This is a genomic window from Pseudomonas sp. MF6394 (assembly GCF_002018845.1).
GTDB lineage: Bacteria > Pseudomonadota > Gammaproteobacteria > Pseudomonadales > Pseudomonadaceae > Aquipseudomonas > Aquipseudomonas lactis.
The window spans coordinates 109,670-167,340 of sequence record NZ_MVOJ01000012.1 but is presented as its reverse complement, the minus strand read 5'-3'; the positions used below and the strand labels follow the sequence as shown (position 1 = coordinate 167,340).

The 57,671-nt window shown below is 61.1% G+C and carries 48 protein-coding genes (2 of these 48 running past the window's edge); 15 read left to right on the top strand and 33 right to left on the bottom strand.

What is annotated here, in order from left to right; all coding sequences use genetic code 11:
- A protein-coding gene (locus tag MF6394_RS14980) for an MFS transporter (protein ID WP_078466961.1) crosses the window boundary here: on the bottom strand, window positions 1-278 show its start. Its footprint begins 1,063 nt before the window's first position; only the first 278 of its 1,341 coding nucleotides appear in the window; its start codon is at window positions 276-278; its stop codon lies off the left edge, out of view.
- Window positions 279-423: 145 nt separating this feature from the next.
- Window positions 424-1,266: a pca regulon transcriptional regulator PcaR gene (gene pcaR / locus MF6394_RS14975; RefSeq protein ID WP_003189296.1), complete on the bottom strand. Its 843-nt coding sequence runs from the start codon at window positions 1,264-1,266 to the stop codon at window positions 424-426.
- Between the two features lie 550 nt (window positions 1,267-1,816).
- Between pcaR and MF6394_RS14970 the strand changes: the two genes are divergently transcribed.
- The gene (locus MF6394_RS14970) at window positions 1,817-2,017 is read left to right on the top strand and encodes a hypothetical protein (RefSeq protein ID WP_003189295.1); all 201 of its coding nucleotides are present in this window, start codon (window positions 1,817-1,819) and stop codon (window positions 2,015-2,017) included.
- Window positions 2,018-2,349: 332 nt separating this feature from the next.
- Window positions 2,350-3,825, top strand: a complete 1,476-nt coding sequence (locus MF6394_RS14965; protein WP_003189291.1) for an inorganic phosphate transporter — start codon at window positions 2,350-2,352, stop codon at window positions 3,823-3,825.
- A 685-nt stretch (window positions 3,826-4,510) separates the two neighbouring features.
- Here the strand turns inward: MF6394_RS14965 and MF6394_RS14955 are convergent.
- The 14 genes from MF6394_RS14955 to MF6394_RS14890 form a co-directional block, all read right to left on the bottom strand.
- A complete protein-coding gene (locus MF6394_RS14955) occupies window positions 4,511-5,479 on the bottom strand; it encodes a GTP 3',8-cyclase MoaA (protein ID WP_044272683.1) in 969 nt (322 codons plus the stop codon).
- Between the two features lie 139 nt (window positions 5,480-5,618).
- On the bottom strand, window positions 5,619-6,284 hold the full coding sequence (locus MF6394_RS14950) for a TetR/AcrR family transcriptional regulator (protein WP_003189287.1): 666 nt from the start codon (window positions 6,282-6,284) through the stop codon (window positions 5,619-5,621).
- Window positions 6,285-6,729: 445 nt separating this feature from the next.
- Window positions 6,730-7,515: a TatD family hydrolase gene (locus MF6394_RS14945; RefSeq protein ID WP_044272681.1), complete on the bottom strand. Its 786-nt coding sequence runs from the start codon at window positions 7,513-7,515 to the stop codon at window positions 6,730-6,732.
- A gap of 62 nt (window positions 7,516-7,577) precedes the next feature.
- On the bottom strand, window positions 7,578-8,567 hold the full coding sequence (locus tag MF6394_RS14940) for a DNA polymerase III subunit delta' (protein ID WP_032893125.1): 990 nt from the start codon (window positions 8,565-8,567) through the stop codon (window positions 7,578-7,580).
- Entirely contained in the window at window positions 8,560-9,192 is a 633-nt protein-coding gene (gene tmk, locus MF6394_RS14935; protein WP_047710253.1) for a dTMP kinase, read from the bottom strand. The genes MF6394_RS14940 and tmk overlap by 8 nt, the downstream gene beginning before the upstream one ends.
- Window positions 9,193-9,211: 19 nt before the next feature.
- Window positions 9,212-10,348, bottom strand: coding sequence for an endolytic transglycosylase MltG (gene mltG / locus MF6394_RS14930; protein ID WP_078466960.1), 1,137 nt, complete (start codon window positions 10,346-10,348; stop codon window positions 9,212-9,214).
- Window position 10,349: 1 nt separating this feature from the next.
- Window positions 10,350-11,165, bottom strand: coding sequence for an aminodeoxychorismate lyase (pabC, locus tag MF6394_RS14925; protein WP_044272672.1), 816 nt, complete (start codon window positions 11,163-11,165; stop codon window positions 10,350-10,352).
- A complete protein-coding gene (gene fabF / locus MF6394_RS14920) occupies window positions 11,165-12,409 on the bottom strand; it encodes a beta-ketoacyl-ACP synthase II (protein WP_069558637.1) in 1,245 nt (414 codons plus the stop codon). Before fabF ends, pabC begins: the two co-directional genes overlap by 1 nt.
- Before the next feature lie 111 nt (window positions 12,410-12,520).
- Window positions 12,521-12,757, bottom strand: a complete 237-nt coding sequence (acpP, locus tag MF6394_RS14915) for an acyl carrier protein (RefSeq protein WP_003175607.1) — start codon at window positions 12,755-12,757, stop codon at window positions 12,521-12,523.
- Between the two features lie 191 nt (window positions 12,758-12,948).
- On the bottom strand, window positions 12,949-13,692 hold the full coding sequence (gene fabG / locus MF6394_RS14910) for a 3-oxoacyl-ACP reductase FabG (protein ID WP_003189275.1): 744 nt from the start codon (window positions 13,690-13,692) through the stop codon (window positions 12,949-12,951).
- Between the two features lie 24 nt (window positions 13,693-13,716).
- A complete protein-coding gene (gene fabD, locus MF6394_RS14905; protein ID WP_014719563.1) occupies window positions 13,717-14,655 on the bottom strand; it encodes an ACP S-malonyltransferase in 939 nt (312 codons plus the stop codon).
- A gap of 126 nt (window positions 14,656-14,781) precedes the next feature.
- Window positions 14,782-15,792: a phosphate acyltransferase PlsX gene (gene plsX / locus MF6394_RS14900; protein WP_078466959.1), complete on the bottom strand. Its 1,011-nt coding sequence runs from the start codon at window positions 15,790-15,792 to the stop codon at window positions 14,782-14,784.
- A 4-nt stretch (window positions 15,793-15,796) separates the two neighbouring features.
- On the bottom strand, window positions 15,797-15,979 hold the full coding sequence (gene rpmF, locus MF6394_RS14895; RefSeq protein ID WP_003179396.1) for a 50S ribosomal protein L32: 183 nt from the start codon (window positions 15,977-15,979) through the stop codon (window positions 15,797-15,799).
- 13 nt (window positions 15,980-15,992) lie between these two features.
- Window positions 15,993-16,523, bottom strand: coding sequence for a YceD family protein (locus tag MF6394_RS14890; protein ID WP_032893131.1), 531 nt, complete (start codon window positions 16,521-16,523; stop codon window positions 15,993-15,995).
- 105 nt (window positions 16,524-16,628) lie between these two features.
- Between MF6394_RS14890 and MF6394_RS14885 the strand changes: the two genes are divergently transcribed.
- Complete coding sequence (locus MF6394_RS14885; protein WP_078466958.1) at window positions 16,629-17,207, top strand: Maf family protein; 579 nt, start codon at window positions 16,629-16,631, stop codon at window positions 17,205-17,207.
- Window positions 17,208-17,338: 131 nt separating this feature from the next.
- On the opposite strand, the gene MF6394_RS14880 is transcribed toward MF6394_RS14885, so the two are convergent.
- Genes MF6394_RS14880 through rluC form a run of 3 tightly spaced genes read right to left on the bottom strand, consistent with a single transcriptional unit; the run spans window position 17,339 to window position 19,952 of the window.
- A complete protein-coding gene (locus tag MF6394_RS14880) occupies window positions 17,339-18,322 on the bottom strand; it encodes a S49 family peptidase (protein ID WP_069558638.1) in 984 nt (327 codons plus the stop codon).
- A 21-nt stretch (window positions 18,323-18,343) separates the two neighbouring features.
- On the bottom strand, window positions 18,344-19,006 hold the full coding sequence (locus MF6394_RS14875) for an HAD-IA family hydrolase (RefSeq protein WP_044272659.1): 663 nt from the start codon (window positions 19,004-19,006) through the stop codon (window positions 18,344-18,346).
- The gene (rluC, locus tag MF6394_RS14870) at window positions 18,993-19,952 is read right to left on the bottom strand and encodes a 23S rRNA pseudouridine(955/2504/2580) synthase RluC (RefSeq protein WP_003189264.1); all 960 of its coding nucleotides are present in this window, start codon (window positions 19,950-19,952) and stop codon (window positions 18,993-18,995) included. Before rluC ends, MF6394_RS14875 begins: the two co-directional genes overlap by 14 nt.
- A gap of 757 nt (window positions 19,953-20,709) precedes the next feature.
- On the opposite strand from rluC, the gene rne reads away from it, so the two are divergent.
- Window positions 20,710-23,868 (top strand): ribonuclease E, encoded by a 3,159-nt coding sequence (gene rne, locus MF6394_RS14860; protein ID WP_443217254.1) that lies wholly within the window; start codon window positions 20,710-20,712, stop codon window positions 23,866-23,868.
- A 176-nt stretch (window positions 23,869-24,044) separates the two neighbouring features.
- Here rne and MF6394_RS14855 read toward each other — a convergent pair whose 3' ends face one another.
- From MF6394_RS14855 to MF6394_RS14845, 3 genes are all read right to left on the bottom strand, one after another.
- Window positions 24,045-24,635: a nucleotidyltransferase family protein gene (locus MF6394_RS14855; protein ID WP_047710246.1), complete on the bottom strand. Its 591-nt coding sequence runs from the start codon at window positions 24,633-24,635 to the stop codon at window positions 24,045-24,047.
- Window positions 24,632-25,618: an XdhC family protein gene (locus MF6394_RS14850; RefSeq protein ID WP_078466956.1), complete on the bottom strand. Its 987-nt coding sequence runs from the start codon at window positions 25,616-25,618 to the stop codon at window positions 24,632-24,634. Before MF6394_RS14850 ends, MF6394_RS14855 begins: the two co-directional genes overlap by 4 nt.
- A 133-nt stretch (window positions 25,619-25,751) precedes the next feature.
- A complete protein-coding gene (locus MF6394_RS14845) occupies window positions 25,752-27,083 on the bottom strand; it encodes a dicarboxylate/amino acid:cation symporter (RefSeq protein ID WP_003189258.1) in 1,332 nt (443 codons plus the stop codon).
- Between the two features lie 338 nt (window positions 27,084-27,421).
- Between MF6394_RS14845 and MF6394_RS14840 the strand changes: the two genes are divergently transcribed.
- Window positions 27,422-28,420, top strand: coding sequence for an AraC family transcriptional regulator (locus MF6394_RS14840; protein ID WP_014719572.1), 999 nt, complete (start codon window positions 27,422-27,424; stop codon window positions 28,418-28,420).
- Between the two features lie 105 nt (window positions 28,421-28,525).
- Here the strand turns inward: MF6394_RS14840 and MF6394_RS14835 are convergent, their stop codons facing one another.
- A complete protein-coding gene (locus tag MF6394_RS14835) occupies window positions 28,526-29,620 on the bottom strand; it encodes a PLP-dependent cysteine synthase family protein (protein WP_044272646.1) in 1,095 nt (364 codons plus the stop codon).
- A gap of 216 nt (window positions 29,621-29,836) precedes the next feature.
- Between MF6394_RS14835 and nhaA the strand changes: the two genes are divergently transcribed.
- Window positions 29,837-31,021: a Na+/H+ antiporter NhaA gene (gene nhaA / locus MF6394_RS14830; protein WP_078466955.1), complete on the top strand. Its 1,185-nt coding sequence runs from the start codon at window positions 29,837-29,839 to the stop codon at window positions 31,019-31,021.
- Between the two features lie 170 nt (window positions 31,022-31,191).
- On the opposite strand, the gene MF6394_RS14825 is transcribed toward nhaA, so the two are convergent.
- From MF6394_RS14825 to dinG, 6 genes are all read right to left on the bottom strand, one after another.
- A complete protein-coding gene (locus tag MF6394_RS14825; protein WP_003189251.1) occupies window positions 31,192-31,656 on the bottom strand; it encodes a glycine zipper 2TM domain-containing protein in 465 nt (154 codons plus the stop codon).
- Window positions 31,657-31,920: 264 nt separating this feature from the next.
- Window positions 31,921-32,568, bottom strand: a complete 648-nt coding sequence (pdxH, locus tag MF6394_RS14820) for a pyridoxamine 5'-phosphate oxidase (RefSeq protein WP_078466954.1) — start codon at window positions 32,566-32,568, stop codon at window positions 31,921-31,923.
- Between the two features lie 27 nt (window positions 32,569-32,595).
- A complete protein-coding gene (locus MF6394_RS14815; RefSeq protein ID WP_003189249.1) occupies window positions 32,596-33,741 on the bottom strand; it encodes an OmpA family protein in 1,146 nt (381 codons plus the stop codon).
- Between the two features lie 142 nt (window positions 33,742-33,883).
- Window positions 33,884-35,029 (bottom strand): EstA family serine hydrolase, encoded by a 1,146-nt coding sequence (locus MF6394_RS14810; RefSeq protein WP_003189247.1) that lies wholly within the window; start codon window positions 35,027-35,029, stop codon window positions 33,884-33,886.
- Between the two features lie 82 nt (window positions 35,030-35,111).
- Window positions 35,112-37,409: a beta-galactosidase gene (locus tag MF6394_RS14805; protein WP_078466953.1), complete on the bottom strand. Its 2,298-nt coding sequence runs from the start codon at window positions 37,407-37,409 to the stop codon at window positions 35,112-35,114.
- 88 nt (window positions 37,410-37,497) lie between these two features.
- Window positions 37,498-39,642: an ATP-dependent DNA helicase DinG gene (gene dinG, locus MF6394_RS14800; RefSeq protein WP_078466952.1), complete on the bottom strand. Its 2,145-nt coding sequence runs from the start codon at window positions 39,640-39,642 to the stop codon at window positions 37,498-37,500.
- 99 nt (window positions 39,643-39,741) lie between these two features.
- Here dinG and MF6394_RS14795 point away from each other — a divergent pair, with 99 nt between their 5' ends.
- Window positions 39,742-40,206, top strand: coding sequence for a CopD family protein (locus MF6394_RS14795; protein WP_069558732.1), 465 nt, complete (start codon window positions 39,742-39,744; stop codon window positions 40,204-40,206).
- Between the two features lie 584 nt (window positions 40,207-40,790).
- Here the strand turns inward: MF6394_RS14795 and MF6394_RS14790 are convergent.
- Entirely contained in the window at window positions 40,791-47,060 is a 6,270-nt protein-coding gene (locus MF6394_RS14790; protein WP_078466951.1) for a non-ribosomal peptide synthetase, read from the bottom strand.
- A 490-nt stretch (window positions 47,061-47,550) separates the two neighbouring features.
- Between MF6394_RS14790 and MF6394_RS14785 the strand changes: the two genes are divergently transcribed.
- Together MF6394_RS14785 and MF6394_RS14780 are read left to right on the top strand one after the other, a co-directional pair.
- Entirely contained in the window at window positions 47,551-48,345 is a 795-nt protein-coding gene (locus tag MF6394_RS14785) for a helix-turn-helix transcriptional regulator (RefSeq protein WP_047711242.1), read from the top strand.
- Window positions 48,345-49,769, top strand: coding sequence for an efflux transporter outer membrane subunit (locus tag MF6394_RS14780; RefSeq protein ID WP_153046012.1), 1,425 nt, complete (start codon window positions 48,345-48,347; stop codon window positions 49,767-49,769). Before MF6394_RS14785 ends, MF6394_RS14780 begins: the two co-directional genes overlap by 1 nt.
- On the opposite strand, the gene MF6394_RS14775 is transcribed toward MF6394_RS14780, so the two are convergent.
- The 3 genes from MF6394_RS14775 to hpaA form a co-directional block, all read right to left on the bottom strand.
- Window positions 49,766-50,620: a hypothetical protein gene (locus MF6394_RS14775; protein ID WP_238597293.1), complete on the bottom strand. Its 855-nt coding sequence runs from the start codon at window positions 50,618-50,620 to the stop codon at window positions 49,766-49,768. The genes MF6394_RS14780 and MF6394_RS14775 overlap by 4 nt on opposite strands.
- A gap of 36 nt (window positions 50,621-50,656) precedes the next feature.
- On the bottom strand, window positions 50,657-51,475 hold the full coding sequence (locus MF6394_RS14770; protein ID WP_238597292.1) for a type III secretion protein: 819 nt from the start codon (window positions 51,473-51,475) through the stop codon (window positions 50,657-50,659).
- 522 nt (window positions 51,476-51,997) lie between these two features.
- The gene (hpaA, locus tag MF6394_RS14765; protein ID WP_069558474.1) at window positions 51,998-52,858 is read right to left on the bottom strand and encodes a 4-hydroxyphenylacetate catabolism regulatory protein HpaA; all 861 of its coding nucleotides are present in this window, start codon (window positions 52,856-52,858) and stop codon (window positions 51,998-52,000) included.
- Window positions 52,859-52,986: 128 nt separating this feature from the next.
- On the opposite strand from hpaA, the gene MF6394_RS14760 reads away from it, so the two are divergent.
- From MF6394_RS14760 to MF6394_RS14735, 6 genes are all read left to right on the top strand, one after another.
- The gene (locus MF6394_RS14760; RefSeq protein WP_078466948.1) at window positions 52,987-53,652 is read left to right on the top strand and encodes a fumarylacetoacetate hydrolase family protein; all 666 of its coding nucleotides are present in this window, start codon (window positions 52,987-52,989) and stop codon (window positions 53,650-53,652) included.
- On the top strand, window positions 53,649-54,419 hold the full coding sequence (locus MF6394_RS14755; RefSeq protein WP_044269219.1) for a fumarylacetoacetate hydrolase family protein: 771 nt from the start codon (window positions 53,649-53,651) through the stop codon (window positions 54,417-54,419). The genes MF6394_RS14760 and MF6394_RS14755 overlap by 4 nt, the downstream gene beginning before the upstream one ends.
- Before the next feature lie 5 nt (window positions 54,420-54,424).
- Window positions 54,425-55,885: a 5-carboxymethyl-2-hydroxymuconate semialdehyde dehydrogenase gene (gene hpaE / locus MF6394_RS14750; protein ID WP_078466947.1), complete on the top strand. Its 1,461-nt coding sequence runs from the start codon at window positions 54,425-54,427 to the stop codon at window positions 55,883-55,885.
- Window positions 55,886-56,039: 154 nt separating this feature from the next.
- On the top strand, window positions 56,040-56,897 hold the full coding sequence (gene hpaD, locus MF6394_RS14745) for a 3,4-dihydroxyphenylacetate 2,3-dioxygenase (protein ID WP_003192392.1): 858 nt from the start codon (window positions 56,040-56,042) through the stop codon (window positions 56,895-56,897).
- Window positions 56,898-56,912: 15 nt separating this feature from the next.
- Window positions 56,913-57,305 (top strand): 5-carboxymethyl-2-hydroxymuconate Delta-isomerase, encoded by a 393-nt coding sequence (locus tag MF6394_RS14740; protein WP_069558478.1) that lies wholly within the window; start codon window positions 56,913-56,915, stop codon window positions 57,303-57,305.
- Between the two features lie 131 nt (window positions 57,306-57,436).
- Window positions 57,437-57,671: the start of an MFS transporter gene (locus MF6394_RS14735; RefSeq protein WP_078466971.1), read on the top strand. 1,070 nt of this gene lie beyond the right edge of the window; only the first 235 of its 1,305 coding nucleotides appear in the window; the start codon lies at window positions 57,437-57,439; its stop codon lies beyond the right edge, outside the window.

Here is a 57,671-nt window from a genome sequence, read left to right as displayed (position 1 = left end):
ACTTTGCGGCCAAAGCGGTCGGCCAGCGGGCCGGAACCGAGTGCGCCGAACACCATGCCGATCAACGCGGCGCTCATCACCGGGCCGAGGCTGGCGCGGTCGATGCCCCAGTCCTGGGACAGTGCCGGCGCGATAAAGCCCATGGCGGCTGTATCGAGGCCGTCGAGAAAGACAATCAGGAAACACAGGATCACCACGCGCCACTGATAGCGCGAAAGTGGCTGGGTGTTGATAAAGGACTGTACGTCCAGGGTGGTACCGACATAAGGCTGATTCATTATTTTTATTCCACACCGATGGCGGGCTGACGACCTGGGGCCGTCATTCTTATTGGGCAGCTCCTCAGAGCGCTGCCGCACATTAATAAGCCAAGGGAAACACCGTCAATCGAGCCCGCCGGGATCTGTGCGGTCACCGAACAGCTTAGGCAAACAGCTGCGCACTCAGCTCACGGCTGGCGCTGAGCATGCTCGGCAAAAAGCGCTGCTCCAACTCGCTGCGGCTGACCCGACCGGCGTGGGTGCTGACATTCAGCGCGGCCAATACCTGGCCGGACGCGTCATACACCGGCACCGCGATGGAGCGCAGGCCCTGCTCCAGTTCCTGGTCGACAATGCACCAGCCCTGCTGACGCACCTGTTGCAGGCATTCGAATAACGCTTGCGGTGTTGTCAGGGTGCGGCTGGTCTTGGTTTGCAGGTCGGCATGGTCGAGATAATCCTGCAGCGAGGCATCGTCGAGGGCGGCCAGCAGAATGCGACCCATGGACGTGCAATACGCAGGCAGGCGCCCGCCTACCGAAAGGTCAACCGAGATCAGGCGCTGGGTAGTGGCAGAACGGGCGATATAAAGGATGTCATCGCCCTCCAGAGTCGCCATGTTGCAGGCTTCATGCAGTTGCTCGCTCATGCGGTCCAGATAAGGCTGGGCCGAGACAGCCAGCGGTGTGGACGACAGATAGGCGTGACCGAGGGTCAGCACCTTGGGCAACAACGAATAGGTGCGCCCGTCCGTGGTGGCGTAGCCGAGCTTGATCAAGGTATGCAGGCAACGGCGCACCGCAGCGCGGGGAATTTCCGTGCGGTGGCTGATCTGGGCGATGGTCAGGTGACGCTTGCGCTCCTGGAACGCCTGCACCACGGCCAGGCCACGGGCCAGGGACGTCATGAAATCCGGATCACCGGTGAATGCCTGGATACGCTTGGCCGGTGAAGCCACGATCGGCGGCGCCACTGATGCAAAGGAGTTGCGCAATTGATCGTTCATTTCAAAGGGCCTTCTCTTGTTATCACCACGGGAGGGTTGGCGGCTATTACAAGCCGTGCCGGTCGCACCGCACAAGCCAGCGGCGGCAACATTGGGCGATTATCGGACGATCATGCGATTATCGCAATTTGGCGCAGCCCCACCCGCTCACGTTTCAGATTTGCCTGATGCCCCTGCAAAGTGCCCACACTTACCCTGCCAACAGAATGAATACAGACATGAAGATGACGGTGTTCACAAATAATGCGGCGGTATGTAACAAACTCCAAACACGTCGTTGACGCTTTTTAACTTCATGATGATAGTGTTATTCAAATGCGCCGCTATAATGCAACCTGTGCAGAGGTCAGCCCGGTATCACCATCGGGAGTGGAGCTCACCAGGCATTGCAGGCTGCTGGCGACGCCGGTCACAAGTACTCGCTTAAAAGAACGGCCCTCAGGCCCATGTACCAACTTGAACGGTTCGACTGTTTTATTTGGTATCGCCCGAGGACGACTTTCAGGCATGACGCTGCGCAATCAATAAACTCAACTCATTAGGTAATACTGTGACGAAAGATGAACTGCGCGCGGAACTTGAGCGCCAGGAGCAACGTTACAAGGATGTCTACGGCGGGGAAGTCACCACCTACGCCGCGCAACCCGAGCCGGAACGCAAACCATGGCGTAAACGTGCCAGCCTGCTGGACCAGGCATTTGCCCAGGAAATCCAAAAGATCGAGCAGGAACTCAAGACCGAGGAGCCATAAGCGCTTCGGTTCGAGCTTCAAGGGTCGTGCTGTCTCTGCCGGTGCAGTACTGGCAGAGGACACCTGCTTTAGCGTCCGCTGGTCAGCAACCTACATCCACCTACGAAATTTCATACAAATGTTTCAGGCATGGCGTTTTCATGAAGAAAGCCCGTCTTCTGGGGCCTGCGCTTTATAAATCAAAGACTTGCCAAAGCCCCGAAAACCCTGGGATGCGTGCGTCTTGCCGCATTTTTTTCCAGGAAGATTGTTACCGATGAGCAGCTAATGCATCGATTACTGATGTTTTCTGGCATAATCGCGCCCCCTTACGACCGGGTCAGAAAACCTTCATGATCGATTTATTCAGCGGACTGGATGCTTGGGTTCTCGTGAGCCTGTTGCTCGCCCTGGCCTTTGTCCTCGCCTTCGAGTTCATCAATGGCTTTCATGACACCGCTAACGCGGTGGCCACAGTCATCTATACCAAAGCCATGCCGCCACACTTGGCCGTGTTCTTCTCCGGGGTGTTCAATTTCCTCGGCGTATTGCTCGGTGGTGTCGGTGTCGCCTACGCCATCGTGCACTTGCTGCCGGTGGAGTTGCTGATCAATGTGAACACCGGCCATGGCCTGGCAATGGTCTTCTCGTTGTTGGCGGCGGCAATCACCTGGAACCTGGGCACCTGGTACTTCGGTATCCCCGCCTCCAGTTCCCACACCCTGATCGGCTCGATCCTCGGTGTCGGCCTGGCCAACGCGTTGATCAACGACATCCCCCTGGCTGACGGTGTGAACTGGCAGAAGGCCGTGGATATCGGCGCGTCGCTGGTGTTCTCGCCGATGGCGGGCTTCCTGGTCGCCGCCCTGGTGCTGATCGGCCTGAAGTGGTGGCGCCCGCTGTCGAAGATGCACAAGACCCCGGACCAGCGCCGCAAGCTTGACGACAAAAAGCACCCGCCGTTCTGGAACCGCCTGGTGCTGGTGATTTCGGCCATGGCTGTGAGCTTCGTGCACGGCTCCAACGATGGCCAGAAAGGCATCGGCCTGATCATGCTGGTACTCATCGGTATCGTGCCGGCGCAGTTCGTATTGGACCTGGGCAGCACCACCTACCAGATCGAACGTACCCGCGACGCCACCCTGCACCTGAACCAGTTCTACCAGCGCAACCACGAGACCCTCGGTGAGTTCCTGGCCCTGGGCAAAAGCGTGAAGGATGATCTGCCGGGCAAGTTCCGCTGCAACCCGCAGCAGACCGAACCGACGATCAACGCGCTGCTGGGCACCCTCAAGGGCGTCTCGGACTACCACTCGCTGACGGCCGACCACCGCATCGAAGTGCGTCGTTACCTGCTTTGCCTGGATGACACCGCGAAGAAAGTCGGCAAGCTGCCAGGCCTGGACTCCCGTGAGAAGTCCGACCTCGACAAGCTGCGCAAAGACCTGACCGCCACCACCGAGTACGCCCCGTTCTGGGTGATCCTCGCGGTCGCACTGGCCCTGGGCCTGGGCACCATGGTGGGCTGGAAGCGCGTGGTGCTGACCATCGGTGAGAAGATCGGCAAGCAAGGCATGACCTATGCCCAGGGCATGTCGGCGCAAATCACCACGGCCACCATGATCGGCTTTGCCAATATCTTCGCCCTGCCAGTGTCCACCACTCACGTCCTGTCTTCTGGCGTGGCGGGCACGATGGTTGCCAACAAGAGCGGCCTGCAAGGTGGCACGGTCAAGACCATCCTGATGGCTTGGGTATTGACCTTGCCAGCGACCGTAGGCCTCTCGGCCGGGTTGTTCTGGTTGGCGTCCAAGGCATTGGGCAACTGATAGCCAGCCGGCAATAAAAAAGGTGCGATCCGCGAGGGTCGCACCTTTTTTTATGTTCCAAGCGCACCGTAGTCCACCTGTGGCAAGGCATCTTGCCCCCGTGGCGACCGGACAGCCGACGCCTATCTACCTGACACCCCGCAATCAAACTGTGGGAGCTGGCTTGCCTGCGAAGACGCCCTGACAGCCTACACCTATCTAACTGACACCCCCGCGATCCAACTGTGGGAGCTGGCTTGCCTGCGATGACGGCCTCACAGTCGACACTGTTATACCGAGTACATATCCATTGCTGCGGTAACGGCCACTTAGGGTTCCGCCCTGACGGCGGCTCACTTTTGAAAAGAGCCCAAAAGTAAGCAAAAGGCTCTTACCCCACCACTCGGCACCTCGCTTAGGCTCGGTGTGCCCGTAATCCGCCAGTGATTTGGGGGGCCGCCGCCACGCGCCATCCATGGCGCGGGGCGGCTAAACCGGCATCCCTGCCGGTTTACCCCCCAAATCCCTGTCGAATTCCGGCCAGCGTGGTTTAACGGGGCGCCTGAGATCAAAAGCAAGATCAAAAGCGGCTCGCTTCGCATCGTGGTTACCGTCGGTGGCTACAACCTAGAAAGCTGTGAAGGATCTATAAGCATCGCAGGCAAGCCAGCTCCCACCACTGATGTGCAACCGAATTAAAACGCGATCAGCCGCCGATGATCTTCATGATCGTGGCACCGCCGGAAAACGCCACTTCCTGCTTGTCAGCCAAGGCTTTCATCAACAAGCCCTGCAACGCCGGCAACGCCTGGTGACGCGGTTGATCAAGCAAGTCACCAACATAATGGCGATTGCTGGACGACAGGCACCCATGCAGCCAACCGGTGGAGGACAATCGCAACCGCGAACAGGTGCGGCAGAACGGTACGCTCTCGTTGGCGATCACGCCGAAGAAGCCCTTGCCCGGCACTTCGTAGCGTACCGCAGTCGCATCGACGGGCGCGTTGGCTTGCAGGTATTCATGTTGTTCGCCGATCAAGCTGAGGAGCTGTTGCAAGCTGACGAACTGTTGCAGGAATGCGTTGGAGTCTTTGGCCAGGTGGCCCATGCGCATCAGTTCGATAAAGCGCAGCTCGTAACCACGCTCCAGGCAGTAATCGAGCAGCGGCATCACCTGGTCCAGGTTCTGGCCGCGCAACGGTACCATGTTGACCTTGATCTTGATCCCAGCAGCACTGGCCTGGTCCATGCCATCGAGCACGGTGGCCAGGTCGCCGCCACGGGCGATGCTGCGAAAAGCATCGGCATCCAGCGTGTCGAGGGAGACATTGATGCGCCGAATGCCGGCAGCCACCAGCAACGGCAGTTTGCGCGCCAGCAGTTGGCCGTTGGTGGTCAGGCTGATGTCGCTCAGGCCCATCTGCCCTACCGCGCCCATGAAGGCTTCCAGCTTGGGACTGACCAGCGGCTCACCGCCAGTAATGCGCAAGCGCTCGATACCCGCCGCTTCGATCAGGTAAGCCACGCCCCGGGCCATGGCTTCGGCCGACAGCTCATCCTGGGCAGCCACCAACCGCTTGCCGTCTGGCACGCAATAGGTACACGCATAGTTGCAGGCTGAAGTCAGGCTGATCCGCAAATTGCGAAAACGCCTGCCTTGACGATCAACGATCATGGATCACTCCGGCAGAGGATAATTCGGGCGCGCTAAAAGCTGACTCATAACTCAGCTTTTAGCAAGGTCCTTGCCTGAGTATATTCCTGGGTTACTGCGCCTGGCAGTAAATCATTGCGCCATCACTGTGGCGAATAACTTACGTGGCAGGGGTTTCGCCGCTCTTCTCGGCGCCCGGCAGTTCCGGGCTGTGCTTGCGCTTGTTACCCATGCGCACGCCGATGTCCATCAGGAATTGGAAGAAACCTTCCTGGTCTTCCAGCACATTGCTCCAGAACGGCGAGTGGTACAGCGCCACAGCGCCATGCACCAGGGCCCAGGCGGCGCAGTAGTGGAAATACGGAGGCACGTCTTCAAGCTTGCCTTCGCTGATACGGCCCTTGATCAGCAGGGTCAGGCGTTCGAAGTTCGAGGCACGGATCTTGTGCAGTTCCTCGACCATCTCCGGCACTTGGTGACCTTTGACCACCTTTTCTTCGAGGCGGTCGAACAGGCGATAGCGCTGCGGGTCACGCATGCGGAACTCGAAGTAAGCGCGGGACAGGGCTTCCTTGTCTTTGTCGACATCGGCCGAGTGCAGCAACTCGTTCAAATCGCGCTCGTAGTCGAGCATCAGGCGCAGGTAGATTTCGGCCTTGGACTTGAAGTGTTTGTAGATCGTGCCTTTGCCGATACCCACGGCATCCGCAATCATCTCGACGGTGACGCTGTCTTCACCTTGTTCGAGGAACAGCTTGAGCGCGGTGTCGAGAATTTCCTGCTCACGGCGGCGAAACTCACGGACCTTACGGGGTTCTTTGTGCATGAGGAAGAGTCTGCAAAGGTCGGAAATAGGGAGGGTTGCGCAGGGCCATGGATACGTGGCGATACGATTTACCCGATGCGAGGGATTATCCCGACTGAACGGTCGTTGGGCAATGTCTATGTGAACCCGTCAGGCACATAACTTTCAATGCGCCAACGATTTCGTGGTTATCAGTCAGAAATAATACGCAACACCTGAACCTGCCCATCAGCGCAATGAGAACTCAAGCGAAGGCGGCGTATTCCAAATCTGTTTAAAAAACGATCAATCACGACTGGACTGAATGGGATAGTGGTCAATACTTCAACTGTCGGCGCGACATCTCCCCCAAGTGACGCGTCGACCTGGGTACCGACGGACTGCGTGCCCTTGTTTTACTCCTAATGGTCTTAGCCCGGATTCACCCCCCAGAACCCGGGTTTTTTTTGCCTGCAATTCAGCCGCTCTAACCGGCTACGTGGGCCAGCGGGAACAGGCGCTTGAAGTTTTCAGTGGTCTGCTCGGCAAAACGCTCGTAAGACTCACCGCGCAGCATCGCCAGGTAATCAGCCACGTCACGCACATATTCGGGCAGGTTCGGCTTGCCGCGATGGGGGATGGGCGCCAGGTACGGCGAGTCGGTTTCCACCAACAGGCGGTCGGCAGGCACCTGGCGGGCCACATCGCGCAGCGCGTCGGCATTGCGGAAGGTGACGATGCCCGACAGGGAAATATAGAACCCCAGGTCCAGGGCAGCCTTGGCCATGTCCCAGTCTTCGGTAAAGCAATGCAGCACGCCGGCCTGTGGCAACGCGGCTTCCCGCAGCAAGGCCAGGGTATCGGCGCGGGCGCCTCGGGTGTGGACGATCACCGGCTTGCGCGTCTGCTGGGCGGCTTGCAGGTGCAGGCGGAACGAGGCCTGCTGCAACTCGGCAGCTTCAGGCTCGTAGTGGTAGTCCAGGCCGGTTTCGCCAATGGCCACGACCCGCGGGTGGTTGAGTTCACCCAGTAACCAATCGAGCGCCGGGGCTTCGCCAGGCTTGAGGTCCAGCGGGTGGATGCCCACCGAGCAATCGACGTCGGCGTAGCGATCAGCCAGGGCTTTGACGTCGGCGGCATTGTCGGCGCTGACGCCAATGCACAGGAAGTGCCCTACACCACGCTGGCGGGCCGCTTCAAGGGCGGCGTCGAGGGAGCCGCCGTGCTGGGCAAGGTCGAGGCGATCAAGGTGGCAATGGGAATCTACGAGCATAGGAATCAGGGCTTAAGTCACAAAAGAGGTAGGGCCAACGATACACCCGTCGGCCACGGAATTTAACGGCGCCCGAGCAGGCCTACCCACTGCACCAGCAATGCCTCGAGCAACAGCACGCGGTTGAGGTTGGCCTTGCCGAGGACTTTCTGGCGCTGGGCGAGGATCCAGTCCTGGATGTTCAGCACTTTGTCCTGGGCACTTTTTTGCGCCAGGTATTGCACGACCTTGCGCATATCCGCCAGGCCCAGGCCGCTCTCATCCTGGGTAAGCTGATAGCGCAGGATCAGGCTGGACCAGTCGCAGAACCAGTCGAACAGCAGCAACAGCGGAATGTCCTTCCAGGCGCTTTCGGCCAGTTGCGTGGCGGACAGTTCCTGCTTGAGCAGTTTCTTCACGCCATCCACGACCAGTGCACGCTGTTCGCGCACGCCCTGGGCCTGCAGCTTCACTGCCGCCAAAGGCGAACCGGCCGCCAGGGTCAGCAACTCGCCGCGTTCTTCTGCGCTGCATTCGGGCAACGCCTGCGCCAGCCATTGCAGGCTCATGGCCTCGCTGGGCAACGGGCAAGCCTGCTGCACGCAACGGCTGCGAATGGTCGGCAACAAGCGGCTGGACTGGTGGCTCACCAGCAACAGCACGGTATCGCCGGACGGCTCTTCAAGGCTTTTGAGCAAGGCGTTGGCCGCGTTGATATTCATCGCCTCGACCGGCTCGATCAGCACCACTTTGCGCCCGCCCATCTGCGCGGTCTGCACCACGAAGCTGACCAGGTCGCGCACCTGGTCGACCTTGATGGCCTTGTCCGCTTCCTCGGGTTCCAGCACATAGTTGTCCGGGTGACTACCGGCCTTGAGCAACAGGCAGGACTTGCACTCGCCACACGCCTCCAGATTGACCGGGCGTTGGCACAACAGGCTCCCCATCAGGCGTTCGGCGAGGTGGCGCTTACCGATGCCCACCGGCCCATGCAGCAGATAGGCGTGGGCGTGCTGTGCGCGCCCCGCCAGTTGCTGCCAGAGGCCGTCCTGCCACGGGTAGGACTCAGCCACGGCTACGCTCCAACAGGGCGGGCAACAGCGCGTCGATAGCCTGTTGCACCTGGCTCAGCGGCTGGGCGGCGTCCAACAGGTAATAACGTGCGGGCTCAGCCTTGGCGCGCTGCAGGAAAGCGCTGCGCACTGCATCAAAAAAGGCCTGGCCTTCCAGCTCGAAACGGTCCAGGCGGCCCCGCGCACTGGCGCGGGCCATGCCCACTTCCACCGGCAGGTCGAACAACAGGGTCAGGTCGGGGCGCAGATCGCCTTGCACGAAAGTTTCCAGGGTGGCGATACGCTCCAGGGACAAACCCCGGCCCCCGCCCTGATAGGCGTAGGTGGAATCGGTAAACCGGTCGCAGATCACCACGGCACCCCGCGCCAGGGCCGGGCGAATCACTTCGGCCAGGTGCTGTGCCCGGGCGGCAAACACCAGGAGCAACTCGGTGTCCGGGTTCATCGGCTCGTCACCCGGGGCTAACAGCACTTCACGGATGCGCTCGGCCAACGGCGTACCGCCCGGCTCACGGGTCAGCACCACCTCGATGCCCTGCGCACGCAGGCGCTCGGCCAGGTAGTCACGGTTAGTGCTTTTGCCGGCGCCTTCCGGGCCTTCCAGGGTAATAAACAAGCCAGTCACAGGCAGTCCTTAGTCAGAGTCATTGCAGGCTTTGCGGCGCGGTAGTGTCCGGCGCGGGCTCGATCGGTACGTCAGGGGTGGGTGCATCGCTGGAAGGTGCCGGATCTTCCAGCGGTTTCACCACCGGGGCCGGGCTGGAACGGTAATCGGCACGGCGCTTGAGCTGGAACTCACGCACGGCGGCATTATGCGCATCCAGGTTATCCGAGAATATATGGCTGCCATCGCCACGGGCGACGAAATACAGGCTGCTGCCCGGCACCGGGTTCAACGCGGCATGGATCGCCTCGCGGCCGACCATCGCGATGGGCGTAGGCGGCAGGCCGGCGACCATGTAGGTGTTGTAGGGGTTGGCTTCCTTGAGGTGGGCACGGGTCAATTTACCGTTGTAGCGCTCACCCAGGCCGTAGATCACGGTGGGGTCGGTCTGCAGCAGCATACCGATCTTCAGGCGACGCACAAACACACCGGCAATCTGCCCGCGCTCCTGGGGCACACCGGTCTCCTTTTCCACCAGCGACGCCATGATCAGCGCTTGGTAAGGGTCGGTGTAGGGCGCGTCGGCAGCCCGCTTGCTCCACTCCTGGGCGAGTACATCGTCCAGGCGGTTGTAGGCTTTTTTCAGGAATTCGACATCGGTCATGCCGCGGACAAAACGGTAGGTGTCGGGGAAGAACCGCCCTTCAGGAAACACACCTGGGTGGCCGAGCTTATCCATCACTTCGCTGTCCGTCAGGCCCGCCAGGGTCTGCACGATCTTTTCATGCTTGGCCAGGGCGGTGCGCACCTGACGGAAATTCCAGCCCTCCACCAAGGTCAGGCTGTACTGCACCACTTCGCCGCGCTGCCACAGGCCTATCAAACCCTCGGCGGTAAGGCCCGGGCTCATGCGGTACTCACCGCTGTGCAGCGGCTGGCCTTCGAGGTTGAAGCGCCAGTACAGACGCAGCCAAAAGGCATCGTCGAGCACGCCGTCGGCTTCCAGACGATTGAAGGTGCCCGTCGGCGTAGCGCCAGCGGGTACGTCGAGCAACTGCTCCTGAGGCAGCTTCAGGGGCTGCTTGAGAGCAGAGTCGAGTTTCCAGGCCGAAAAGCCCACGAGCAACGCCGCCGAGACCAGGCTGATCTGCAGCAGTAACACCAGTTTTCGTATCAACTCAAATATCCAATAGCGCGCGAACAATGCCCTGCAGTTTACGGGTGAGTGGCCCAACCGGCCAGCTCATCGCAGCGCAGCCACGCACCGGCCAAATGCCATATACGCTGTTGCAGACGAAGACTTCATCGGCCTGTTGCAACTGCTCCACACTGATGTCGGCCACGGCCACCGGGACGCCCAGCGCTTGTGCCTGGGCCAGCACTTCGGCGCGCATTACGCCGGCAACGCCACAACGGCTCAGATCAGCGGTTAGTAACAAGCCGTTGCGCACCAGGAAAAGGTTGCTGAATATGCCTTCGATCACCCGACCAGACATGTCCAGCATCAGGCCTTCGGCATGTTCGGTATCTTGCCATTCGGCACGCGCGATCACCTGCTCCAAACGATTGAGGTGCTTGATACCGGCCAGCAGCGGCTGCTGCGCCAAACGCGTGGCACACGCAAACAGGCGCACGCCTTCGACTTCATGAGTGGGTGGGTAAACAGCGGGCGCACTACCCTGCAAGATGCGGCGCACCGGCGCGCCAGGGTTGATGCCATAACCGCGCAAGCTGTCGCCACGGGTGAGGATCAATTTGAGAATACCGTCGCCAAGGCCGGCAGCGAAGCTCAGCACTTCGTGGCGAATCAACCCGTGATCCACCACCAATGCCAAACGCCTGCAACCCTCTTCCAGGCGTTGCAGGTGGCGGTCGAGCAGCAACGGCTGCCCGGCCTTGACGGCGATGGTCTCGAACACCCCATCGCCATACGCCAGGCCTCGATCTTTCAGGGGCACGTTGTCCGCTGGCTGACCGTCGACCCAGCTGTGCATCACTCGGCGAACCGGCGGAACACCAGGGAACCGTTGGTGCCACCGAAACCGAACGAGTTGGAAATCGTCACGTCGATCGGCATGGGTTGCGCTTCGTGGGGCACGAAGTTCAGGTCGCAGCCTTCGTCCGGCTCATCAAGGTTGATGGTCGGCGGAGCGACCTGATCCCTTATTGCCATCACACTGAAGATCGCCTCGACCGCGCCCGCCGCACCCAACAGGTGGCCGGTCATGGACTTGGTGGAGCTGACCGCCAGCTTGTAGGCATGCTCACCGAACACCGACTTGATGGCCTCGGCTTCCGCCAAGTCGCCAGTCGGGGTCGAAGTGCCATGGGCGTTGATGTACTGCACCTGGTCGGGGTTGACCTTCGCATCGCGCAGGGCATTGGTGATGCAACGCGCAGCACCCGCTCCGTCGGACGGCGGTGAAGTCATGTGGTACGCGTCACCGCTCATGCCGAACCCGATCAGTTCGGCGTAGATGGTGGCACCACGCGCCTTGGCGTGCTCCAACTCTTCGAGCACCAGCGCACCGGCACCGTCGGACAGCACGAAGCCGTCACGGCCTTTGTCCCACGGACGGCTGGCACGGGTCGGCTCGTCATTGCGGGTCGACAGCGCACGGGACGCGCCGAAGCCGCCCATGCCCAGGCCGCACGCGGCCATTTCGGCGCCGCCGGCGATCATCACATCGGCTTCGTCGTAGGCAATGTTGCGCGCCGCCATACCGATGCAGTGGGTGCCTGTGGTGCACGCCGTTGAAATCGCGTAGTTAGGCCCCTGTGCCCCCAGATGGATGGACAGGAAGCCGGAAATCATATTGATGATCGAGCCCGGTACGAAGAACGGTGAAATTCGACGTGGGCCAGTCTCATGCAGCGTGCGGCTGGTTTCTTCGATATTGGTCAGACCGCCAATACCCGAACCCATGGCCACACCGATGCGGTCACGGTTGGCGTCGGTGACTTCCAGGCCGGCGTTACGCACTGCCTGAAAACCGGCAGCCAGGCCGTACTGAATGAACAGGTCGAGCTTGCGGGACTCTTTGATCGAGAGATATTCCTCGACATTGAAGCCCTTTACCGAGCCGCCAAAACGGGTGGAATAGGCAGAAAGGTCCGTATGTTCGATCAGACCAATACCACTGCGGCCAGCCAGAATGCCCTGCCAACTGCTCGGCACATCCGTACCCAGTGGCGACAACATACCCATACCGGTGACTACGACGCGTCTACGCGACACAGCACTCTCCTTTTTCTAATGACGACACTTTTTCATCGCCGCTAAAGAAAAAACCGCACGCCGTTACAGCAGTGCGGTTTTTCCCTGACAGCAAGCGACGACTACAAACTATTACGCCTGGTGGCTAGTAACGTAGTCGATGGCAGCTTGAACAGTAGTGATTTTTTCAGCTTCTTCGTCCGGGATTTCGGTCTCGAATTCCTCTTCCAGAGCCATCACCAGCTCAACGGTGTCAAGGGAATCGGCACCCAGGTCTTCTACGAAGGAAGCAGTGTTGACCACTTCTTCTTCCTTAACGCCCAGTTGCTCGGCGACGATTTTCTTGACGCGCTCTTCGATGGTGCTCATACCTTGTTTAACTCCTAATGGACAAATTCAGGCAGCTGGCCAGTGGGTAAGTGTATAGAAAGCCATTTCAGCTTTTCAACTGAAAGCTTCACCCTGTACCCGGTCGACCACCTGCCTATAAATTAAGTTGCAGCTTTATAACGGATTTTAGACAGCTCGTATGACATTTTTTTGAAGCGATCCGTCACAATTTAACTCATGTACATCCCGCCGTTCACCGGGATTGTAGCCCCAGTCACGTATGCCGCACCGTCAGATGCCAGGAAAGTGACCACATTCGCGATCTCTTGAGCCTGGCCCAGACGGCCCAGCGGAATCTGCGTCAGCAAGGCTTCGCGCTGTGCTTCCGGCAGTTCGCGGGTCATATCGGTGTCGATGAACCCAGGGGCCACCGAGTTGACCGTAATCGACCGCGAGCCGACTTCACGCGCCAGTGCGCGGCTGAAACCTTCCAGGCCGGCCTTGGCAGAGGCATAGTTTACTTGGCCTGCGTTGCCCATGGCACCCACTACGGAGCCAATATTGATAATTCGGCCCCAACGCGCCTTGGTCATGCCGCGCAAAACGCCCTTGGACAGGCGAAACAGACTGTTCAGGTTGGTATCGACCACGTCGTACCACTCGTCGTCTTTCATGCGCATCATCAGGTTGTCACGGGTGATCCCGGCGTTGTTCACCAGAATAGCCGGCGCACCGAACTGAGCAGTGATCTGTGCCAGTACGGCAGCCACGGACTCATCGCTGGTCACATTCAGCTCAAGACCGGTGCCTTGTACGCCGTTTTCCTTCAAGGTCGCGGCGATACGTTCGGCGCCCGAGGCGGAGGTGGCGGTGCCGATCACAACGGCGCCCTGACGGCCCAGTTCCAGGGCGATGGCCTGGCCAATGCCACGGCTTGCGCCGGTAACCAGTGCAACTTTACCTTGCAGACTCATGCAGGCTTCTCCTAAGTACGGGATTCAGGCCAGTGCCGCGCGAGCGGCAGCGAAGGCTTCAGGGGTATTGAGGTTGGCGGTCGACACACCGTCGGCGCAGCGCTTGTTCAAGCCGGCCAGGACTTTGCCCGGACCGCACTCGACCAGTTCGGTGGCACCGTTGGCGGCCAGGGTCTGGACCGATTCAACCCAGCGCACTGGCTTGTACAGTTGCTCCAGCAGGTCGCGCTTGAGGGTGTCAAGGTCGGCGGCCACGGCCGCGCTGACGTTCTGCACCAGCGGAATCTGCGGCGCCTGCCAGTTGATAGCCGCGATAGACTCGGCAAAACGCTCCGCAGCCGGGCGCATCAGTTCGCAGTGGGACGGCACGCTCACCGGCAATGGCAGGGCACGCTTGGCGCCACGGGCCTTGCAACCTTCAATGGCACGCTCGACAGCCGCCTTGGCGCCGGCGATCACCACCTGGCCTGGGGAGTTGAAGTTCACCGCGCTGACCACTTCGCCTTGCGCCGCTTCGGCGCAGGCCTCGATCACCACCGCGTCGTCCAGGCCCAGGATAGCGGCCATGCCGCCCTGCCCGGCCGGAACGGCTTCTTGCATCAGTTGACCACGACGCTCGACCAGCTTGACCGCTTCAGCCAAGGTCAGGCTGCCCGCAGCCACCAGGGCACTGTACTCGCCCAGGCTGTGACCCGCGACAAAGGCAGGGCGTGCGCCGCCTTCTGCCAGCCACAAGCGCCATAGGGCGATCGAAGCGGTGAGGATGGCCGGCTGGGTTTTATCGGTTTGGTTGAGCAGCGCTTCCGGCCCTTGCTGGGTCAGTGCCCACAGGTCATAACCCAGGGCGTCGGAAGCTTCCTTGAAGGTGTCCAGGATCAGCGGGTATTGCGCGCCCAGCTCGGCCAACATGCCGAGGGACTGCGAACCCTGCCCTGGAAAGACGAATGCGAGGGATGTAGACATGTAACAAGCCCCTAATGATCTGGTCGTCAAAAATGCTCGGGCCTACGGTGGGCGCGAACGAAACTGACAGATTGGATGGTCAATTGAACTGGCCGGTCACATTTAAGCACTCCCGGGCCAATTCGCCTAAGGCAACAGATCCTCAAGACGGCCGTGCAAGCGTTGCGGCAGGTTCTCTTGAATCTCGATCAGGGCCCGCGCAATTGCACTTTGAAAGCCCAGCACACCGGCCGAACCGTGGCTTTTCACCACAATACCCTGCAAGCCAAGAAAGCTTGCACCGTTGTGCCGTGCTGGCGCCAGGTCGGCCTGCAAGCGTCGCATCAAGGGCAGCGCCAAGGCACCCACCATGCGTGACGCCAGGTTGCGCTTGAACAAAGCTTCGATACGCGTGGCAATCATAGTTGCCAGGCCTTCGCTGGACTTGAGCAGGATATTACCGACAAAGCCATCGCACACCACCACGTCAGCTTCGCCACGGTACAAACCATCGCCCTCGACAAAGCCGATGTAGTTCAAACCCCGCGCGCCTTGCAACAAAGTGGCGGCAAGCTTGACCTGCTGGTTGCCCTTGATGTCCTCGGTGCCGATATTGAGCAGAGCCACCCCGGGTCGGGCTACGCCGAGCGCCTCGGCGGCCACCGAACCCATTACGGCGAACTGCAACAGATGCTCGGCGCTGCAATCGACATTGGCGCCCAGGTCCAGCAGTTGGCAATAGCCCTTCTGCGTCGGGATCGCCGCCACCATGGCCGGCCGATCAATACCCGGCAAGGTCTTGAGCACATGCCGCGACAACGCCATCAACGCGCCCGTGTTGCCGGCACTGACACAGGCTTGCACCTTGCCATCACGCAACAACTCAAGGGCCACCCGCATTGAAGAATCGGGTTTGCCACGCAGGGCAACCGCCGGCTTTTCATCCATGCCAATGGTTTCGCTGGCTGGCGTAATCGTCAGGCGCGCGCGATCCACCGCCGGATGGCTGGCAATCAGTTCTTCAAGTAGGGAGGGTTGACCGACGAGGGTCAGGTGCAGCGAGGGCGTGGCAGACAGGCTGGCAATGCAGGCCTGAACAATGCTGCGGGGACCGAAGTCCCCGCCCATTGCGTCAATCGCGATGACTTGAGCAGACAAGTGATTACTCGTCAGCGCCCTTGTCGATCACTTTACGGCCACGGTATACGCCTTCTGGCGATACGTGGTGACGCAGGTGAACTTCACCAGTGGTCTTTTCCACAGACAGGGTGCTAGCCTCGAGAGCGTCGTGCGAACGGCGCATGTCACGGGCGGAGCGGGATTTTTTGTTCTGCTGAACAGCCATAATTGATTAACTCCTAAACGTTTGGGTCACGCTTTAACTGCGCCAATACACTGAACGGGTTGGACCGCGTTACCTCGTCCTCGCTCGGCTCGGCCTCGTCATCGAGACCCTCCGGCTGCTGGCATTCTTCCGGATGATGAGCAGGCACAATGGGCAAGGCGAGCAAAAGCTCCTCCTCGATCAGTGCATGCAGATCCAATGGATCTTCGCCCAGTTCCAGCACGTCATAACCTTTCGGCAACGACTGGGTATTCGCACCCTCTTTCACCACAGCATAACTGCATTCGCTGTGGATCGGCAGGGTGACCAGCTCAAGACAACGCTGGCAAACCATTTTGACTTCGGTGTCGATAACGCTGTGGATTACCACAGATTTACGTTCATCTCGTTCAAAAACGAATTGTGCCTGCACCGTACCGACAGTGTCGGAAAGCGGGTCGCAGAGTCTCTCCAAATCGGCCAGCAGCACTTCACCTTGAAGGGTGGTGCCACGATCAGCCAATTTGCGCGGGTCAACGTGAGGTGGAATCGGGTCATTCAACATAGGCGCAGCATTATAGGGATGCACCCGGCCATGTCAAAGGAAATTCAGCCCTGTGCGTCAGCCGGTCACGTCGCTAGAATCGGCGACTGCCTTGAGGAGACGTATATGCTGCCTTTATTACTCGCGTCCAGCTCGGTTTATCGCCGGGAATTACTGAGCCGCCTGCACCTGCCGTTCACCTGCAGCTCGCCGGATATCGACGAAAGCCACCGCCCGGATGAGTCCGCCATCGAACTGGTCAAGCGCCTGGCCGAGCAAAAGGCCCGTGCCCTCGCCGCCAGCCATCCTGGCCATTTAATCATTGGCTCGGATCAGGTCGCTGCACTGGAAGGCCGGATCATCGGCAAGCCCCACACCTACGAAAACGCTCGCGAGCAACTGCTGGCGGCCAGCGGCAAGCGCGTGAGCTTCCTCACGGGCCTGGCGCTGCTCAACAGCGAGACTGGGCACTGCCAGGTCGACTGCGTGCCGTTTACCGTACACATGCGCGAACTGGATGCAGAACGTATTGAGCGCTACCTGCGGATCGAGCAGCCTTATGACTGTGCGGGCAGCTTCAAGGCAGAGGGACTGGGTGTGAGCTTATTCCAGAGCACGGACGGGCCGGATGCGACCAGCCTTGTAGGGCTGCCACTGATTCGGCTGGTGGACATGCTGCTGACCGAAGGCGTACAGATCCCTTGAAACCATCGTAAAACAATGTGGGAGCTGGCTTGCCTGCGATAGCGGTGTACCAGGCGACACTTATATCGACTAATCCATCGCTATCGCGGGCAAGCCCGCTCCCACAGTTGACCTACACCAAGCTTGGAATTTCAGCGCAGGGACGGCCCCTGGAAGCCCATATACAGAGCTAGCTTCTCCGCCACACTGGCACCGAGCTTCTTGGAGAAGCGATCAAACGGCGATTCCTCAACCGTAAAATCCACCAACTCCTTCTCGCCAATCACATCCCGCGCCACCGAACTGGCACTGCCCAGGCCATCGATCAGGCCCAGCGGCAACGCCTGTTCACCCGACCAGACCAGGCCGGAAAACAGCTCTGGATGGTCTTTATCCTTCAGACGATCCCCACGGCCCTGCTTGACGCTGGCAATGAACTGACGATGAGTAGTGTCAAGAACGCCCTGCCAGAACGCGGTTTCATCCGCCTTCTGCGGCTGGAAAGGATCGAGGAACGACTTGTGCTCACCCGAGGTGTAGGTGCGACGCTCTACCCCCAGCTTCTCCATGGCGCCGACAAAACCGTAACCGGCCGCGGTTACACCAATAGAACCCACCAGGCTGGCCTTGTCGGCATAGATCTGGTCTGCGGCACTGGCAATGTAATAGGCGCCCGAGGCACCCAGGTCGGAGATCACGGCATAGAGCTTGGTATCCGGATGCAAGGCGCGCAGACGACGAATCTCGTCATACACATAGCCCGACTGCACCGGGCTGCCGCCTGGGCTATTGATGCGCAGGACCACGCCTTTGACCTTGGGGTCCTCAAAAGCTGCGCGCAGGCTGGTGACAATATTGTCGGCACTGGCAGGCTCCTTGTCGGCAATCACGCCGCGCACCTCAATCAAGGCGGTGTAATGGCTGCCACGGGTGGCACTCTTTTCCATGTCCATCAGCGGGCTGAACAGCGCCAGCATCCCAAGCAGGTACACAAAGGTCAGCAGCTTGAAGAAAATCCCCCAGCGCCGCGAGCGCCGCTGTTCCTGGACGCTCGCCAGTAGGGTCTTCTCCAGCAGCTTCCAGCTTTTATCATCACCGCTCTCGGCCTTTTCAGGCGCTTTCCACTCGTCACTCATGCCATCAACCCCAGCAAAGACTTATCGGGCCCGGCTGAGCCAGGCCTGCAGTTCGGAAAAATGATCAATCGTCAGTCTCGGTTCGTATTGCTGCAATGCCTCGGCCGACTGGGCGCCGTAGCTGACCGCGACGCTGTCCATGCCCGCATTGCGCGCCATCATCAGGTCGAAAGACGCATCGCCCACCATCAATGCCTCGCGTGGCGTTACGCCACAGTGCGCAAGGATCTGCTCCAGCATCAACGGGTGGGGCTTGCTGGCGGTTTCATCCGCAGCGCGGGTGATATCAAAGTAATCTTCCCAGCCGTGAGCCTTGAGCACACGGTCCAGGCCGCGACGAGCCTTGCCGGTGGCGACCGCCAGGTGATACCCCTCGGCACGAAACGTTTCCAGCGATTGCACCACACCTTCAAACAGCGGCGAAGGCGTAGCTTCCAGCGCGATGTAGTGGTCGGCGTAGTGCTCGCGAAACGCTACCAGCTCGGCGTCGCTGATGTCGGGGTACAGGGTGCGAATGGCTTCAGGCAAACCCAGGCCGATAATGCCCTTGACTGCCAGGTCCGTGCACAAGTCAAAGCCCGAGCGGGTCGAGGCCATGTGCATGGACTCGACGATGCGGCCAATGGAATTGGCCAGCGTCCCGTCCCAATCGAAGATCAGCAGCTTGTAGTCAAGGTGCGACACTCAAACGCTCCACGGTCTTGGCCCACATTTCATCGACCGGCGCCTGCAGTTTCAGCTCGCCGCCATCGGGCAGCGGCACGGTGAGCATGTAGGCGTGCAGGAACAGCCGCTTGCCGCCCAGGTCGCGAATTTCCTTGGAGAAATCCTCGTCGCCGTACTTGGTGTCACCGGCGATGCAGTGACCTGCATGCAGGGTGTGCACCCGAATCTGGTGGGTGCGCCCGGTCACCGGCTTGGCCTCGACCATGGTGGCAAAGTCCCCGAAGCGACGCAGCACCTTGAACAGGGTCAGGGCCTCTTTGCCCTCCTCATCCACTTCGACCATGCGCTCGCCGGAGCGCAGGTTGCTCTTTTGCAACGGCGCACGCACGCTCTTGATCGAGCTGGCCCAGTTGCCGCGCACCAGCGCCATGTAGCGCTTGTCCACGCCATCGCCACGCAGGGCGGTGTGCAGATGGCGCAACATGCTGCGCTTCTTGGCGATCATCAGCAGGCCAGACGTGTCGCGGTCCAGGCGATGGACCAACTCCAGCTCCTTGCAATCGGGGCGCAACTGACGAAAGGCCTCGATCACGCCGAAGTTCAAGCCACTGCCGCCGTGAACCGCAATGCCACAGGGCTTGTTGATCACGATCAGCTTGTTGTCTTCGAACACAATCGACGCTTCCAGGCGCTGCAACAGGCCTTGGGCCAGCGGCACCGGCTCGTCGCGCTCAGGCACGCGCACGGGCGGCACACGGACGATATCGCCCGCCTGCAGCTTGTACTCAGGCTTGATGCGCCCCTTGTTCACGCGCACTTCGCCTTTGCGCAAGATGCGGTAAATCAAGGTCTTGGGCACGCCTTTGAGCCTGGCCAGGAGAAAATTGTCGATGCGTTGGCCGGCATATTCCGGCGAGACCTCAAGCAGCTGGACGCTGGGGGTCGGGGGGGCGGTAGTCGTCATGGCGGCGATGATAACAATTTTTTATGGAATTGAAGCACTTAATCATTACTGCTATAGTCGCGAACGCCGCCAAAAGCGGCCTGGACAGAGGACTTGCGGCAAACTGCCGGCCCTGACCATCGCAATTCATCAGGACGCGAGGCCGTCCTACGGGGCTTTCGCCACCCAGGAAGGCTCAAGATTGTAACAAGCGCAGGTGACATGAGGCCTGAAGCGAGTGCAGAAAGCAGAGTGAATACTCGCCTTTTGCGCCGATATTTACGGCCAGTTCACAAAGTGCAGTCAGTTTTGAGCCAGACCGTGGCGAATGCTTCGGAAACAACGCCTGTTAAGAGCTGAGTGAGAGCGCAACCGCCCACACCTAGTCTTGTTTAGCCATGAGCGTGGACTCCCCATTGGAGTACACGGTAAATGCCAACCCGCTGCGGATTCTGCGCGCGGCAGCACCCGAATTATCAGGGATACGTGTAGGGTGGAGATGCACAACCGTCGGACTGTGTAGCACTAGGCTTGTTTTAGACGCTTCATCTCGTCCACAGTCGCCGGTTGATTCCTCCTCCTGACCTTAGCTTTTGTTGAAGTGGTGCCTTTGTCACCACCGCTAACGAGCAGGACGCGTCCGTCGCGATACCGGCCCAATTGGCCGATTTTGCTGGACACTGGAGTGGCCAACCACTCTTGACGCACCTGACACCGACCGTGAGAAGTCGTGTGTGCCGAACGCCGTTTCCGGCAGCCCGGAAACCGACGGTACAACATGAAAAGAATGCTGATTAACGCAACTCAACCCGAAGAGTTGCGTGTTGCACTGGTAGATGGCCAACGCCTCTACGACCTGGACATCGAATCCGGTGCACGCGAGCAGAAAAAGGCCAACATCTATAAAGGCCGTATCACTCGCATCGAACCAAGCCTTGAGGCTGCCTTTGTCGATTTCGGCTCCGAGCGCCACGGCTTCCTGCCCCTTAAAGAAATCTCCCGCGAATACTTCAAGAAAGCCCCCGAAGGCCGCGTGAACATCAAGGACGTCCTGAGCGAAGGCCAGGAAGTCATCGTCCAGGTCGAAAAAGAAGAACGTGGCAACAAGGGCGCAGCCCTGACCACCTTCATCAGCCTCGCCGGTCGTTACCTCGTACTGATGCCGAACAACCCACGTGCCGGCGGTATTTCCCGTCGCATCGAAGGCGAAGAGCGCAACGAACTGCGTGAAGCGCTGAACGGCCTGATCGCACCGGCCGACATGGGCCTGATCGTGCGCACTGCCGGCCTTGGCCGCAGCAGCGAAGAAATGCAGTGGGACCTCGATTACCTGCTGCAACTGTGGACCGCTATCAAAGAAGCGTCCCTGGATCGCTCCGCGCCATTCCTGATCTACCAGGAAAGCAACGTGATCATCCGCGCCATCCGCGACTACCTGCGCCAGGACATCGGCGAAGTGCTGATCGACAGCGTTGAAGCCCAGGACGAAGCCCTGACCTTCATCCGCCAGGTGATGCCGCAGTACGCCAGCAAGATCAAGCTGTACGAAGACAGCGTGCCGCTGTTCAACCGTTTCCAGATCGAAAGCCAGATCGAGACCGCCTTCCAGCGCGTGGTCGAATTGCCTTCCGGCGGCTCCATCGTGATCGACCCGACCGAAGCCCTGGTGTCCATCGACATCAACTCGGCGCGTGCGACCAAAGGCAGCGACATCGAAGAAACCGCCCTGCAGACCAACCTGGAAGCGGCTGAAGAAATCGCCCGCCAGCTGCGCCTGCGTGACATCGGCGGCCTGATCGTCATCGACTTCATTGACATGACTCCTGCCAAGAACCAGCGCGCCGTGGAAGAGAAAGTCCGCGAATGCCTGGAAGCTGACCGCGCTCGCGTGCAAGTCGGCCGCATCTCGCGCTTCGGCCTGCTGGAAATGTCCCGTCAGCGCCTGCGTCCATCCCTGGGCGAGAGCAGCGGCATCGTTTGCCCGCGTTGCAACGGCACCGGCATCATCCGTGACGTTGAATCGCTGTCCCTGGCGATCCTGCGCCTGATCGAAGAAGAAGCCCTGAAAGACCGCACCGCCGAAGTTCGCGCACAAGTGCCGATTCCGGTTGCGGCCTTCCTGCTCAACGAAAAACGTAACTCGATCACCAAGATCGAACTGCGCACCCGTGCCCGTATCGTCATCCTGCCGAACGATCACCTCGAAACGCCGCACTTTGAAGTCCAGCGCCTGCGTGATGACAGCCCGGAAGCCCACAGCGGCCAGTCCAGCTATGAAATCGCCGCGGCTGCCGCCGAAGTCGAAGAAGTCCAGCCAGCCGCTGCGACCCGCACCCTGGTTCGCCAGGAAGCGGCCGTGAAGACTGCACCGGCCCGCGCCAACGCACCGGTACCGACCGAAGCCGCCGCCCCGGTTGCCGCGCCAGCCGCCCTGCCTGAGCCAAGCCTGTTCAAGGGCCTGGTGAAGTCGCTGGTCAGCCTGTTCGCCACCAAGGAAGAGCCTGCCGCCCCGGTTGTGGTTGAAAAACCTGCCACCGAGCGCCCGGCGCGCAACGAAGAACGTCGCAACGGTCGCCAGCAGAGCCGTAACCGCAATGGCCGCCGTGACGAAGAGCGCAAGCCTCGCGAAGAACGTGCCCCGCGTGAAGAACGCGCACCACGTGAAGAGCGTGCGCCTCGCGAAGCCCGCGAAGAAACCCCGACCGTCGCCCGTGAAGAACGTGCACCGCGTGAAGAGCGCGCCCCACGCACCCCACGCGCTCCACGTGAAGACCGCAAGCCACGTGGCGAGCGTGAAGAACGTGTGCGTGAACTGCGCGAGCCTCTGGACGCGGCACCTGCCGTTGCCGCTGCCGCAGCCGTTACCACCGAAGAACGCCCGGCCCGCCAGCCGCGTGAAGAGCGCGCACCCCGTGAAGAGCGTCAACCGCGCCCGCCACGTGAAGAGCGTCAACCACGCGCCGAGCAAGCCGCTGCCGCCAGCGAAGAAGAAGTACTGACCGGCGAAGAGCAACTGCAGGAAGACGGCCAGGACAACGCCGAAGGCGATCGTCCACGCCGCCGCTCCCGTGGCCAGCGTCGTCGCAGCAACCGTCGTGAGCGTCAGCGTGATGCCAACGGCAACGTGATCGAAGGTTCGGAAGAAGCCGGCGAAAACCCAGAAGCTGCCAACAACGAACCAACAGGCGCCGAACTGGCTGCCGGCTTGGCCGTTACCGCTGCCGTTGCCAGCTCGGTCATCAGCGCCCCCGCTGAAGCCCAGGCTCACGAGCAAGCCGAACGCGCTACCGCTGCCGTCGAAGACACTGTTGCCGTAGAAGCGCCAGCCGCCGAAACCCCAGCGGTCGAAGCGCCGGTTGTTGAAGCGCCAGTCGTTGAAGCCACAACCCCTGTCGAAGCCCCAGTGGTTCCGGAAGTGGAAGTTGCCCCGGTTCGCGATGCACAGCCAGAAACCGAAGCGGTTGCCGTTGAACCGGCTCCAGTGGTTGAGCCTCAGCCAGTAATCGAAGCGGCTGTGGAAGCTCCGGTAGTCGAAGAAGCAGCCCCGGCCGTGCGTGAAGTTCGCGAAGAACAGACCGCCTTCCAGTGGACCGCCGAACCGGCTGCCCCGGTTGAAGCGCCAGCACCTGCCCCAGTGGTAGAAGAAGCGCCGGCACCGGTTGCCGAAGTCGTCGCCGAGCCAGCCCCAGTGGTTGAGCCGACGCCGGTTGCGGAGCCTGCGCCCGTGGTTGAAGTTGAAGCCCCGGTGGTTGCCGAAGTGGCCGCCCCTGTGGTTGAAGCCGCACCTGCAAGCGCCCTCACCGAAAACGGCCGTGCGCCGAACGACCCACGTGAAGTGCGTCGTCGCCGCAAGGAAGCCGAAGCTGCTGCAGCCGCAGCCCAGGCGGTAGAGCACAAGGCCCCGGAAGCAGAGCACGAGCCTAAACCTCTCGTCTGATTCCAACCGCCACTAAAAAGCCCCGCCTGAGTGATCAGGCGGGGCTTTTTTATGACGATCAACTTGAGCCTTGTGGCGCCCCAAATGTGGGAGCGGGCTTGCTCGCGAATACGGAGTGTCAGTCAGTGAATAGGGCAACTGATGTATTGCATTCGCGAGCAAGCCCGCTCCCACATTCAGCCTGCGTTGAAACTTAATAGCCGGGGTGTATCTACATCCCACAAGACTCCAGGATCAAGTACAGGCACCTCCCTCAAGGCGGCATCCGCAAACAACGATCTGGCCCCACGGTCGCCGACCAAAGCCAGCAAACCTGGGCCAAACGCACGGTCAAACGCCACAGGATGCCCATACTCCCCCGCCTGTACGGGGACGCTGATGGCACCCTCCTCCAGCGCATCAATTACCCGCTCGATACTCGAGGACTGAATAAACGGCATATCCCCCAACACCACCAGCCACCCATCCGCTGCGCCGCTGGCCTTGACCGCCGCCGCAATGCTGTCGCCCATCCCGCTCGAGTCCAGCAGTACAACCTGACAGCCATAAGCCTCTGCCAAACGGATAACCTCCCCGCGCTCCGGCGAAGTCACCAACCAGCGCTCAACAAGTGTCGCCGGCAGATTCACCAGCACCTGCTCGATGACCGGCCGGGTAACGCCGTCCAGCCCCACACAAGCGGCAAGCAACTTATCTTGATCAGCTCCGGCTTCGGCACGAAAACGACTGCCCTGCCCCGCCGCCAACACAATCGCCGTCACCGTCACTCGGCCACCACTGACATCGGTTTTTTCTGCATCGGTGCCACCCCGTTCTTGATCGCAACAATTTCCGCCATCAGCGACAGCGCAATTTCCGCCGGCGTATGGCTGCCGATGTGCAGGCCGATCGGCCCGTGCAAACGCGCAATGGCCTCCGCCGACAGGCCCAGCGCGGCCAGGTTCTCCCGACGCTTCTGGGTATTGACCCGCGAACCCAGGGCGCCGATATAGAACGCCCTGGAGTTCAGTGCCGTCAGCAACGCCATGTCATCCAGACGTGGATCGTGGGTGAGGCAGACAATGGCCGTGCGTTCATCGGTATGAATATTCAACACCGCCTCGTCGGGCATGCCCGGCACAAAGCGGCCATGCTGGTCTTCCCAGCCGTAGACGAACTCTTCGCGGGGGTCGCAGATCAGCACTTCGAAATCCAGCAGACGTGCCATTTCCGCTACGTAACGCGACAGCTGCCCGGCGCCGATCAACAGCAGGCGCCAGCGCGGGCCATAGATGGCGCGCAAGCGTTCACCGTCGAAGCTCACCACGTCGGTCTTGCTGGCGGCGCTCAAGGTCACCTCGCCGGTGGCCAGGTTCAGCTCGCGAGCGACAATCTGATGATCTTCACAACGCGCCAGCAGCGCTTCGACCCAACCCCACTCCTCCACGCGCTCCTCGGTGAGCCGCAGGGTGCCGCCGCAGGGCAGGCCAAAACGTGCCGCTTCATCGCGAGTGACGCCGTAGGTCACCAACTGCACAGGCGGGCCGTCAGCAGGCAAGCGGCCATCTTGCAGGCGCGCAATCAAGTCATCCTCGATGCAACCGCCCGACACCGAGCCAATCACCACGCCATCACCGCGCAGGGCCAGCATCGCCCCCGGCGGGCGCGGCGCGCTGCCCCAGGTTTGCACCACGCTGTACAACATCACGCGCTGCCCGGCACGGCGCCATTGCAGCACGCTGCGCAGGACGTTCAGATCCACACTGTCCATCAGGCCTCCGGTAAGTAGTGTCGCGTTCACTGTAAACCAAAAATATCCGTTGTATCCCGCCAGAAACGCAAACGCCCCGAACCAGTCGGGGCGTTTGCGGATAGCGTTGGCGTCAGTTCACGCCAGCGGCCACTTACTTGACGACAGGCGCCGGGCCTTCAGCCACGCCCAGGTCATCGAGCTCGCGGGTTTCGGAGATACCGGTACCGCCAGACGCCAGTTCGCTTTGCAGCTTGTCGGTGTCCAGTTCCTTGACCCACTTGGCCACAACGATGGTGGCAACTGCGTTACCCACCAGGTTGGTCAGGGCACGGGCTTCGGACATGAAGCGGTCGATACCCAGGATCAGCGCCAGGCCGGCAACCGGCAGGTGGCCAACGGCCGACAGGGTAGCGGCCAGTACAATGAAGCCCGAACCGGTTACGCCAGCAGCGCCTTTGGACGACAGCAGCAGCACCAGCAGCAGGGTGATCTGGTGAGTGATGTCCATGTGGGTGTCGGTCGCCTGAGCGATGAACACAGCCGCCATGGTCAGGTAGATCGACGTACCGTCGAGGTTGAAGGAGTAACCGGTTGGAATCACCAGGCCGACCACGGACTTCTTCGCGCCCAGGCGCTCCATCTTGATCAGCATGCGTGGCAGTGCGGATTCGGAAGAAGAGGTGCCCAGTACGATCAGCAGTTCCTCACGGATGTAGCGGATCAGCTTCAACACGCTGAAACCGTGAGCGCGGCAGATAGCGCCCAGCACCAGTACCACGAACAGGATGCAGGTGATGTAGAAGCAGATCATCAACTGGCCCAGTTGCACCAGCGAACCGACACCGTAGGCGCCGATGGTGAACGCCATGGCGCCCAGGGCACCGATTGGCGCGAGCTTCATGATCATGTTGATGATGTTGAACATCACGTGGGCGAAGCGATCGATGAAGTCCAGCACCGGCTTGCCGTAGGCACCCAGGCGGTGCAGGGCGAAACCGAAGATCACCGAGAACATCAGCACTTGCAGGATGTCGCCATTGGCGAACGCGCCGACGATGGTGTTCGGGATGACGTTGAGGATAAAGCCGACGATGCTCTGGTCTTTACCGGCGGTGACGTAGGCCGCCACTTTGGAAGCATCCAGGGTCGCGACGTCGATGTGCATGCCGGCGCCCGGCTGCACCACGTTGACCACGACCAGGCCAATCAGCAGGGCGATGGTGGAAACGATTTCGAAGTACAGCAGCGCGTAGCCGCCGGTCTTGCCGACCGACTTCATGCTTTGCATGCCAGCGATGCCGCTGACCACGGTACAGAAGATGATCGGGGCGATGACCATTTTGATCAGCTTGATAAAGCCGTCACCCAGTGGCTTGAGGGCCACGCCGGTCTGCGGGTAGAAGTGGCCGAGCAAGATACCGATAACGATTGCGACGATCACCTGGAAATACAGGGATTTGTAGATTGGCTGACGAGTCGTCATTGCAAAGTTCCTCAATCGTCCCGTGTGGCAAATATCCGCCATTGCCCACGGCACTTGAATTGCGAACCCTCCTGCACTGGAGGGATTTGTTGTTTGCCAAGCCTGTAGGAACAAGCCTGCGCTGTAATCCCTATCGCAAACAGCGTGCCACTTTGCTTAAACGCGCTGAAGGCCTTTAGACATCAGGGCTTGGGGTTCACGGGCGGCTCTGGTGTGTGCAACAAGGTGGCGGATTTCCGCCCAGCCATCCTGTCTCGTCCTAAAATTTGGCGGATATCCGCCTTGTCGCCCCGCCGGGTGATGGCTACCATCCGCCACTCCATGGATGAGGCCCTTGCATGCGTGAACGTACCATCGCCAGCCATTACGCCCGAGCAGCCCTCGGCGGTGCGCGCCGGGCCGGTTTTGACTACTCGGGGGTGTTGCAGCAGGTGGGCATTACCCCGGAACTGCTGACCGAGCCCCGCGCCCGCATCGCTCCAGAGCAATTTACCCGGTTGTTGCAAATGCTCTGGCTGGGGCTGGATGACGAATACCTGGGGTTTGCAGAAGGGCCGAGCAAACGTGGCACTTTTGCCATGATGTGCCACGCGCTGATTCATTGCCGCACGCTGGAGAAGGCCCTGGAGCGCGGCTTACTGTTTTACAGCCTGTTCCCCCAAGGCCCGCGCTGGCAGCTGACCAAAGAAGGCGACATGGCGCGCCTGAGCCTGGACGACTCGCAGCTATGGGACCCGGATCACTTCCTCAGTGAATGCCTGCTGGTTATCTGGCATCGGCTGGGCAGTTGGCTGATCGGCCAGCGTATCCGGTTGCAGCAGGCCACCTTCAGTTACCCGATGCCGGCCCATGCCGGTGAATACGACCTGCTGTTCCCATGCCCCCAGGTGTTCGGTGCGCCGACCAGCAGCCTGGTATTTCCCAGCCGCTACCTGAGCCTGCCGCTGTTGCAGGATGAACGCACCCTCAAGCACTTCTTGCAGCGCTCGCCTGCCGACTTGCTGTCGCGCCCGGATGAAGGCGACAGCCTGAGCAGCCAGTTGCGCCGCCTGCTGAGCCGCGACCGCACGCCCTGGCCAGACCTGGAAGCCGTCGCCCAGCACCTGCACATCAGCCCACAGACCCTGCGCCGGCATCTGCGCGAAGAAGGCACGAGTTTTCAGGCATTGAAGGATGAGTTACGCCGGGATATCGCCATTTACCACTTGGGGCGGGCGGATTTGTCTTTACAGGAGATCGCCGAACAGTTGGGGTTTTCCGAACCGTCGGCGTTTCATCGGGCGTTCAAGAAGTGGACGGGGTTGACGCCGGGGGCCTACAGAGCGCAGGAGAGTTAGAGATGTAGCGACTGGGAGGGCCTGTCCGCAGGCAAGCCAGCTCCCACAGTGGAACGGGTTTACATTCAAAGGTGGGAGCTGGCTCCCACACTGTTTCGCAGGGTGTCAGATATTGGCCCGCAGGATGCTATCGGGTAGCGCTTCACCGCGTTCGACACTTGCTGCTACAGCCGCGATCAAACCCTCCAGCTCATAGCCCTGCCCCGCCAGCCACGCCTGATCATAATAGGTCGTGGCATAACGCTCTCCGCCATCGCACAGGATCGCGACAATCGACCCCGACGCCCCCGCTGCTTTCATCTGTTGTGCCGCCATCAGCGCACCGATCAGGTTGGTCCCGCTGGAACCACCCACTCGTCGCCCCAAACGCTCAGCCAAGTAATGCATGGCCGCCAGGGACAATGCATCTGGCACCTTGACCATGGCATCAATCACCGCCGGCAGGAATGATGCCTCCACCCGTGGGCGGCCAATCCCTTCAATCCGCGAGCCGCAGTCCAGGCGCAGGCTAGCGTCACCGCTTTGGTAGAAGTCGAAGAACACCGAGCGTTCGGCATCGGCACACAACACGCGGGTGCAATGCTGGCGATAACGCACGTAGCGGCCCAGGGTCGCGGTGGTGCCGCCGGTGCCAGGGCTGGAAATCAGCCAACTCGGCTCCGGGTGCTGTTCAAAGCGCATCTGCTGGAAGATCGACTCGGCAATGTTGTTGTTCGCTCGCCAGTCGGTGGCACGTTCGGCGTAGGTGAACTGGTCCATGAAGTGGCCACCGCTTTCCTGGGCCAGGCGTTCGGATTCGGCGTAGATCTGCGTCGGGTCTTGGACCAGATGGCTTTTGCCGCCGTAGAAGGCGATTTGGGCGATCTTTTCTTGAGAGGTTGTAGCGGGCATGACGGCAATAAACGGCAAGCCGAGCAAACGCGCGAAGTAGGCTTCCGAGATCGCGGTGGAGCCACTGGACGCTTCGATGACGGGGGCGCCCGGCTTGAGCCAGCCATTGCACAGCGCATACAGAAACAGCGAGCGCGCCAGCCGGTGTTTCAGGCTGCCGGTGGGGTGGCTGGACTCATCCTTGAAGTACAACTCGATGCCTGGCAAACCCGGTAATGGCAGCGGGATCAGGTGGGTATCGGCGCTGCGCTGGAAGTCCGCTTCAATGATGCGAATGGCTTCGCGGGCCCAGTTACGGTGGTCGCTCATGGTGGCTTCTCTAAAGGTTTTCAGCGGTGATCTTAAGATGTTTCCTACACTCCACACAGATACAGTGATGACGCAATCGGACACACAATTGCTAGTCTTTGGCTCACCGACGCCCCGGGCCATCTCTTATAACAAATAAGAATATAACTTTTGTTTTAACAACTAACGGTACGGGTTAGGGTACCCACCTATTGAACCTGGATTGGAGAGCATCCCTTGCCTCTGCGTAGCACTTTCACCCGTTTCTTCCAGCTGGAAGCCGCCAGTGGCCTGTTGTTGATCGCCGCTGCCGCCTTGGCGCTGATTATCAACAACTCACCGTTGTCGCACCTGTACAACGCCTTTCTCGACACGCCAGTGGTTGCACAGGTTGGCGCGCTGAAAATCGCCAAGCCGGCGCTGCTATGGATCAACGATGGCCTGATGGCCCTGTTCTTCCTGCTGATCGGCCTGGAGGTCAAGCGCGAGCTTCTGGATGGCCACCTGTCCAAGCCTTCCCAAGTGGTGCTGCCTGGCGCAGCGGCCATCGGCGGCATGGTGGTGCCGGCGCTGATCTACTGGGCGCTGAACAAGGACAACCCCGCCGCCCTGGCCGGCTGGGCGATCCCTATGGCCACCGACATTGCCTTTGCGCTGGGCGTTCTGGCCCTGCTGGGCAAGCGCGTACCGGTGTCGCTGAAGCTGTTCCTGATGACCCTGGCGATTATTGATGACCTTGGGGCCATCATCGTCATTGCCCTGTTCTATTCCGCTGACTTGTCCACCGCATCCCTGGCGGGCGCGGGAGCGTGCTTGATTGCGCTGATTGCGATGAACCGCCTGGGCGTGGTCAAGCTGGGGCCGTATATGATCATCGGCCTGATCCTGTGGGTGTGCGTACTCAAGAGCGGTGTGCATGCGACGCTGGCTGGCGTGACCCTGGCGTTCTGCATTCCACTGCGCACCAAGAATGCCGAAACCTCGCCGCTGCTGAGCCTGGAACACGCCCTGCACCCATGGGTGGCCTACGCCATCCTGCCGCTGTTCGCGTTCGCCAACGCCGGGGTCTCTCTGACGGGCGTCAGCCTGGAAAGCTTCACCCACTCCGTGCCCATGGGCATCGCCGCCGGCCTGTTGATCGGTAAGCCCGTCGGTGTGTTCGGCCTCACCTGGCTGGCGATCAAGACCGGCATCGCCTCACTGCCCAGCGGCGCCAATTGGGGCCAGGTATTGGGCGTAGCGATCCTGTGCGGGATCGGCTTCACCATGAGCCTGTTCGTCGGCTCCCTGGCGTTTGTGCCAGGCGCCAGTGAGTTTGCCGGGGAAGATCGCATGGGCATTCTGACCGGGTCGATCCTGGCGGCCTTTATCGGGTATGCGGTGACGGTGATGGCGAGTCGCAAGAAAGCCGTCGTTGCATGATTGAAGTAGGAGCGAGGGGGACGCCTAGTTCTTGCTCGCGAAAAACTTACAGGCGCCGCATTCATTGAGCACGCGTTATCGTTAACGTTTTTCGCGAGCAAGCTCGCTCCTACAAAAAACCCCCAACCGGTCACCCGGTTGGGGGTTTTTCTTCGCCTGTAGTTTAAGGCTTAGCGAGTCACGCGGCTGGTACCGTCGACGGTCATGATGCGTACGCGGTCGCCAATGCGGAAGATTTCATTTTCCTGCACGGCTTGTACGTAGGCGCGCATGCTGCCGTCGTCTTCGCGCACGGTGATTTCCACGCCCTGGGTACGGGTCAGGCCTTCTTCAGTGGCCGAGCCCAGCAGGCCGCCCGCAACGGCGCCGATCACCGCGGTAACGATGCTGCCACGGCCGCCACCGATGGCGCTGCCGCCAACGCCGCCGATGACTGCGCCCGCAGCGCCGCCGATTGGGGTTTTGGTGCCTTCGATTTTCACTGGACGCAGGGATTCGATGGTGCCCATGCGAACGGTCTGTACACGACGCGCCTCATCACGAGAGTACGAGTCGCCGGTCAGACTCGAGGCGCAGCCACCCAACAACAACGACAGGGTGGTAAAGCAGGCAACTAGTAAAACGGACTTACGCATAGCATCAACTCCAAAGGACAGGTATTCATTAAACGCTGTGGCTTGGCGCGTGTCACGGCGCGCCAGGCAGAAACTTGCTTTCATTCAGCCTGAGTACAGACTGCCAGCACCAGAGAACTCGACGAACGGTAACCAAGCCAGGGTACAGAACGATGCCATAACCGGCTCGATCAGTGTAGCGCACAGCCGAAAGCGCCCGGAGCCTCTTGAACAGAGACTTCGGCGCAACGGTGTTGATTCAGGTGGGATGACGAAAGGTGACGCTCAGGGCGCCAGACGCTCGCGGGACCATTGGCCGTCTTGCAAACGGTAGTTGAGACGATCATGCAGGCGGCTGGCGCGGCCTTGCCAGAACTCGATGCGCTCGGGCAGTAAACGGTACCCTCCCCAATGCTCTGGGCAATCGGGCTGGGTATCGCTGAAACGCTCTTCAGTGGCCTTGAGCAGCGCCTGCAGCTCTTCGCGATCACGAATCACCCTGCTCTGCGGAGAAGCCCAAGCGCCCAGGCGACTGCCCAACGGGCGCACCTGGTAATAAGCATCTGACTCTTCAGGCGTGACCTTGACCACGCGCCCTTCAATGCGTACCTGGCGCTCCAGGGTTGGCCAGAAGAAGGTCATGGCCGCAAACGGCCGCGCCGCGAGTTGTTCACCCTTGGCGCTCTGATAGTTGGTGAAGAAGGTAAAGCCCTGTGCATCCAGGCCCTTGAGCAGCAGGATGCGGCAGTGCGGGCGACCGTCCTGGTCGACCGTCGCCAGCGTCATGGCATTGGCCTCCACTGGCGGCTGTTCGGTTTTAACCGCATCGCCAAACCATTGGTGGAACAACGCAAACGGCTCGTCCGGGGCCTGGGCCTCGCTCAAACCGTCCCGTGTGTAGTCACGGCGCATATCGGCCAGTGCCTGGGTCATGCGGCTTTATCCTTGTGGTTCAACAGCTCAGTTTTTCGCCTGGTCGTTCGAAGCAGGTGCCGCCTTGGCTTTGGCAGTCGCCGGCTTCTTGGCAGCCGGCTTGGCCGCAGCCTTTTTAGCCGCTGGCTTGGCCGCCGCTTTCTTGGCCGTGGCCTTTTTGGCAGGTGCTTTTGCCGCCGGCGCTGGCGCAGGCACATTTTGCACCGCGACCATTTCAGCTACGGGCGGGGTCTTGCCCGAGTTGTACTTGCTCAGCAGTGCCAACATCGTTGTACGCTGAGTGAACATGATTTCCATGCGACGGTTCAGCGCACGCCCCTGATTGCTGTCGTTGGCGGCACGCGGCATAAGGTCGCCCATGCCACGCAGCATCAAGCGATCCTGTTTCAGACCACTCAGGCTGAAAATCGAGGCAATGGACTGCGCACGTTCCTTGCTCAACGCCTGGCTGGCAGGAGCGCTGCCAGTGGCATCAACATGGCCCAGCACCAGTACGGCGGTCTTGGGGTCAGCTTCAACGGCCTTGGCCACCCGTGTGAACGGGCCGAGGGTCACCGGCAGCAACATGGCCGGGCGCTTGGGGTTGTAGGAACCGTCTACCGGAGCAATCACCACCAGGGTGTTGTCACGGCGCTCAAGTTGCAGGTTGCTGTCCTTGATGGCCGCACGCAAGCGTGGTTCGTATTCGTCCAGCCAGGCTTGGGTGATCTTCGGGTCAGGCATTTGTACGTTGGTCACGTCGACCTTGGCCAACGGCTTTGGCTTGCTTTCGAACGGCCACCACCAACGCGGCTCGCTGTCGGTCTTGGCGACGACTGGCGCCGCGTCCGAGGCCGGGGTTGCGGCCTTCAGGTCGGCCTTCAAGTCAGCCTTGGCGTCGGCAGCTTTTTCTTCGGCACTCTTGGTGGAAAACGGCCACCAGCTGTAACCGGTGTCAGCCTTGGCAGGCGCTGCTGCAGCGGCGACAGGTTCAACAGGCTTGGCACCCGCGGCCGGCTTGGCGTCGGGCTTGGTATCCGGCTTGGCGTCGGTCTGGGCCACTGGATCCTTGGTTGCCGCTTTGTCAGATCCAAATGACCACCAATGCCCACCTTCGGCATCATTTTGTGGAGTTTGTGCACAACCCGTAATAGTGAGACACAGCGCCAGTGCCAAAGACTTGTTCGATAACATGAGATATCCACAAAATGAGAAAAAACAGGGGGTCGCGGGACCCGTTAAACAGACGCTAAAAGAACATTCAAGTTACAACATGTCGTTCAGCATCTTTTTTATACTTGCCTTTGTAACAAAAAATTGTGAAACAGCAAGGGGTTTATAGACAACCGGCCAATATTCCGACCAACTTCTGGGCACGCGGGTCCATAAGTACGTAAGGCCCCAGGGTATTAGTCACAAAACCGAAGGCTACATCATGTTCAGGGTCGGCAAAGCCGACTGAGCCCCCTGCCCCTGGATGCCCGAATGCACGGGGCCCAAGGCCGAACGTGGCATTGGGCAACTGCGGTTGATCCAACATGCAGCCCAGGCCGAAGCGGGTTTGGGTCAATAAGGTTTTATCCAGCCCGATACTGTGCTCGCGGGTCAATTGTTCGAGCATGTCGCTTTCCAGCAAACTACCGTCCAACAAACCACTATAAAACCCGGCCAGGCTGCGCGCATTACCGTGGCCATTCGCCGCAGGCTGCTGCATGCGTCGCCATTCGGGCTTATTAGTGCTGGTCAGAATAGACGGTGGGTTGGCAAATGCACGGGTAGTCATCGCCGCAGGCTCGCGCATCATTACTTGAAGTAACCGTTGCGCGGCTTCATCACCCATAGTGCCTTTGCTGCGCGCGATATGAGCGACGCGATAAAACTCTTCATCCGCCAGGCCCACATGAAAGTCCAGCCCCAATGGGCGTGCCACCCGCGCCACGATCGACTCCCCCGGCCCGCGCCCGTCGGCGCGGCGCAACAGTTCGCCAACCAGCCAGCCGTAGGTGATCGCCTCATAGCCATGGCCCTGGCCCGGGGTCCACCACGGGGCCTCGGCCGCCAGAGTATCGACCATCAATTGCCAGTCATACAGGGCTTCGGTGGGCAGCATTTCGCGGATGGCGGGCAGCCCGGCCTGGTGGCAGAGCAACTGGCGCAGCGTGATCGTTTCCTTGCCAGCCGCGGCAAACTCCGGCCAGTAATCGGCCACCGGCGCATCAAGCTTGAGCTTGCCTTCGGCCACCAGTTGCAGGGCAGTCACTGCCGTGAAGGTCTTGGTGCAGGAGAACAGGTTGACGATGGTATCGCTGTGCCAGGCCTCGGCACCGTCCTTGTCGGCAGTACCGGCCCACAGGTCGACGACCGTTTGCCCGCCGATCTGGATGCACAGCCCGGCACCACGCTCCTGAGGATCATCGAACAGGGCGGCGAAGGCTTCGCGCACCGCTTCGAACTGCAGCTCGTAATGACCCTGAATCTGCACCTAAGTCCCCTCGGAAAACACCATGAAAAGTGGTCGCCATTCTTTCAGCCATTGTGGGTTTTGTGAACCCGTCAACGATGAATCAATGCCCATTCCCAGCATGCCCGCCAGGGTGCCCGGCGCCCTGCCCCGCGCCTTTGCCGTCACGCCCAGGTTTGGCGGCGTCACTTTCACGCGTCGCTTGGGTGGCCTTGGCTTTTTGCGCCTCACGGCCCAGTTGGTCGAGCGCGGCCAGGTTGCTCTTGCGCACCGTCTCGACAAAGCCCTGGAAAGGAACATCGGTGATGCCGACCAGGCCGAAATGGCCGTTTTCACCATCCAGCAGACGCCCGGTGACCGGCTGGTCCAGGTACTGGAACCAGTGCACCCCGACAATCGACGGCTCGGCCACCGCCTGTTTGAGGAAGGTGGAGTACGCCGCGCCGCGGTCTTCTTCGCGGGCCAGTTGCGTCACGCCGCCCCAGAACGGGCCACGGTCGGCAGAGCCAAAGTTGAATTCGGTGATCAGTACCGGTTTGTCCAGCGCACGCAGCGCGGCGAAGTCATAACCATCCTGAGGCTTCAAGGTATACATATTGAAGCTCAGCACATCGCAATACTGCGCGCACGATGCGACCGCTTCCGGCGTACTCACCGCAAAGCGACCGCCCAGCAACAGCTGGTTGGGCGCATGCCACTTCAGCGAGTCGGAGATGGTCTTGAAGTAAGCATCGGCGAAGGTCTTCTGAAAATACTTGAAGTCGGCTTCGATCTCCGGGTGTTCAGGGCTGGGCATCGGCGGCTCAAAGCCTGGGTCTTCCATCAGCTCCCAACCGGCCAGTTGAATGCCCCAGGCTTTGGAAAGGCCCTCTTCATTGCGGTACTTGTCGCGCAGTTGCTTGAGGAAGGCGCGCTTGGCCGGCACGTCGGTGGTCATGCGCAGGGTGCCGTAGGCCAGGGCGTAACGGGATTTTGCATCCTCGCCGGGGCCGGCCCAGGCCAATTCGTTGTCGGCAAAGAAGCCGATCAACCACGGGTCATCGCGGTGGTCACGGGCCGCGATGGCCACGGCGCGTTCAGTGGCCATGGCAAAGCGTGGGTCGAACGGGTCGGGCATGCCGCCCCACCAGTCGGTGCCGGTGCTGATGCTGGCATAATCACCGACAATCGACAGCGGCAAGGTGTACGGCACGCGGTCGGCAGTGGCCAGGTCCGGATCGCTCCAGTTGCCGACGGTGTTGAAGCCCCAGGCTTGCAGGCGATCGAGCGTATGCGTCACCCAGCGTGGCTGGTCCAACGCGTCACCGCCGTAAGTGCGTTGCAGGTTGGCGCCATAGAAATCGTACCAACGCCCCGAGCCGAAGCCGCGACCTTCGCCGGCGCCGTTGCCGGTGCGGCTGTCGTCGCTGCCGTAGTACTTATCAAAAGGTTCGCCGGCCTTGGGCAGCGCCGCGAACATCCACTCGCGCCCCGCCACGTAGGTCTGGCTGTTGTCCGGGGCCACGGTGTTCACCCCCAGGGAGTAGAACGGATGCCCGTCCGGCGTCACCAGGTACCAGCGGCCGTCGCGCTTCTGGGTGCGAAAAAAACCGCTGGCGTCGAAGGCCGGGCCCTTTTTCCAGCCGCCGTATTGATCCAGGGAAGACTTGTCCCGCTCGGCCAGCCAGGCCTTGAGTTGCTGTTGTTCCTTGGCGGCCGATGCCTTGAGTTGCTCGTCGCTGCTGACCTTTTCCGGCCAGCGTGCACGGGTGGACTGACCATAGGCGTCCACCAGTTCAGTGTAGGCGGCCTTCAATACCGGCTCGCTGTCCTGCACGCCGAAGCGCTCCAGCAGGATACTTTGGGCGGCATTGGGCTTGAGCATCGACAGGGTCACCGAGACGACCTGGCTGCGGTCGACTTCCCCGGCGCTGGCGGCCAGCAACACCCGCTGGCCATCCACGGTCATTGGCATCGGCGGGCCGGCCTTCATGCCCTGGCTCAGGGGTGAATTGGCTTGCAGCGGGACGAGCAGCGTCTGGGCCGGGCCGGCCGGCAGGTCGATGCGGCTGACGAGCGTCTTGCCGTCGGCGCTCTGCACCTTGACGTAAAGGGTCAGCGCCCAGTTCATCGCGCTCTGGATACGCAGGCTCATGGCGCTCGATTGCGACCAGTCCCACGTACCGGTCTGCGGGCTGAGCACCAGGCTCGGCTCGGCAGCCGGGTTGAAGGTGATACGGCGCAGCACCTCGCCTTCGGGCGTTTGTTCGGCGTTGTATTGCGGCAGGCTGGCGTCCTGGGTCGCCACCTTGACCACATCGGCAGGCCTGACGAAGTTGAACAGCGTTTGTTGCCCCTCGGGCGCCGCCATCAACGGCGCAGCGAACAGCAGGGCAAAAAGAGCGGGCAGCGTGCGGATCATACGAACAAGGTTCTCCCAAACGGCCGATGACTGGCCTGACGATAGTGATGAGATAGACCACGCAGTGGGCGAATCCGCCCACAGTGGCTTAAGAAATTTCGCGCCTGAACGGCGGCAAGGCATTGAGGATCGCCTTGCCATAGCGCTGGGTAACCAGGCGCCGATCGAGCAAAGTGATGGTGCCGCGGTCTTCTTCGGTACGCAGCAGCCGCCCGCAGGCCTGTACCAGCTTCAGTGAAGCATCTGGCACCGAAATCTCCATAAACGGGTTACCACCTCGGGCTTCGATCCACTCGGCCAGTGCGGCCTCGACCGGGTCAGCCGGCACCGAGAACGGGATCTTGGCGATCACCACGTGTTCGCAGTAAGCGCCGGGCAAGTCCACGCCTTCGGCAAAGCTGGCCAGGCCGAACAACACGCTGGAATCCCCACCGTCGACCCGCGCCTTGTGCTTGTTCAGGGTTTCCTGTTTGGACAGGTTGCCCTGGATAAACACCTGCTTGCGCCAGTCGCGGTCGAGGCCGTCGAACACGTCCTGCATCTGCTTGCGCGACGAGAACAGCACCAGGGTGCCGCGGGAGCCTTCCACCAGCGACGGCAGATCGCGAATGATCGCCGCCGTGTGCGCGGCCGCGTCCCGTGGGTCGGCCTTGAGGTCTGGCACCCGCAGCACGCCGGCGTCAGCGTGATGAAACGGGCTGGGTACCACGGCGGTAACGGCCTTTTTCGGCAGGCCGGCGCGCATGCGGAAGCGGTCAAAAGTGCCCAGGGCTGTCAGCGTGGCCGAGGTCACCAGGCAGCCGTAGGCGACGTTCCACAGGTTGCGGCGCAGCATTTCGGCGGCGAGGATCGGACTGGCGTTGACCTCGATATCGAACAGCGCACCGCTTTCCGACAGCGTCAGCCAACGGGCCATGGGCGGGTTGTCTTCCGGGTCTTCGACGGTAAAGGCGGTCCACAGCTCCCAATTGCCTTGGGAACGAGACAGCAGGCTGCCGAACAAGGGGTACCACTCTTCGGCCTGGTTGCTGGCGATGCCGATATTGACCTCGCCATCCATGCCTTCCTTGAGCAAGTCCGTCAGGCGCGTGAACAGGTCGGTGAGGCGTGAAAAGCCTTTCTTCAGCTCGATGCCCATTTCGCGCATGTGCTCGGGGATCATCCCGCCGACAAAACGATGGCGCGGGCGCTCACGGCCCTCGACGTCTTCACCGGGCTTGAAGTCCGCAACCTGCTCGCAGGCGCTGAACATGAACTGCTGCTGGGTCTTGATCTCGCGCGCCAGCTCCGGCACTTGCTCGATCAGCTTGCCCAGGTCGCCGGGCAACGGGTGCTGGGCGAGCAACTTGGTGAGGTTCTTGGCGGTGGTTTCCAGCCAGTCGGCCGTGGAACGCAGGCGCGTGTAATGGGCGAAATGGCCAATGGCCTTGTCTGGCAGGTGGTGGCCTTCGTCGAACACATAGAGGGTGTCGCGTGGGTCGGGCAGTACCGCGCCGCCGCCCAGGGCCAGGTCAGCCAATACCATGTCGTGGTTGGTGACGATGACGTCCACCTTGCCCATGCCTTCGCGCGCCTTGTAGAAGGCGCACTGGCCGAAGTTGGGGCAGTGGCGGTTGGTGCATTGGCTGTGGTCGGTGGTCAGGCGCGCCCAGTCGGAGTCTTCCAGGGCAGTGGGCCAACTGTCGCGGTCGCCGTCCCATTTATTGCCGGCCAGCTTCTCGATCATGCTGGTAAACAGCTTTTGGCTGACCTCATCCACCTCGATCTTGAAGCCTTCTTCTTCGAACAAGGAGGCGGTGGCGGTTTGGGCGTGGCCTTCCTGCAGCAATACGTCGAGCTTGGAGAGGCACATGTAACGGCCACGGCCCTTGGCCAAGGCGAAGGTAAAGTTCAAGCCACTGTTGCGCATCAGGTCGGGCAGGTCTTTGTAGACAATTTGCTCTTGCAGCGCGACGGTGGCGGTGGCGATCACCAGGCGCTTGCCAGCGGCCTTGGCCGTGGGGATCGCGGCCAGGCTGTAGGCCACGGTCTTGCCGGTACCGGTACCGGCTTCAACGGCCACTACCGCAGGCTCACCCTCGCGACGGCCTTCGTCGTCGGTGTCGATATCCCCGAGGACTTTTGCCACTTCGGCGATCATCAGGCGTTGGCCGTAGCGCGGTTTCAAGCTTTTGGCTTCGAGAAAACGCGAATAGGCGCCCTGGATCGTGGTTTTGAGTTCAGTGCTGATCATGGATAGTCGGGCGCAAAAAACGCTGGATAAATTTTCAGTGGTTCGGATCGGCCGCTATCATACCCCGCTAATTAATCCCGCGCAGAACGGAGTACCACAATGACCGCGTTTAGCCTCGCTTATACCCTGCATGTACTGGCCGCCTTGATCTGGGTCGGCGGCATGTTTTTCGCCTGGATGATCCTGCGCCCCGCCGCCATGGCGGCACTTGAGGGCCCTGCCCGGCTCAAGCTATGGGCAAATGTGTTTCAACGTTTTTTTGTGTGGGTATGGGTGGCGGTGGTGCTTTTGCCGATCAGCGGCATGGGTTTGCTTCACCTGCGCTTCAGTGGTTTTGAAACCGCGCCGCGTTATGTGCAGGTGATGATGGGCTTGTACCTGGTGATGACGGCGCTGTTTATCCGCATCCAGGCGTTGAAATTCCCGGAGCTGAAGGCGGCGGTGGCGACTGAAGATTGGCCGGCGGGCGCGGCTGCGCTGGGGCAGATTCGCAGGTTGGTGGGGATTAACTTGATTGTCGGGTTCGTGGTGGTGGCAGTGGCTTCGGCTCGGCCGATGTTCTGAGCTGTTCTTTCTGACACTATCGTGGCGGTATCTACACAACGCTGTAGCGCTCAACGGCAACCACGATGCGAAGCGAGCCGCTCTTGATCTTGCTCTTGATCTGCTTGTGATCTTGATCTCAGGCGCCCCGTTAAACCACGCTGGCCGAACGCAGGCTTGAATTCGTGGGTAACCCGGCAGGACGCAGGGTTAGCCGCCCCGCGCCATGGATGGCGCGTGGCGGCGGCCCACGGATTCAAGCCTGCGTTCGGGCACACCGAGCCCAAGCGAGGTGCCGAGTGGTGGGGCAAGAGCCCTTTGGTTACTTTGGGGCTTTTCCAAAGTGACCCGCCGTCAGGGCGGAACCCTAGGTGGCCGTTACCTAAATAACGGATATGTACCCGGTCCAACTGTGTTGACTGGCAGGCCGCCTTCGCGAGCAAGCCCGCTCCCACCGTTTGATAGCGGTGTGTCAGGTAGATATGCGCTGGCCGCCGGGGCCGTCACGGAAGCAAGCTGCCTCGCCACAGGTCCCGCGCCGGCTCTAAATTGTGTAGATACCTATGGCCATCGCAGGCACGCCAGATTGGATCGCAGTGCCTAAGCTAAATCCTTCGGCGGCGGTTGAGCTGGGGGATGGCGGTTTGGGGCGCTTCTACACACGGGGCCTGCGCCGCTGTTTTTGCGGCCAGTTGCGCCAGCGTGGGCTGGCTGAACAGGGTGCGCGCGTCCACGTCCAGCCCGGCTTTGCGCAGACGGGCGACGAGGTTCACTGCCAGTAGGGAGTGCCCGCCCAGTTCAAAGAAGTGGTCATGGCGCCCTACCCGTTCGAGCTTCAACACCTCGGCCCAGATCCCGGCCATCAGGGTTTCCACCTCGCCCACTGGCGCTTCGTAGGCTCGGCTAAGGACGTCTTCCAGCCCCGGTGCCGGCAGGGCCTTGCGGTCGAGTTTGCCGGCGGGATTGAGGGGCAGTGCGTCGAGTTGCACGAAGGCGGCCGGCACCATGTATTCCGGCAGGTGCTCCAGCACATGGTCACGCAAGGCTTGCAGGCTCGGCGCCTGGCCGCGCAGGGTGAAGTAGGCCACCAGGCGCTCATCGCGAACCAGCACCGCCACCTCATGCAACGCCGGGTGGGTCGCCAGGCGAGCTTCGATCTCGCCCAGCTCCAGGCGCACGCCGCGCAGTTTGACTTGGAAGTCATTACGCCCAAGGAACTCAAGATTGCCGTCGGGCAGGTAGCGCACTAAGTCGCCGGTGCGATACAGGCGGTCGCCGGGCACGAAAGGGCTGTCGATAAAGCGTTCGGCGGTCAGCTGTTCCAAGCCCAGGTAACCACGGGCAACGCCGAGGCCGCCGATGTGCAGTTGGCCGCTGATACCCATGGGCACCGGCGCATCATGGGCGTCCAGCACATACAGGCGGGTGTTGTTGATGGGTCGGCCAATCGGCAGTTGCAAGGCGGGCACCGGCGCGCCGGGTTCGAGGGTCCAGGCGCAGCTGTCCACCGTGGCTTCGGTGGGGCCATACACGTTATGCAAGCGCACCGTGGGCAAGCGCGCCTGCACGCCACGGGCCAGGGCGGCGGTGAGTTCACCGCCGCCGCACACTATATCGGTGAGGCTGGTGCACAGGGCCGATTCGTCCAGGTCCAGAAACTGCTGCAACATGGCGGGCACGAACTGGATCACCCTGATCTGCTGCTCACGAATCACCTGGGCCAGGTACGCCGGTTCACGGTGCCCATCGGGCCTCGCCAACACCAGACGCATGCCGTTGCTCAACGGCCAGAACAGCTCCCACACAGATCCATCGAAGCTGAACGGCGCACGCTGCAACAAGGCGCCGCCTCCGGCGTTCGGGCACAGTTGCGAGCCCCAATGCAACAGGTTGCCCAGGCCACGGTGCTCGATCATCACGCCCTTGGGCGTGCCGGTGGAGCCCGAGGTGTACATCACATAGGCGAGGTTGGCGACGCTCAAGCCTGGCACGCTTGGATTGTCGATCGGTGCCTGATTCCAGGTGCAGTGGTCGAAGTCGATCAGCGGGATCGAGACATCGCCCACCCCTTCGCGAGTGGCAGCTTGTACCAACAGTGCCACTGGCTGGCTGTCTGTGAGCATGTAGGCCAGGCGCTCGCGTGGGTAACCTGGGTCGAGCGGCACATAGGCGCCGCCCGCCTTGAGAATTCCCAATAAGCCCACCACCAAGTCCAACCCGCGCTCCACGCACAACGCCACTCGCGAGTCAGGCTGTACGCCGTGCTCACGCAAGTGAAACGCCAGTTGGTTGGCACGTTCGTTGAGTTGGCGGTAGGTCAATGCGTGCTGACCCGCCTGCACGGCGATGGTATCGGGGATTCGCCGCGCATGGGCTTCAAACAGCGCTTGCACGGTCAGCGTGTGTGGGGAGTCGGTGGAGGTTGCGTTGAGGTCCACCAATAGAGTACGCAATTGGCTCGCGGGCAGCACCTGCACACCGCGCAGCGGCATATCCGGCGTGCTTTCCAATACGTCCAGCAGGCCGTTCAGCGCGGTGTCGAAGTAGCTCAAGACAGGTTCAGCGCCCACTGTGTCCGGGGCCATGACCTTGAGCCGGAAGCCGCTGGCCATGTCGTCCACCGTGAGCATCAATGGGTAACTGAGGATGTCTTCACTGCTAAGCAAGGCAATGCCCGGCACAAGGTTCAGCCCAGGGTCCGCTGAGGTGTGACGATAGTTGAGCAAACTGTTGAACAGTTCCGGCACGCCGCTGCGACGCTGGGCCAACGCCAGGGACGCTTGTTCGTGGGCGAGCAAAGCGCTCAGTTGCGCGTGAGTGTCGTGCAGCGCATCCGCCACGCTTTGCCCGGCCAGGCGCAGGCGCAGCGGCAAGGTATTGATAAACATGCCCAAGGCCCGCTCGGCCCCCTCACCGGCTTGCAAGCGGCCGAGCAGCACGGTACCGAACACCACATCTTCGCGGCCCGCGACTCGGCTGAGCACCTGAGCCCAGGCCAGGTGGAAAAGGCTCGCGGCACTGACCCCCAGGGCTCGGGCCTGGCTGCGCAGGCGCAGATTGAGCGCGTCGCTGAGCGAGCGCTGCGCCTCTTCGGTCTCGGCACGCAGGGCCTGACGTTTCTGTAGGCCGAACGCCAACGTCGGCTCATCGACATCCGCCAGACGCTCCCGAAAGAACGCCTCGTGCGCCGCCTGGCGAGCCGTTGAGCGGGCTTGCGCGACCATGTTGCGATAAGGCACAGGCACCGGCAGTTGTGCCTGTTGGCCCAACAGATGGGCACGAATCTCGTCCATCAGCAGCGTGGTCGACGTGGCATCGTTGACCAGATGATGAAAGCGCAACCTGGCGACCCAGCGCTGGTGCTGGGGCTCCTCGGCGTAATCCAGGGCCATCAGCGGCGCCTGGCGCAAGTCCAGGGGTTGCGCCGGTTCGCGCAGCGGTTCAACCGGCAGCTGCGCCTGGCGCCACACCACCTGCATCGGTTGTTCAAGGGCATCCCACACCAGGCTGGTGCGCAAAATATCGTGGCGATTGATCACCTGTTGCAGGGCACTGGCAAAGGCCTCCAGTTGCTCGCGGTGCGCAAAACTGAACAGCGCCTGTTGCTGGTACGGGTCGTGCGCGTCGGTGAGGTGGTGGTAGAGCAACCCTTCCTGCAACGGCGCCAGCGGGTAGATGTCCTGCACATTGGCGGCGCCACCGGGGATGCCGGCGACGATGCGGTCGAGGCTGGGTTGATCGAGTTCGGCCAGGGCGAGCAAGTCCTGGGTGATATGGGTGCAACCGGCCGGGATTCGATTGGCCGGCACCGCCTGTTCGTGACCAACACACGCCGCCGCCAGCGCCGCCACGGTGGGCTGGCCGAACAGCACCTGCACGTCGGCGCGCAGGCCGGCCTCGCGCATGCGCTGCACCAGCTGCACCGCTAACAGCGAATGCCCGCCCAGCTCGAAGAAATGATCGTGGCGACCCACTGGTTGCACGTTCAGCAACTCGGACCAGATCTGCGCCAGTGTGGTTTCCACGCCCTCCTGTGGCGCTTCGAAGCGACGGGTAATAAAGGCGTCCTGGGTCGGCGCCGGCAAGGCTCGGCGGTCGAGCTTGCCGTTGGCGGTGAGGGGCAACGCGTCGAGGCGCACGTAAGCCGCGGGCAGCATGTAGTCCGCCAGCGAGGCTTGCAGGTGGGTGCGCAGTGCTTCGATTTCCACAGGTTGACGTGGCACAAACCACGCCCACAATTGCCCGTCGCGAAACTGCACCACTGCATCCTGAAGCGCCGGATGGCGGGCCAGGGCCGACTCGATTTCTCCCAGTTCGATGCGCATGCCACGGATTTTCACCTGGTCGTCATTGCGCCCCAGGTAGTCGAGATTGCCGTCTGGCAGCCAGCGCGCCAGGTCGCCGGTGCGGTACAGGCGAGCGCCGCTGAAAGGGTCGTCGAGAAAACGTTCGGCACTGAGTTGCGGACGGTTCAGGTACCCCCGCGCCACACCCTTGCCGCCAACGTACAACTCCCCCGCCACGCCAATCGGCACCGGGCGTTGTTGCGCGTCCAGCAGGTAGACCTGGGCATTGGCGACCGGCGCGCCGATATGCAACGGCTGGCCCACCTCGACACGCCCCGAGGTCGCCACTACGGTGGCTTCGGTGGGGCCATAGTTGTTCACCACCGCGAACGTCTGTGCCTGGGTGAAGGTGCGCAGGCGGTCGCCGCCGATCAGCAAGGTGCGCAAGGTGGGATGCCCCTGCCCCTGGCTGAACGCATATTCGGCCACCGGCGTGGGCAGGAAACACACCTGCAACGGTTGCGAGCGCCACCAGTGAAGCAACGCGTCGATATCTTCCGCGCCCTCCTGGGCCGGTGGCAGGTGCAAGGTCGCGCCCACGCACAACGCCGGCCAGACCTCCCAGGCCATGGCGTCAAAACCGAAGCCGGCGACGCTGGCGGTGTGGCTGCCCGCGTGCAGGTCGAAAGCCTGGCAATGCCAGTCCACCAGGTTCGACACGCTGTGATGTTCAACCATCACGCCCTTGGGCAAGCCGGTGGAACCCGAGGTATAAATCACATAGGCCAGGTTCGACGGCGTGACTGCGACTTGAGGGTTGCTATCGATGGACGCATTGCCAGGCTCCAGGGCGATCACCGGTACCGTCGAGACGGGCAGGCGCTGGCGTAAATCGTGCTGGGTCAGGATGGCCACGGGCGCGCTGTCGTGCAGCAGGTACTCCAGGCGTTCGGCGGGATGGGCCGGGTCGAGCGGTACGTAGCAGGCGCCGGATTTGAGGATCGCCAACAGCCCCGCCAGGGTGTCGAGGCCACGCCGAGCCAGGATCGCAACACGGTCATCGGGCTGTACACCGAGCGCCACTAGTTGATGGGCCAGTGCATTGGCCTGGCGGTTGAGTTGGGTGTAGCTCAGTGCGCGGTCCTGATACATCGCCGCAATAGCGTGGGGCGTGCGTGCGGCCTGGGCTTCAATGCGCTGGTGCAGGGTTTGCGGCGTGGCGTTGGGCTGCGCAGTGGCGTTCCAGTGCTGCAATCGGGCCTGCTCCTGGGGCAACAGCATGGAAAACTCACCGATGGGCAGCGCAGTATCTTCCAGCCCCTGTTCCAGCAGCCCGATGAAGCGCTGGGCCAATGCCTGCACGTCGCCCGCCTGGAAATACGCCTCGTTGTAGACGCAATGCAGCCAGGCATTGTCCTGGTAACGATGGCTGCGCAGGTGAATGGCGAGCGGTAGCGCTTCATGCTGATTGGAAACCTTGATCGCGCGGGCCTGGACCTGACCGAAGCGCAGATCGTGGTCGTCCTGCTCGAACGATACCGACACGTCAAAGAGTTGCCCGCGATCCGTTCGGCGCAAGCCCAACTCGCGGTTCATCTCACTCAACGGGAAGCGCTGATGACGAAAGTCCTGCTTGAGCTGATCACGAATGCCACGCACCAGGGCACCGAAAGACACGCCCTCGCTGAACGCAAAACGTACCGCGCTGACCTGGGTGAACAGGCCCACAGTGGCGCGAAAGCGCGCGTTGGAGCGGTTGAGTATCGGCAGCCCCACCGCCCATTCCTGCCGTTGGCTGGTGCGGGTGAAATACACATACATCGCCGCCAGCAACACATGAAAGGCCGACGCCTGGTAGTGGTTGGCAACCTGCTCCATGCGGCGCTGCAACTGCACCGGGAAGCCTTGCACCCAAGTGTTGCTCGACGTCTTGGCGTTGTGCCTGGGGGTGAGCAGTGGTTCGGGCAGCACCTGGTATTTACCCAGCCAATAGTCGCGGTCGCGGGCGTAGCGGGCCGATTGCAGGTAGCGCTGGTCGGTGTCGATAAAGTCGATGTAGGACGGCGCCAGCGGCTCAGTGTCGCGCCCATGCTCCAGGGCGCTGTAGAGCTGCGCGAGGGATTGCAGCATCTGGCCGAAGCCCCAGCCGTCGAGGATCAGGTGATGAGCCTGGGTGCCGAGGCGGTAGTGATCATCGTCAAGTTTGACCAGGAAAAACCGGCACAGTGGTTCGCCGCTCAGGGCGTAGGGCCGGCCCATTTGCGCCTGCATCAAGGCTTGGGTTGCCGCCGATGGGTCAGGCAGCGCGGAGAAATCATGCAGCGCCATTTCCACCCTCAGCTCAGGGGCGAATGTTTGCCCAGGCAGGCCATTGGCGTCGGTGTGCAGTTGAGTGCGTAGTGCATCGTGACGTGCCACCAACAGTGCGACGGCACGCTGCATGCGTTCGGGCTCGACGGTGCCGGCAAAATCCAGGTAGCCGCCAATGTTGTACAGCGGCGAGTCGCCCACGCGCAGTTGGTCGAGCCAAATGTCTTGTTGGGGGCCAGTGAGGGGGAAGCGGGCCGGCAGGCTGGAGGAATGCTGCATAAGATCCTTCTCATGGAGGTCAGGCACTGGCCGCGCAGAGGTGGCCCATTACACCGAAGTGGCCGGATTTGAGCATGGGCGCCCAGGGGTGTCTGACACCCGAAACCCGGACATTCAAATGGATGGATAGGCCTTGGTGGAAGGTTCATGACTGAAACGATTAAAGCGTTGTAGGAGATTGGCTACATCGAATCCATCTCGAGCCTCTTGGCAACCTCTTTATTTTATAAATTCATCATTTACATCAATAAGTTAACCAAGCCTAAAAATAACTTACGCCTGTACGTAGCCGGCTTAATTCACGAGAAACGTCGGTTTAATGGCGCAGTTTTTATGGCAGCTTGTGTCCCTCGTTTCCGCTACATACGTAGGACAAATCCCTATGGCTAAATAACATCTCGAACGCCGAGTTACGTTCAAGCAGTACGGAGCGCCCTGCGCAGGCCCTGGGCAACCGTTGACGGTTTTCGACATCAAGGATGAGATGGCTATGAGTCTGACCTCAAGTATTGGCGACACATGCGGCCCGCTTTTTTATGCCGAAATGGGCGAGTTGATTTCAAACAGCGGCGACGAACATTTCGCCGCCACCATGTTGCAGCTGGTGGGCAAGTGGGTACCAATTCACCTGGTGGACCTCAGCGAGTGGACCCTGGATGAACTGCGCGACCGCGTGCTGGACATCAAGCTACTGGGCAGCGCCGGGGTGAAGAAGGATTTGTCTGTGCCCCAGACCTTGCATGCGCTGAACGACCACCCGTTGTTGCGGCAGATGCTGCACATGCAAGATCCGCTGCTGATCCAGATGAACGCCAAGGCCAACAGCGCGCACCCGCGCGGCACCTCGCACCAGTGCAACCTGGTATCACGCCAAGGCAATCGACGCTGTGTGATTTCGTTCTACCGCCCGCCGACCCAGCAGGGGTTTTCCCTGGCTGAGCTGTCGTTTCTCAAGTGCCTGTCGGACACGCTGTTGCCGTTGATGGAGCGGCACGCCCAGTGCCTGCGCCAGGCGCCGCATGCCGAGACAGAGCCCGCCCATACTCTGCTGGAACAATCGCAGTTGCAGCGTGAGTTCTACAAGCGCTTGTCTTTGAGCGACATCACCCTTTCGGCGCGGGAACAGGAAGTGTGCCTGGGCCTGCTGACCGGCGGCACCGTGCCGCAAATTGCACAGAAACTCAGCGTCAAAAACAGCTCGATCGAGACCTACCTCAAGCGCGCCGCCGCCAAGCTGGGCGTGAGCGGCCGACATGGCCTGGCCAAATGGATGGTGGGCGCCTGATGAATAAACAGACGCTGTGCACCCTCGGCATGGCCTGGATGCTCGGCGGTTGCTCGCTGATCCCCGAGTACCAGCAGCCAGCGGCGCCGACGCCTGCGCAGTACCCCCAAGGCGGTGTCTACCGCCTGGCGCAGGCTGGCAACTTGGCGCAGAACCCGGACTGGCAGCAGCTGTTCCACGACCCAGCGCTGCAACAGCTGATTGATGATGCACTGGTCAACAACCGTGACCTGCGGGTGGCAGCCCTGAATGTGCAGGCGTTCCAGGCGCAGTACCGTATCCAGCGCGCGGATTTGTTCCCAGCGATCTCCGCCACCGGCACCGGCAAGCGTCAGAAGTTGCCAGGAAGCGTGACCGGCACCGGCAAGTCAGCGATCACCTCCAGCTATTCCGCCACCTTGGGGCTGAGCGCCTATGAACTGGATTTGTTCGGCCGCGTGCGCAGCCTCAGCGAACAGGCGCTGCTCACTTACCTGGGCAGCGAACAAGCGCGGCGCAGCGCGCAATTGAGCCTGGTGGCCAACGTCGCCAATGCCTACCTCACCTGGCGGGCCGATCAGGAACTGCTGGCCCTGGCGGAGCAAACGCTGGCGGCCAACGACCACAGCTGGCAATTGACCCGCCGCAGTAAAAGCGCAGGCAAAGCCTCGGCGCTGGACGTGGTGCAAGCGCGCACAGCGGTGGAAAGCACTCGCGCCAGCGTGGCCCGCTATGAGCGCCAGGTGGCCCAGGACCTCAACAACCTAACCCTGCTGGTGGGCGGCCCGGTGGATGAACACTTGCCTGCGCGCCCGCTGGCCGACGATCTGGTCGCCCGCGTGCCCGCCGGCTTACCCTCCGACCTGCTGCAACGCCGCCCGGATATCCTCCAGGCCGAATACCAACTGCAGGCGGCCAACGCCAATATCGGTGCGGCCCGTGCTGCGTTCTTTCCTTCCGTGACCCTCACGGCAAACGCCGGCAGCACCAGCAAGGAGCTGTCGGGGCTGTTCAAGGGCGGCTCAGGCAGTTGGACCTTCCAGCCGCAGATCAACCTGCCGATCTTCAACGCCGGCAGCCTGCGCGCCAGCCTCGATTACGCCAAGCTGCAAAAAGACATCACCGTGGCCCAGTACGAAAAATCCATCCAGGCTGCCTTCCAGGAAGTGGCCGACGGCCTCGCCGCACGCCAGACCTTCAACGACCAACTGGCGGCGCAACGGGATTTCGTCGAGGCCAACCAGACCTATTACAACCTGGCCCAGCACCGCTACCGCAGCGGCGTGGACAGCAACCTGACGTTCCTCGATGCGCAGCGTTCGCTGTTCAGCGCGCAACAGGCGCTGATTGTGGACCGACTGGCGCAGTTGGTCGCCGAGGTGAATCTGTATACGGCGCTGGGTGGTGCGTGGAGTGAGTGGCCAAACCTGGCGGCTGCGCGTTAGAGCAACTTGAGCCCAGCCGCGGCGTAACGGTTCGCGTCGCGGTTATCCAATGGCTGTTTGTGCCCATAACTGTCCACGAAGCCGCCCACAGCGGCCATCGAATGAAACCCGCTGTTGACCGTGCCGATGGCGCCGTTGAGGAAGTCCTGAAGGGTTGCGGGCGCAACGAAGTCTTTCAAGCCCAGGCGACGCAACGCCTGCCCCGGGTACTCACCATCATTGAGGCTGAGCATGGCGGCGGCAAAGCTCTTGTTGGCCTCCCCGTCATTATTTTCAAGATAGGCGCGTTTGGCACTGACAGCGTATAAAAACTGTGCATTGACCAGAACATCGTTGGGCCGGTCGGTGCCGAAGCTGGCGCCGGCCTTGGCCTGCTTCAGTTCGTCATGGGTGATGTGCAGCTTGAACCCATCGCGCATGACAATGCGATAGCCGCTATCGGTGGCCTCAATGGTTTTGTAAATACCGTGAGGGTTATGGCCGAACCTCATCATCGCGGCTTTAATCGCAGATATCGTCACGCAATTACCTTCGGCCAATTGGTAAAAGTCTTTGAAAATATCACCAGGCTTGATACCCGTATTTGCAGGCGTACCTTTCAAGAACTCGTCACGTCTGATGGTGCGGTTATCGGAAACCTGCGCAGGCAAAGGTGTTGAATTGACTTCAGGTTTTAACCGCACAGATAACAGCGCCAACAAACGCTCCAGTTCGCCTACCAGGCGACTGAGTTGTTCAGAAGTTCCAGTCGGGGCAGAGGCGTTGGCGAAGGGCAAAACACGTGAAGAAGTGACGGCGTCGCTTGCCCTGGCATGACCAAAAGCAGCAGTGTTAACAGAAGACACTAACATGTTGAATAACCCCTATTATTCACTAAATACTGTAAATCACCCGCGAAGCGTGACCACCTTCAATGACGGTGAAACTGGCGTGTTATATAACTGCCCCTCCATCACGCCCTCAATAATCACGCCGTTCTTGTTTCGTGCGCCCTTGTCCAATGGCACGCCGACCTGCGTGCCCAATGCACGGGCATCGATGACCTGCAGATGTTCTTTAAGCCCCAGATAGGACAGCGCCGTATCACCGTCGATGCCGCCTCCGGCCCCCGACAGCACACCGGGATAAGTGCGATGGGCGTGGTACGCACTGTCTTTGCCGTACAGGCTCATGAAGGGGTCCGTTGCGCTGTCGCGCTCAAGCTCCCGGTATTGACGCTTGCTCATCACAGCAAACAGAAATTGCGCATCCTTGACCATGCCTTCATCGCCGCCACTGAACTTTGCCGCCTTGGCCGCCAGTTCAAGTTCTTCAACGGTGATTGTCAGCTTGAAGCCGTCTCGCATCGTCACGTCATAGTGGTCACCATGTTTGGCGACGTGCTTGAAAATCCCGGCTGGGCTTTGCCCGAACGTGGCCATGGCAACCTTGATCGCGGCCACGTGCTCCTCTCGGCCCAGAGCACCCAGATAAGGAAAGTTCTCATACGTGGCACGCAACCCATTGCGCAGATCGTCAGGCTTTTGACCTTTGGGTTTTTCAGACATAAACGCAGTGATTGGCTCATAGTTTTTATCTGAGAACATCTCAATAAGTTCGGTATCCAACGCGTTACGGGTACTGGCCAGGTTCGACCGGTTTATGAACGGTGCCAATTGTTCTTTCCACTCACGCCTCATGGTTGGAACGGTGTCCGGTGCAGGCACGGTATTAACCAGCGGCCTGTGCGGTGAGCTCACAAGTGGAATTGGGTAAGCCGTAACGGGTGGCTGTGGTTTCGGCGCCTCATTCTCCCTGCTCATCCAGGTTTTAAGTGACACCACTAATGTACCCAACAACTTCAACAGCTCCCCCAGCTCTGCGTCCCGGTTTGAGTTAACACGTGGGCCAATCGGAGAATGTGCCGGTAATTTACCAAAGTGATTGGGTCGATCTGTCACTGCCTGATCACGGGTTTTACCAGGCGATGTAAACGTTGAGTGCGCAGGAGAATAAGCAGGCTGAGTGTGCGTGAGCATGGTAGGGCGTCTCATTTGATCGAAAGAGGATAATCGCAAACTGTCTAGCACTACTTGCCCACTGCCACTGCCGAACCCGGCACTGAACAAGTCCTCTTGCGTGGCCAGGCGGGGGGAAAGGTTCCGGCTCGACAGGTAACACCATCCTTCTCACTTAACGGACCACTATCAGCCAATTCCTCAACGTTGCGTTTTTTGTCCGACCCCTTATCAGCGCATCCCCGCCTGCCGTACCCGATACTCCCCCGGCGTCATCTGCGCATACCGCAAGAAAAACCGGCTGAAATACGCCGGGTCCTTGAACCCCAGTTGGTAGCAGATTTCATTTGCCGAACTACCGGTAAACAACAGCAGGCGCTTGGCCTCCTGCATCAGCCGCTCCAGGATCAGGCGCTTGGAGGGCAGGTCGGCAATGCGCCGGCACACTTCATTGAGCCGCGCCTGGGTCACGCCAATACTTTCGGCATAACGCGCCAACGGCCAATGTTCCAGGTAGTGGGCTTCGATCAGCTCGTTGAAACGATGGAAGATGCGCAGGTCTTCATGGGCTGTCGGGCGTGCCGGCTGGGCGTGGGCGCACAGTCGCAGCAGGCGGATCATGATCAGCTTTGTGAGGCTGTCGAGGGCGGCGGCGCGCCCTGCCCGTTCAGCGTTGATCTCACTGCACAGTGCCTCGAAGAGTTGCTCCAGCCCCTCGGCATCCCCGGTCAAGGCCACGCAGGCCGCACCGGAGGCAAGGCTGGGATCGGCGTCGATCAAACTCCATACCAGCTGCTGGCGCACCGTCAACACATGCCCATCGGCATCCGCTTCGGTGACAAAAGCGTGAGCCACCGTAGGCGGCGTGAGAAAAAACATCGGCCCCGATTCAACGTACTGGCGGTCATCCAGATACACACGCACCGCGCCACTCTTGACGTAATGCACCTGGAAAAACCGGTCATGGCGATGCACCGCCATGTTACGCCCGAAAAAACCCGCCAGGTTGCCAAGCTTGTCGTAATGCACCTCGGCATCGCTGTAGCGCTGGTCGTAGACCTGCCCGATGTTGATGTTGGGGATCGGCTTCACGGGGCTCTCTTCTTGTTGTTGTGAGGCCAGCGCAGTGTGCCACGCTTGACGGTAGTTAACATATTAATTATAACGTTAACAACTTAACGAACTGCCTATGCAGCCGTCGTCACCGCCAGGAGAAACGCATGAGCCGTACCCTGCATGATGTTGCCAGCGGCACCCTGTTCGGCGTTGCGCTGAACTTCCAGGGCCTGCTGGACCAGCATCTCGCCGCCTTCCAACAGGCGCCCTACCAGAAGCCGCCGTCCAAGCCGGTGCTATTTATCAAGACGCCCAACACCCGCAATGGCCATGGCGGCGTCGTGCTGCAGCCTGCGGGCGAACGCCTGCAACCGGGCCCGGCGTTGGGCGTGGTAATCGGCCAGCGCGCCAGCCGTGTCAGCCTGGAGAACGCCATGGCCCATGTGGCCGGGTATGTGGTGGTGAATGAATTCAGCCTGCCGGAAGACAGCTACTACCGCCCCGCCGTCAAAGCCAAATGCCGCGATGGTTTTTGCGCCCTGGGCCCGCAGGTGATTGCGCGGGATCAAGTCGCCAACCCCAACCAACTGAGCCTCAAGCTGTTCGTCAATGGCGAGCTGCGCCAAGAAAGCTCCACCGCGGACTGGGTACGGGACATTCCGCAATTGATCGCCGAGATCAGCGAGTTCATGACCCTGTACCCCGGCGACGTGCTGATCACCGGCACCCCGGACGGCCGCGTGGATGTACAGCCAGGCGATCAGGTCGAGGTCGACATCACCGGCATTGGCCGCCTGAGCAACACCATTGCAGCAGAGGCATCAGCATGAAGCGCGCACGTATCCGTTTTGAAGGTGCAACCCACAACGTGCTGGTGCAAGCCGACTGCAGCGTACGCCTGGAGGATGGGCGGTTGCTGGCCGAAGACCAGGTGCAATGGCTGCCACCCGCCACCGGCAACATGTTCGCCCTGGGTTTGAACTACGCCGACCACGCCGCCGAACTGGCCTTTACACCGCCGACCGAACCGCTGGCCTTTATCAAATCGGTGGGCACCTACACCGGCCACCGCCAGGTCACCTGGCGCCCGGACAACGTCGCCTACATGCACTACGAGTGCGAGCTGGTGGCGGTCATCGGCAAGACCGCGCGCAACGTCAAGCGCGCCGACGCCCTGGACTACCTGGCCGGTTACACGGTGTGCAACGACTATGCGATCCGCGACTACCTCGAGAATTACTACCGCCCCAACCTTCGCGTGAAAAACCGCGACGCCACCACCCCGGTCGGCCCATGGATCGTCGACGTGGCCGATGTGCCGAACCCAGGCAACCTGAAGCTGCGCACCTGGATCAACGGCGAACTGCGCCAGGAAGGCAGCACGAAAGACATGATTTTCGATATCCCCTACCTCATCGAATACCTGTCCAGCTTCATGACCCTGCAACCGGGCGACATGATCGCCACCGGCACGCCCGAGGGCCTGGCCGATGTGGTGCCGGGGGATGAAGTGGTGGTGGAAGTCGAAGGTGTGGGCCGCCTGGTCAACCGTATTGTCAGTGAAACGGAGTTTTTCTCCGCGCGCAAAGAGGCTTGAGCACCATGATCAAACACTGGATCAACGGCCGTGAGGTCGAAAGCAAAGACACCTTTATCAACTACAACCCGGCCACCGGCGAGGCCATCGGCGAAGTGGCCAGCGGCGGTGCCGAAGAAGTCGCGCAGGCCGTGGCGGCGGCCAAGGCGGCGTTTCCCAAGTGGGCCAATACGCCAGCCAAGGAGCGCGCACGCTTGATGCGCAAACTGGGCGAGTTGATCGAACAGAACGTGCCCCACCTGGCCGAGCTGGAAACCCTGGACACCGGCCTGCCGATCCACCAGACCAAAAACGTATTGATCCCGCGTGCCTCGCACAACTTCGATTTCTTCGCCGAAGTCTGCACCCGCATGGACGGCCACACCTACCCGGTGGACGACCAGATGCTCAACTACACCCTGTACCAGCCGGTAGGCGTGTGCGCGCTGGTGTCGCCGTGGAACGTGCCGTTCATGACCGCCACCTGGAAGACCGCGCCGTGCCTGGCGCTGGGCAATACGGCGGTGTTGAAGATGTCGGAGCTGTCGCCGCTGAGCGCCAATGAACTGGGGCGCCTGGCGGTAGAAGCCGGGATCCCCAACGGCGTGCTCAATGTGATCCAGGGCTACGGCGCCACCGCCGGCGATGCACTGGTGCGCCACCCGGACGTGCGGGCGATTTCCTTTACCGGCGGCACCGCCACCGGCAAGAAAATCATGCAGAGCGCTGGCCTGAAAAAGTACTCCATGGAACTGGGCGGCAAGTCGCCGGTGCTGATTTTTGAAGACGCCGACCTGGAACGCGCGCTCGACGCTGCGTTGTTCACGATCTTCTCCCTCAACGGCGAGCGTTGCACCGCTGGCAGCCGGATCTTTATCCAGGAAAGCGTCTACCCACGATTTGTCGCCGAGTTCGCGGCGCGGGCCAAGCGCCTGATCGTCGGCGACCCTCAGGACCCGAACACCCAGGTCGGCTCGATGATCACCCAGGCTCATTACGACAAGGTCACCGGCTACATCAAGATCGGCCTGGAGGAAGGCGCCACGCTGCTGGCCGGCGGCCTGGAGCGCCCGGCCAACTTGCCGGCGCACCTCCGCCGCGGCCAGTTTATCCAGCCGACCGTGTTTGCCGACGTGAACAACCAGATGCGCATCGCCCAGGAGGAAATCTTCGGGCCGGTGGTGTGCCTGATTCCGTTCAAGGATGAAGCCGAGGCGCTGCAACTGGCCAACGACACCGAGTACGGGCTGGCCTCCTACATCTGGACCCAGGACATCGGCAAGGCCCACCGACTGGCGCGCGGTATCGAAGCGGGCATGGTATTTATCAACAGCCAGAACGTGCGGGATTTGCGCCAGCCGTTCGGCGGGGTCAAAGGCTCGGGCACCGGGCGTGAAGGTGGCCAGTACAGCTTCGAAGTGTTTGCCGAGATCAAGAACGTGTGTATTTCCATGGGCAGTCATCACATTCCGCGCTGGGGCGTGTAGCCCAGGATCAAACAAGCCTCCTGTGGGAGCCGGGCTTGCCCGCGATGCAGACACCGCGGTCGTTCAGCCGTACCGAGTCGATGCCATCGCAGGCAAGCCAGCTCCCACAGGGACCTCACAGGCCATACAAGAATAATTATTCAGGAGAGTCATCATGGGCGAAGTGGTTCTGGCAGCGAAGATCTGCCACGTACCGTCGATGTACCTGTCGGAACTGCCCGGCAAGCATCACGGCTGTCGCGAAGCGGCGATTGCCGGGCACAAGGAAATCGGCCGGCGTGCCCGCGAACTGGGGGCCGACACTGCGGTGGTGTTCGACGTGCACTGGCTGGTCAACAGCGGTTATCACGTCAATTGCGGTGAACAGTTCCAGGGCACTTACACCAGCAACGAGCTGCCGCACTTCATCAAGAACATGGACTACGCCTACCCCGGCTGCCCCGAACTGGGCGAGCTGATCGCCGCCGAAGCCAACCTGGCCGGCGTGCGCAGCATGGCCCATAACATCCCGAGCCTGGAGCTGGAATACGGCACCCTGGTGCCCATGCGCTACATGCATATGGGGGTGCCCGACGCAGAGAAATTCAAGGTGATTTCCATCGCCGCCTGGTGCGCCTGGCATCGCCTGGAAGACAGCTTCGCCTTCGGCGCCGCCGTGCGCCGGGCGATTGAAAAGAGCGACCGCAAGGTGCTGGTGCTCGCTTCCGGCTCGCTGTCCCATCGGTTCTCGGACGACCGCGAGGCTGAGGCGAATATCCACAACTGGACCCGCGAATTCGACAAGCAGGTGGACCTGCATGTCGTGGAAATGTGGAAGCAAGGTCGCTTCAAGGAGTTCTGCGCCATGCTACCCGACTACGCCGAACACTGTTTTGGCGAAGGCAAGATGCACGACACCGCCATGCTCCTGGGCCTGCTGGGTGGGCCGGATTATGCCAAGCCGGCCGAGATCATCACGCCGCCGTTCGGCAGTTCGGGCACCGGCCAGATCAACGCGATTTTCCCGCTTTAACCCTGGGAGAGCCCCATGCCGCACTTTATCGCTGAGTACACCGACAACCTCGAACCGCAGGCCGACTTGCCCGGTCTGTTTGAAAAAGTCCACCGCGTGCTGGGCGACAGCGGTGTGTTTCCGCTGGGCGGCATTCGCAGTCGCGGCGTGCGCCTGGACACATGGCGCATGGCCGACGGCAAGCACGACTATGCCTTTGTGCACATGACCCTCAAGGTCGGCCACGGCCGCGACCTGGTAACCCGCGAAGCAGTCGCCCAAGCAGTGTTCGCGGTGATTACCGAGCACTTCGCCGAGTTGCAGGCGCAGCGCTTGTTGGCGCTGTCGTTCGAGATGATCGAGCTGCACCCGCAGCTCAACTTCAAGCAGAACAATGTGCATGCGTTCCTGAACAACCCGGCAAGCTGAAACGCCCCCGCCTCCCTGTAGGAGCGAGCTTGCTCGCGAAAAACCTCCAGGCACTGCGGAACCACCAGCGCTGCGTTTTCGTTAACGTTTTTCGCGAGCAAGCTCGCTCCTACAACAAAAAGAACACCACCATGAGCACAGCCCATTCCACTGCAAGCCTGCAGCTTGCCGAGCACGACCGCACCCATCGTTTGGTGACTTGGCGCCTGATGCCCTTGTTGCTGGTGTGTTACCTGTTTGCCCATCTGGACCGCATCAACATCGGCTTTGCCAAGATGCAGATGAGCAGCGACCTGCACTTCAGCGACACCGTGTACGGCTTCGGCGCCGGCCTGTTCTTCATCGCCTACGCGTTGTTCGGCGTGC

What these genes read in the sequence shown, in the direction of transcription:
- MF6394_RS14785 (WP_047711242.1), top strand. Translation starts at nt 47,551, where the DNA reads ATGAGTCTGACCTCAAGTATTGGCGACACATGCGGCCCGCTTTTTTAT.
- MF6394_RS14835 (WP_044272646.1), bottom strand. Translation starts at nt 29,620, where the DNA reads ATGAGCGACCACCGTAACTGGGCCCGCGAAGCCATTCGCATCATTGAA.
- MF6394_RS14955 (WP_044272683.1), bottom strand. Translation starts at nt 5,479, where the DNA reads ATGATCGTTGATCGTCAAGGCAGGCGTTTTCGCAATTTGCGGATCAGC.
- MF6394_RS14850 (WP_078466956.1), bottom strand. Translation starts at nt 25,618, where the DNA reads ATGGACAGTGTGGATCTGAACGTCCTGCGCAGCGTGCTGCAATGGCGC.
- MF6394_RS14815 (WP_003189249.1), bottom strand. Translation starts at nt 33,741, where the DNA reads ATGTTATCGAACAAGTCTTTGGCACTGGCGCTGTGTCTCACTATTACG.
- MF6394_RS14740 (WP_069558478.1), top strand. Translation starts at nt 56,913, where the DNA reads ATGCCGCACTTTATCGCTGAGTACACCGACAACCTCGAACCGCAGGCC.
- rne (WP_443217254.1), top strand. Translation starts at nt 20,710, where the DNA reads ATGAAAAGAATGCTGATTAACGCAACTCAACCCGAAGAGTTGCGTGTT.
- MF6394_RS14950 (WP_003189287.1), bottom strand. Translation starts at nt 6,284, where the DNA reads ATGCACAAAGAACCCCGTAAGGTCCGTGAGTTTCGCCGCCGTGAGCAG.
- MF6394_RS14885 (WP_078466958.1), top strand. Translation starts at nt 16,629, where the DNA reads ATGCTGCCTTTATTACTCGCGTCCAGCTCGGTTTATCGCCGGGAATTA.
- pabC (WP_044272672.1), bottom strand. Translation starts at nt 11,165, where the DNA reads ATGCACAGCTGGGTCGACGGTCAGCCAGCGGACAACGTGCCCCTGAAA.
- pdxH (WP_078466954.1), bottom strand. Translation starts at nt 32,568, where the DNA reads ATGACCCAGGCACTGGCCGATATGCGCCGTGACTACACACGGGACGGT.
- MF6394_RS14780 (WP_153046012.1), top strand. Translation starts at nt 48,345, where the DNA reads ATGAATAAACAGACGCTGTGCACCCTCGGCATGGCCTGGATGCTCGGC.
- acpP (WP_003175607.1), bottom strand. Translation starts at nt 12,757, where the DNA reads ATGAGCACCATCGAAGAGCGCGTCAAGAAAATCGTCGCCGAGCAACTG.
- MF6394_RS14840 (WP_014719572.1), top strand. Translation starts at nt 27,422, where the DNA reads ATGCGTGAACGTACCATCGCCAGCCATTACGCCCGAGCAGCCCTCGGC.
- MF6394_RS14805 (WP_078466953.1), bottom strand. Translation starts at nt 37,409, where the DNA reads ATGATCCGCACGCTGCCCGCTCTTTTTGCCCTGCTGTTCGCTGCGCCG.
- hpaE (WP_078466947.1), top strand. Translation starts at nt 54,425, where the DNA reads ATGATCAAACACTGGATCAACGGCCGTGAGGTCGAAAGCAAAGACACC.
- hpaD (WP_003192392.1), top strand. Translation starts at nt 56,040, where the DNA reads ATGGGCGAAGTGGTTCTGGCAGCGAAGATCTGCCACGTACCGTCGATG.
- MF6394_RS14945 (WP_044272681.1), bottom strand. Translation starts at nt 7,515, where the DNA reads ATGCTCGTAGATTCCCATTGCCACCTTGATCGCCTCGACCTTGCCCAG.
- MF6394_RS14890 (WP_032893131.1), bottom strand. Translation starts at nt 16,523, where the DNA reads ATGTTGAATGACCCGATTCCACCTCACGTTGACCCGCGCAAATTGGCT.
- MF6394_RS14775 (WP_238597293.1), bottom strand. Translation starts at nt 50,620, where the DNA reads ATGTTAGTGTCTTCTGTTAACACTGCTGCTTTTGGTCATGCCAGGGCA.
- MF6394_RS14880 (WP_069558638.1), bottom strand. Translation starts at nt 18,322, where the DNA reads ATGAGTGACGAGTGGAAAGCGCCTGAAAAGGCCGAGAGCGGTGATGAT.
- rluC (WP_003189264.1), bottom strand. Translation starts at nt 19,952, where the DNA reads ATGACGACTACCGCCCCCCCGACCCCCAGCGTCCAGCTGCTTGAGGTC.
- pcaR (WP_003189296.1), bottom strand. Translation starts at nt 1,266, where the DNA reads ATGAACGATCAATTGCGCAACTCCTTTGCATCAGTGGCGCCGCCGATC.
- MF6394_RS14845 (WP_003189258.1), bottom strand. Translation starts at nt 27,083, where the DNA reads ATGACGACTCGTCAGCCAATCTACAAATCCCTGTATTTCCAGGTGATC.
- fabG (WP_003189275.1), bottom strand. Translation starts at nt 13,692, where the DNA reads ATGAGTCTGCAAGGTAAAGTTGCACTGGTTACCGGCGCAAGCCGTGGC.
- MF6394_RS14790 (WP_078466951.1), bottom strand. Translation starts at nt 47,060, where the DNA reads ATGCAGCATTCCTCCAGCCTGCCGGCCCGCTTCCCCCTCACTGGCCCC.
- dinG (WP_078466952.1), bottom strand. Translation starts at nt 39,642, where the DNA reads ATGATCAGCACTGAACTCAAAACCACGATCCAGGGCGCCTATTCGCGT.
- rpmF (WP_003179396.1), bottom strand. Translation starts at nt 15,979, where the DNA reads ATGGCTGTTCAGCAGAACAAAAAATCCCGCTCCGCCCGTGACATGCGC.
- fabD (WP_014719563.1), bottom strand. Translation starts at nt 14,655, where the DNA reads ATGTCTACATCCCTCGCATTCGTCTTTCCAGGGCAGGGTTCGCAGTCC.
- MF6394_RS14795 (WP_069558732.1), top strand. Translation starts at nt 39,742, where the DNA reads ATGACCGCGTTTAGCCTCGCTTATACCCTGCATGTACTGGCCGCCTTG.
- MF6394_RS14825 (WP_003189251.1), bottom strand. Translation starts at nt 31,656, where the DNA reads ATGCGTAAGTCCGTTTTACTAGTTGCCTGCTTTACCACCCTGTCGTTG.
- MF6394_RS14965 (WP_003189291.1), top strand. Translation starts at nt 2,350, where the DNA reads ATGATCGATTTATTCAGCGGACTGGATGCTTGGGTTCTCGTGAGCCTG.
- MF6394_RS14760 (WP_078466948.1), top strand. Translation starts at nt 52,987, where the DNA reads ATGAGCCGTACCCTGCATGATGTTGCCAGCGGCACCCTGTTCGGCGTT.
- MF6394_RS14755 (WP_044269219.1), top strand. Translation starts at nt 53,649, where the DNA reads ATGAAGCGCGCACGTATCCGTTTTGAAGGTGCAACCCACAACGTGCTG.